Source organism: Sphingobacterium sp. UBA5670 (assembly GCF_002420705.1).
In the GTDB taxonomy this organism is placed as follows: domain Bacteria; phylum Bacteroidota; class Bacteroidia; order Sphingobacteriales; family Sphingobacteriaceae; genus Sphingobacterium.
Window position 1 is genome coordinate 1 of the sequence record NZ_DIIM01000021.1, and the last position, 57,671, is coordinate 57,671.

Sequence of the window (57,671 nt, forward strand, 5' to 3'; positions counted from 1 at the left end):
AGTCGATGGGCTTTTCTTGTTATTGCCCCTCTCCTCAACTGCTGTATCCAAACTTAATCAGCCCAAGAAGATTAGTTATTGTCGGAAAATTGATAAATTAGTTGATATGTTCCATTCAATTCATTCTCGCCGGTACTGGCCTACACTACTGCTTTCCGTACTCTTCTCCTTAAAGGGCTTACACTTAAGCGCGCAATTGTTTCATCAGGACAGCCTGAAATTAATAGCCCGGCAGTTTGCCTTCACCGAAGGACCGGCAGTCGATAAGTCCGGAGACATCTATTTTACCGACCAACCGAATAACAAAATCTGGAAATATAACACTAAAGGGCAACTTTCGCTTTTTAAAGATGCTGCTGGCCGCGCAAATGGATTGTACTTTAACCATCAGGGGCAGCTCCTAGCTTGTGCCGACGAAAGAAACGAAATTTGGTCAATCGGAAAAGATGGTCAGGTTACCGTCCTGCTGACAGCTGTCGATGGAAAGAAACTGAATGGTCCGAATGATCTTTGGGCAGACAAGAAAGGCGGCATCTACTTTACCGACCCTTTTTATCTGCGTGATTATTGGATTAGGAAAGAGCCAGAGATAGCGGGGCAGAAAGTGTACTACCTCCCACCGGGAAAAGGGAAAAAACCGATCGTAGTAGCTGAAGATGTGACCAAACCGAACGGCATTGTGGGTTCGGCCGATGGAAAACACCTGTATGTCGCGGATATCGAACGAAATAAAACTTACAGGTACAACATTGAATCTGACGGTAAGCTCAGCGGACAGACAGCTCTTATCAATCAGGGATCGGACGGAATGACATTGGACCATCTGGGAAATATTTACCTGACAGGCAAAGGGGTTTTCATTTATAGTCCAACAGGCTTGCTGATCGGACATATTGAAGTAAATGAACCATGGACATCCAATGTCTGCTTTGGTGGCAAAAATCGTACAGATCTATTTATTACAGCCTCAACGGCAATTTATCGACTTCCAATGCTAACAAAGGGAATCGATTAATACTCACAAAGCTTAATCCAAGGTTGCAACATGCAGTTAAGTTGTTTGATGAAGGTGCTGTGCTGCTCTTTCAGAATGACAAAAATGGTATTAAGGCCGAAGTGAAAAGCAGTGCTGACCTGAGCCATATTGTCATCGGTTAAGGGCGTGATCTGCAATGTACGTGTACCTGGTTTACGAATAACAGGACGAACAGAGGTTATGTCTGCAAGCAGGTATATCCAGAAAATCAAGAATCCAGGATATACAACATAAAGCAATCCAATAAAACAGTCCTTCCCAAAATCCAAAGCACGATTTCACACTCGTCGGCTTTGGATTTTCTTTTCGCCGATTATTTTATATTTTTGTACATCTTCCAGCAATAATCTAATTTAGTCGGGAACAACCATTATGCAGTTTAATTTCGCCTTTGATTCCAGTCCGTTTAAAACCCTGATCGCTTTTCACAAGATTATACCATCCTTTGAAGCAGCGGCCTTATCGCCGGTCGACTTTCAGGCCACTTATGCCCGATCGCTGCTAGAAGAAATCAACAAATACCCCGAACTTATCGAGGGCGTCGAAAAAGCAGAAGACCTGCGACGCTATGAGCCTATAATCAAGGTACTGCTGGCAGACCTATTTCCAAGTTCGCTAACGCATAATGAGATCAAGGCCATTACCATTCCCTTCCATCTCTATACGTTCAATCACACCGCAAGACTGGAAAAAATATTACTGGATGCCGGCGATCACTATGACTTTAGTCTTCGCGACATCTCGCCCGACACCTATTATATCCTCAATTGCTGCGTCATCATCAGTCAGTATTATGGCTTTAAGGTCGACGCCATGGATGCGCCTCTATTTTTGGATATTCCAGATAAAAATAATATCATCCATCATTACCGCGTCCTATTCAATGCCGATTTTATTGATGTCCTTCCCACAGAACGGGCCATCCATCTTTCTGAAGAAGATATTACCGAACTTGTGGACAACTTCTCGGATATTGGCCTGTGGAAGGCCAAATTCCCTGAACAGAGCTGGATTCTAAAAGGCTTTTCCATTATGACGCTTTTTGATGCCACCATTGAAAATGCCGTATCCAGCTTCAAGAGCAATCTGCTGCGCGAAAAAAGCGCGGTCCAGCTGGCAGAAGTAGAAAGCATTTTCAGGTCAATTTATAAAATAAATGATCTACGTATCGGACTGACTTCTTTCGAAAAGGTCAGGAACGAGTACAACTTACGGATTGTCGAGAAACAACTATATAGTCATCTGCTTTACGATTCGACGATCGAGGAGTGTGAAAACATGCTCTGCAGCGAAACCTTGGAGAGTCTGCTTACCAAAGACGAATACTTTGTTGTACCGGATATTGATAAGCTACCCGTTGCTGATCAGAAACAGGCCTATTTTATCAACAAGCTCAAGCAGCAACAGGTGAAGAGCTTTATTTTTGTTCCCCTAATTGAGGGTGGCAAGGTATTGGGTTTACTGGAAATGTCTTCATCTAGGGTGCGGGAACTCAATTCGGTCAATGCCAATAAGCTCAACTTCATCTTGCCCTTTATCAAGGATAAAGTGTCGAAGGCATTTTCGGAAACGGAAAACCAGATCGAAGCGGTGATCCAAAAGGAATATACATCTATCCACCCGAGTGTCAAATGGCGTTTTCAGGAAGAAGCCATCCATTTCCTCAACGACCGCGCCTTTGGAAAAGACTATGCCCTACAGGAAATCGTTTTTGACCATGTGTATCCGCTCTATGGGCAAATCGACGTACAGGGCTCCTCAGAGTCCCGCAACCAGGCCATCCGACAGGATCTGATCAATCAGAGCGAGGAACTGGTCACCCTGTTCAATGCGATCAATCAAACGCATAAATTACCCTTATTTGAGCAAAAGGTATTCGATCTGGAAAGAAACCTGACGTCGCTGCAGCATGCGCTGCTGACCGATACGGAACAGCTTATGCTCGATTATTTTAACCAGGATATTCACCCTATTCTGGAGAATTTCAGAAAGAACAACAAAAATAGCCTCGCCACCGAGGCAATAGACCGCTATTTTGAGCGGATTAACCCAGCCATCGGCGGTTTTTATGAAGCTAGGCAGGATTATGACAGCTCCATCACAATGATCAACAAAAAGCTTGTGGCTATCCTTGACGAAAAGCAGGTGGAAGCCCAAGAATACTTCCCGCATTACTACGAACGCTACAAGACAGATGGTATCGAGCACAATATGTATATCGGGGCCTCCATCGCACCCGGACGGAATTTTGAGCTCTACTACCTACGTAATTTGCGGCTGTGGCAACTGCAGGTGATGTGTGCGATGGAACTTGAGTTTAGACAGCTCCAACCCTCCCTACCGCATCAGCTCGAGGTGACTTCTCTCGTATTGGTCTTTGCAACGCCTATTTCCATACGGTTTCGGATGGACGAGAAACAGTTCGATATCGATGGCTCCTACAATGTACGCTATGAGATTGCCAAGAAGCGCATTGATAAAGCCAAGATCAAGGGATCGACAGAACGCATCACACAAAAAGGCAAATTGGTCATTGTCTATTCCAATGCACATGAAGAGACTGAATATCTAGGTTACATTAACCTGCTACAGCACAAAGGATTACTAGACAAGGAAATTGAGCAGTTTGAGGTGGAAGATCTGCAAGGTCTGATCGGCCTGAAAGCGTTCCGTGTAGGCTTCTCCGGCAATCAGTGATGTATTCGAGATGCTCTTCCAAAACCTTCTGCTTGCTGAAGTTTACATTTCCCTCCGTTTCGAGGTTTTGATGCCGTCAAATTGGTGCTCAATGACGCTTTTATACATAAAGTTTTTTTTAACTTAAAATTAATAACCATAGTATTTTTAGTCCCCCTTCCAGAGATTCTGATAGCACCTTCGAGGTTCCAGTAGGGATATAGCACAGATAAAGCACAGATATAGCACGGATATAGCACTGTTGACACACATAGTGAAAAGTACTTTAAAGGTGCTACAAGCGTGCTTGAAGCGTGCAAATGGAAGCCAAAAATAGCCATAAACAGGAACAGTTCATGTTAACTATAAAGTAACACCAAGTCTTCCATTTCAAAAATTATCAGGCACACCTCAGCAATGATATGAAGAAAAATACCGGAGTGGCTCCTTCACAAATTTAATATTGTCGTATTTTTCCAAATCCTTTTGCTTATCTAAAGCTAACTTTATAAAAAATTCAAAGATTTAAAAAAATGCGAAAATTATCAGTTTTTATTGCCATGAGCGTAGATGGTTACATTGCAAAACCCAATGACGACCTCAGTTTTCTAAACATGGTTGAAAAAGAAGGAGAAGATTATGGCTATTCGGATTTTATAGACACAATTGACACCCTAATTGTTGGTAGAAAGACTTATGAATACGTGCTAAAAAATATTGGCGCATCGCACTATGACATCGGACAACGGGATGTATATGTGATCACCAGGACAGCAAGGCCCAATGTAGGCAGAACGATTTTCTATTCTGGAGATCTGGTCAATTTAATTGCGGAATTAAAATCGGGAAACGGGAAAAATATTTATTGTGACGGCGGAGCCGAGATCATCAATGAATTGCTGAAGCATGATGTAATAGACGAGTTGATAATTTCTGTCATACCAACCCTACTGGGCGATGGAACAAGATTGTTTCAGGAAGGAAGACCCGAGCAGCTACTTAAACTAATAATGACGAAGACATTTGAAACCGGGCTGGTGAAATTACACTACGTTAAAAAATGATCAGTAATGCCTGCTACATGTCGCTGAGAAAATGTAGAAAAAAGAAATTAGCTATGTCTTTTCTTTCTGACATAGCTAATCAACCTATTAAAGAACATGCAATTAAATGATCAAATTTAGTCCATCCACTACTTGTAGGAGAAATTCGCCAACAGCATCATTAGATTCCCGTCCTAATTAACTGCTCTCACAAACTGTCCCTTAAAATCAAAAATAAGAGAATCTCCACCCCTAATATCTATCCTGTAAGAATGCTGATCTTTTTCAATAAAGTCAATCTGAGTTGCAGGATAATTTTGCATGATATAAGTCAAAATATTACGTCTGATATCCTGTGAAGTAAATTTCCCATCCAACCCAGCTATTAAATTCCAATTAACCATATGATTTAAGTTTTAAAATGTTATAATAACCTAAACTTATTCATCAAATTGGGAAAGAATTGGGAAGATTCAATATGATTCTTTATCTCTTACTAAACATTTCAATTCCGTAAGCTCTTCCGGGATTGGATATAATATACAATCACATTGAGCAAAACAATAACTGCCGCAATCAGAGCCCCTGTATAAACAGTACTATTAACTGCTTTATTGGCAACAGCAATAGCAATTAAAGCCCAGACTGCCACTAGTGCAAACACAGGCATACGACGTCTCCAAATCATGAATAGGTGGATTAGGAGTGCAACGACAAACATGGTAAGGGTCCAAACTGTATCGGAAATTCCAAAACCATTCCAACCGATCTTTGTTAAATATGCCGCTACGTCAGCAATCAACGCAACAGAAATCCAGCCCGCATACATGCTAAAAGGCAGTTTAAAAAAAACAGCAGTGCGCACGGTAGAATTGTTTACATCAAGAGTAAGCTGAACGATTTTTAACAGTGAAACAAAAAGTAGGATCATCAATAAAATTGTCCAAAAGGTATAATCGTATAACCAGGTAATTACCCATAAGCTATTTGTTAGAGAAGATATTAAAAACCACCATCCAATATTTAGTATGACTTTATCTTTTTCAACTGTTTGCTTAGCAAAGGGGCCATAATATACAACAAAGCCCATCAAACCTAAATAAATAATACCCCAGATTGAAAATGCATAACCAGCAGGTGTAAACAGATTCTGATATTTGGCAGATATCGTTGCCATGGTCTCCCCATTAAAAATTCCCGTATTGGATAGGTAATTAATAATGACTGTTATCACTAATGCAATTCCATTAACTATTTGATATACCTTTTTCATCGTCCTTACATCTAATTATATTTTCTTAAACATCAATTCTACGAAGTGTCTCAGCATAAATACATCTGTCATAAAATAGCTATGATGTGCTTTTACTTTTGTTAAATAAATCTTCTAATACCTGATAACGATAATCGAAGATACTCGCAAGCTTCGTTTTAACAAAAATGCCATGAGCAATAGTTCCAAGAATTCCCAAAGGCAGTTCATAGTCAACTGTATCCTTCATCAAGACCCCATTTTCATTTGGAATAAATTCATGAAAATGATTCCAATACTTATAAGGCCCCTTTTCTTGAAAATCCGTAAAACTCACGTATGTTTCCACTTGAGTTATTCTTGTTTTCCATTTCAGCGGGATCTTAAGGATAGGAGATACCAAATATTCAATGGTCATTCCTTCAGCGATTTCCAGTCCTTGGGAATCAGAAACAACGACAAAGCCCATGTTTTTCGGTGTTATTTCAGCGAGATTCATGGGAGAAGAAAAAAAATCCCATGCGGTATGTAGATCACATGTCAACTGCTGTTCCCTGTATAATTTGTATCTCATCTTATGATTAACTATCCTGCTTCATTTTAATAACAAATATACCGCTAATTTAGTTCACTAATATACTAAAAGTATATTTTTAATCTGTATAAGATGAATAAAATAGACAAAAAAGATTACTTTTAAACCAATACAATTGTTAACCTCAACCTGATTAGGCTTAATCTCTCATCAATTACCGCTTACCTTCAAACTGATAAGTCACTGAACTGATCTGTAGAAGGACAATTATCAGATCGTAGCTGCGGATAAATAAAATAGAAAGCTTATAGTTTCGAGTAAACTATAAGCTTTCTAAAAAACAGCTCTGATCTATTCTAATGCGCAGACATATCCTTTTCCAGCGCCTTGACAAGTGCTTTGGTATAGCTTTTAGAAAAATCTTCCAGACTAGAAGGATTAATTGTCTCAGACTGAACACTCCAAAGCAACTGTTCAGAACTTACATCGTATAAATTGCTTTCGAGATAATACATTTTATCAGTCGTGTAATAGCCGGGATTGTACGCAATGGGATACCAATGGGAATAGTAACTCCAAAAATTACCATACCATCCAAAGGTAGGATATGGCATATACGGACCGCTACCCGGTACATATCGGGTCTCACTGGTTTTGTCGATCAATGTAACTGTGAAAATTGCATCAGCACTCAGATCACGTACGGTTTTCATCACCAAATCCTTGTTTTGGCTTTCGTCTCTAGTAAATGTCTTTTTAAATACATCTGTACTTTTAATTGCTTTATAGCCGTGCATGGAAGCTGCTTGGGCTAAATTGGATTCAATGACATCTTTTGCCTTAGCATGACTTGTCATCGCAATAATGAATATCGTTTGGTACTGTTTAGGCATCACATCTCTATTTTTATAGATATCTGTTATCCTAGTCGAAGTGCTACAAGCAAACAATAAGAAGCTTGAGACAATAGCGATTAAAAATGACTTAGTTTTCATATGTTTAAAATTAGTGTCCTTTGAAATGCAGCAGTCAGTATGCTTGGTATACTTTGGAAGAATGGCGTTAATGGCAGTTAAATCTTTATTTCGAGATCATAAATAAGCTCGGCCGGCTTCAAGATTCCATATGAACAAGAGCCTATAACCAGCTTATAAAGAACAAGCTTAAAACGAAAATTGTTTATTTTTTTTATTAAAAAATAAATATAAGCTGTATTAGCGCTGACTTAATAGTTGAAATAAGCATTACAAATCCTATTTCACTATTATAATTCTTAATCATTTCGAATTGGTTGATTTTATTGGTAGATCTTTATTATCTTATTTTTCCAGGACTCTCTTATACCATTCGATAGCTTTTCTTTCGTATTCTTTCAAAAATTCATCTTTAGCACCGTTGTAGTCGTTACCATCTTTCCATTCCCGAAGCACCATTTCTTCTTTAATTCGTTGATAGTTATCCCTTACTTCGGAATGCGCCTGCAGATAATCCCGAAATGCAATATGACGCAACCAATGATCTGATCGCCGCGGAATACTGTGGATATGTGCTATCCGCAACGAATGATCATGCAATCTTTCTGGAATTTCATCTCCCCGAACAAGATGTTCTGGAACGCCCAATACTTCAGGGCGATCAATTAGCGCAACAAAAAAGCGTCTGTATGGCATCTCTTCGTTATATTTCTCATAATATACATAGGATTTGCCTTTCAATAAAACCGGAACAAGATCAAGGTCGCTGTCCTTATCCAAACCGATGAGTATATCAATAATCGGTTTGGCCGATAAACCCTCAACAGCTGTGCTGCCAATATGGTCAATCTTCGGATCTATCGGTTTTAACAATGTATGAAGGTCTCGTTGGATACGGTTGAACTTTGCCTTCCATATCGGATTATAAGGTTCAAAAGGTAAAATCATAATATATGCTAAAGTTAACAAATTTATAGTTTACCATGCGGATCCATTAGCCACCTATCTTCTCCACGGAGCTTATTTCGCAAATTTCTTGGTACCTACCACACAAAGAATAACTCCAACAGTCACGGCCAGCATGCCGATACTGACTTGTTCATGAAGAAGCCAAGCCGCTAACGCCAAACCGAAAAATGGCTGTAGTAGCTGTAACTGCCCTATTGTCGCCGTACCTCCTTGTGCGAGTCCCTTATACCAGAAAACAAAACCGATAAACATACTAAACAATGACACATAAGCTAAACTGCCCCAAGCACCCATAGTCACATCATTAAAAGAAGGAGGCATATAGATAAAGGCAATTGGAAGCATAATCGGTAATGATAAAACCAGCGCCCAGGAAATCACCTGCCAGCCCCCGAATGTCCTGGTCAATTTTGCACCTTCGGCATAGCCCAGTCCACATAGAATGACCGATAAAATCATTAAAACATCACCTATAGGCGAGGCTGTTAGTCCTTGCGCCAAAGCGTATCCCATAACAAGTAGACTCCCTAAAGCAGAGAACAGCCAAAAAATTGGCTTCGGACGCTCACCTCCACGTATGATACCAAATATAGCCGTCGATACGGGCAAAATGCCGACAAAAACGATTGAATGCGCTGAAGTGATGTACTGTAAGGCCAAAGCGCTCAGCAAAGGAAACCCAACTACACATCCTATTGCCACAATGCATAACGAACCTAATTGTTTTTTCTCGGGGCGTTTTTCCTTAAAAACCACCAAAGTTACTAAAGCCAGTAGTCCTGCAATAGAAGCTCTTGCTAGCGTGACAAAGACTGGATCAAATGCTAAAACTGCCATGCGCGTCGCCGGTAGCGAACCGCTAAATAATACGACACCAATAAAACCGTTCAACCAGCCGCTTGCTGAATTTTCCTGCACCTTACTTATACTTAATTCTGCCATCGTTAAATCTTTAACACAAAGTTCGTCGATTGCCATCATTAAGTACAGTCACAGTTTTTGATAATTCAATGGGCACAGTTGTCTGATACCGGAAAATGATACAGCTACGCTCTAAAATTGCAGATTAGCATTTCACCGGGAAGGATCCTCACTTTGCAGGATTAATTTTATCATTGCATGCGTATATGTATTGGTTTACCATGAACTAGCTTTAAAATTAAAACAGCTTGGCAATCTTACAAAAGCACTCTAAAATCTTACCATACAAAAGAATAACTAACTATTTATGCAGAGAAAAAAAGGTAAAAACGCCATTACTTTAGCTCCAGCTCCAACGTGTATTTACCTGCGTCCAATTGAACAACATCGCTATTCTTTATATTATCCGGAGGATAGAATGTCGCGGTAGCATTTGCAGGTATTTTGATATCGTATACAATTTTGTCGCCTTTTAATTTCCAGTCGGAAACAATTTTCCCAAAAGGTGAATCATAAGAGATCGTAGATTCTTTCAGTCCCTGAGGAAAGATTGGCTTTAAGAGGATATGCTTAAAGCCAGGCTGTTTGGGATCTGGTAGAATGCCGCCAATAGATTTAAAAAACCAACCGCCGATCTCACCAAACATCATGTGATTATCCGAGATGTCCCGTGTCGCTTTTAGATCCCAGTTTTCTAACAATGTGGTCGCCCCGTTAACAATCCACCATCCCCAAGAGGGATAAGTATCTTGTACCGCAACCTTATAAGCAGTCTCTGGATAGCCATTGTCTTTTAGTGCATTCAAAAGTGCTTTTGCGCCCAATACACCTACATCCAAATGAAAGTTGGTCTCTTCAACTTTCTTATTCAGATTGGCTGCAACGCTAGCTTTCATTTCGTCGGGCACGACTCCCCAAAATAAAGGTACACTCAATTCGGTCTGTGTTCCGTTGCTGTAAATTCCTTTTGAAGTATCCAAAAATTTAGTGTTGATAGCTGTCTTAATCTTTTTGCTTAGCAATTCATATTTTTGTTGATCCGCGGTATGTCCAAATAACTTCGCAGCCGACGCAAGGATGGTTGCATCGACATAAAAATAAACGGATGAAGTGAGCTCGAGATTAGAGGACGACTTAACAGGCACCCAGTCGCCACGTCCAAAGGTTGTCAGACCAGAGGGGCTGATTCCATCAACATAATCGACATAACGTTTAATAGCCGTATAACAGTCTTCCAGTGCACGCGAATCACCATAAAATTGATAAATCTGCCAAGGGATGATAGCAATCGTGCTTGTCCAATCCAATCCATTCGCGGTACCATAGCCCCAACCACCCGTTGGAATAATGTCAGGCAGGACACCATTTTCCTGTTGTTCATCTCGATGATCGGCCATCCATTTTTCGTATACTGTGATGCCATCAAAATTGAATAATGCGGTCTCAATTGCAAGATGCCCATCCCCTGTCCAACCGTTCTTTTCCCGTTGCGGACAATCCGTTGGGTAGCCCATCAAATTGGACAAATATGCCTTATTGGTTGCATCCCATAACCTATTTACCAAATCAGAAGAAGTTTTAAGTTCTCCTAACGGCCGCACATCACTATGCATAAAATAGGCCGTTACACTCGATTTATCCAGAGCAATAGGTAAATTACTACTAATTTCGACATAACGGAATCCCTTGTAGCCAAACTTTGCCATAAATTCATCATCCCGTCCGCTCAGCGTTAGGATATCCGTCTGAAACGGTTCAGCCTCTTTATCACCCCGATAATAGACATCAATGTTGGATTGATCCAAACGCCCATCAGCATGCAATCGCTCGCCATGTTTAATCCGAAGCACTGTTCCGGCCGGCCCTTTGACTTTTATTTTTGTGATTCCGGCCATATTCTGCCCCATATCGAAGACATAAGTTTGCGGGTCAATCTTCTTTATTGACTTTGGCAGGTATGACTTCACCAGTCGAATCGGTACAGTTTGCTGGGCAACCAAGTGGGCAGATGGTGCATTTCTGTAATGGACAGCTCCCCATGCCGAGTCATCAAATTTTGGTTTATCCCAGTTGGGTATTTCTAATCTTGCATCGTAATGTTCTCCTGTATAGATATTATTGTAAACAATTGGCCCAAAGGCAGTTTTCCACCGCTCATCAGAAACTATCGTCTCTTGTGAGCCATCTGCATAAACGATATGGAGATCCAGACAGAATGCGGGGCGGTCTCGCCACGGCGCTTTATCAAAGTTCCAAACAGCCATTGGCTGATGATTATACCAGCCGTTACCTAGAATAACTCCAATTGCATTCTCTCCTTTTTGAAGTTGCGCGGTCACATCTTCTACGAGATAAAGTGTCCGGCGGTCAAATCGGGTATACATCGGATCCAGCCGATGGTCGCCGACGCGCTGACCATTAATGGATAGTTCATACAATCCGGCGACAGCAATATAGGCACGGGCCGACTTAATTTTTTTCTTTGCTGTGAATACTTTTCTAAAATAAGGGGTTTTCCGCTCATGGATGTCCTTACCATCGCTGATCCATCTTCCTTTCCAATTGTCCCTGCCCATCGTACCCGTTTCAAAAGACGCTATGGCTGAACTTGTTGACAGGCCTTCTTTGTCCCATACCTTCACCTTCCAAAAGTATTTAGTCCGAGGTGTTAGCTTTTCGCCATTGTATGGAACCAGCATGGCTGAACTTAGTTGTTTGCCACTGTTCCAAACACCTTCCTTCTCTTTAATCAATGCCAGAGAATCCTGCCCAACAAACAGTTGATAGGCGCTTTGCAGGGCGCCATTCCGCTGGTCTTCGAGTTGCCAGCTAAGCCTCGGATTTGCGGCATCGATACCCAATGGATTAACGAGATGTTCGCAAGTTAGCTGAACAGCGCTGCAATTATTTTTAAGTTGGGCATGAGCATGGCCAGCCATCATGTACAACATCGTTATCAATAAAATTCTACGCATCAAAAGGAGGTGTTCTTGGTGGTTGTTAAATTGTTTTAGCTTATTCAAAATACTAATATATCAAATATTTTCTACATATTGTCCTGTGCCTCCTGCTGTTTATTTTTGAAAGCATAAAATAAATTTCTTGCAACTTTCACAAAAATAACCCTATCTTAGTCCCAACTTTAGGGGTGTCTGCTCGTGCAGGCTGAGATTTTACCCTTAGAACCTGATCCGGATCATACTGGCGTAGGGAAAAGTGAGCTGTCTATAAGGTGCATTACTGTGCCTTTGTGTAGCCATTCCTAAAGTTTTACCAAAAAAATAAGGAATGGAACTTACAATAAACCATCAGATTCGATTTTTTGACCCGGCACCGCCTTCACTTGAAGCCTTGGTCCTTTTGGAATTATCTGCTATGACACAAGGCGTGGCCGTAGCGATCAATAACCAAGTTATTCCAAAGGACGACTGGCCTGCTACGACACTTAAAGCCCATGATCAAATTATCTTGATTACCGCATCTCAAGGCGGATAGTTATTTCAAAAATCAACCAAAAAATTCACCTCAACACCGTAAAAATGGCAGCTGAAACAATCACACAATCACCTTTCCCAAATTCAAAGAAAATTTTTGTACCCGGAAAAATATTTCCAATTCAAGTCGCTATGCGCCAAATTTCTTTGAGTCCCACCAAATTAAGTAATGGACAAGTGGAAATTAATCCTCCGGTAACCATCTATGACACCTCTGGTCCATATACGGATGAATCCATGCTTATTGATATCCGAAAAGGTCTTCCCCGCCTCCGCGAGCAATGGATATTGGACCGTCAGGATGTGACGCAGTTAGCGACGATTACTTCTGAATACGGACAACGGCGGCTCTCCGACCCAAGTTTAGATGAGCTTCGATTTGCCTACAGCCATAAACCGAAAGTAGCCAAAGCTGATTGCAATGTCACGCAGCTACATTATGCGAAGAAAGGTATCATCACACCGGAAATGGAATATGTTGCCATCCGCGAAAACCAACGCATCGAGCAATTAACAGCCAGTACTCCGGGCATGGATCATCAGCATACCGGGCAAAATTTTGGTGCAAGAACACACAAAAAAGCGATAACGGCTGAATTTGTCCGCGGAGAAATTGCCGCAGGACGAGCTATTATTCCTAATAATATCAATCACCCGGAAAGTGAACCAATGATTATCGGACGTAATTTTTTGGTGAAAATTAATGCAAATATTGGGAATAGTGCGGTCAGTTCGAGTATCGATGAGGAGGTTGAGAAAGCAGTCTGGGCTTGTCGCTGGGGTGCCGACACCATTATGGACCTCTCCACGGGCAAAAATATTCATGAAACCCGCGAATGGATTATTCGCAACTCTCCAGTTCCAATCGGTACTGTTCCGATTTATCAAGCTCTCGAGAAAGTGAAAGGTGTAGCAGAAGATCTCACTTGGGACATATTCAGAGATACCTTGATCGAACAGGCTGAGCAAGGGGTTTCTTATTTTACGATACATGCCGGCGTGTTGCTCCGTTATATCCACCTCACGGCAAGCAGGGTGACCGGAATCGTTTCTAGAGGTGGTTCAATTATGGCCAAATGGTGTCTTTTTCACCATAAAGAAAACTTTCTCTATACACATTTTGAGGAGATCTGTGAAATTATGAAACAATATGATGTTGCTTTTTCTCTTGGTGATGGCCTTCGTCCGGGAGCTATTGCAGATGCAAACGATGCGGCTCAATTTGCTGAACTCGAAACATTGGGTGAACTCACCAAAATCGCTTGGAAACATGATGTTCAAGTGATGATCGAAGGCCCTGGCCATGTTCCCATGCAATTGATCAAAGAAAACATGGACAAACAACTGGCATGTTGTGACGAAGCGCCATTTTATACCTTAGGCCCCTTAACAACTGATATTGCCCCAGGTTATGACCACATCACTTCAGCTATTGGAGCTGCCATGATTGGCTGGTATGGCTGCGCGATGCTCTGTTATGTTACACCAAAAGAACACTTAGGTTTACCAAATAAAAAAGATGTTAAAGATGGTGTAATTACCTACAAACTTGCCGCTCATGCGGCTGATTTAGCCAAGGGACATCCCGGTGCACAATACCGGGACAATGCACTGAGTAAAGCAAGGTTTGAATTTAGATGGGAAGATCAATTCAATCTTTCCCTAGATCCAGATACTGCACGTGAATACCACGATGAAACTCTGCCTGCCGATGCCGCCAAAGTGGCTCATTTCTGTTCGATGTGCGGGCCAAAATTTTGCTCCATGAAAATTACGCAGGAAATCCGGGACAGTGCCGCACAGGGCATGCTGGAAAAATCGCAGGAATTTATTGCACAAGGAAAAGAGATCTATTTATGATCATCGCTTTGACAGCTGAAGAGGAGATATTTTCAGAACATGCAATTATCAATGCCTTGTTCGAAGAAGGACTTGATATCCTGCACTTGCGCAAGTATCATTTTACGGACTTACAAATATCGAGGTATATCGCGTCTATAAATGCGGTATACCTTGACAAACTGGTCTTACATTCACATGCACACCTATCGGCCGATCTCGGGATCTCCCGTATTCATGTAAATGAAAAAAGTCGACAGAATGGTCCGGCAAATAAAATAACAGGCGCAACTATTCGTTCCACCTCCGTACATCATATCGATCAATTCAATAGCCTTGAGGAAAGTTGGGATTATGCTTTTTTGAGCCCATTATTCCCAAGTATCTCAAAACCCGGCTATGGAAATGATGTGGCCTTGTTAAAACAGCTTCGATTACGTTCCAATGCGACCGTTCGTCTGATCGGTCTGGGTGGAATAAACCAAAGCAACTGCCTTCTTCCCATACAGGAGGGAGCAGATGGAATTGCGCTATACGGTGCGTTATGGAAACATGCTAATCCAATTGAAAATTTTATCGCATGCAAACAAAAACTATGGAAAGACTCCAATATATTTCACAGGGGCAAACATTAGCAGAACAAAAAAGTAATATCTTAAAGGCACTTGATGCTGGTTCCAAATGGATACAAATCCGATGGAAAGAGGCTTCTAACAAACAGCTCTATATTCTTGCCGAACAGATCAAGCAGGCCTGTTCCGAATTTGATGCTTATTGTATCATCAATGATTATCCAGAAATCGCTAAAGATATCGATGCTGATGGGGTCCATCTGGGACTGGATGACTGCCGCATCATAGCAGCACGGGATCTATTGGGTCCAGAAAAAATCATTGGCGGTACAGCCAATAGCTTTGCTGATGTAAAACAAAGAATACTAGAAAATTGCGACTATATCGGTCTTGGGCCATTCGGCTATACCACAACCAAACAAAAATTAAGTCCCCTACTGGGGATTGCAGGATATAAAAACATCATCCAACAAGTCCGCCAAGAAGGCTTGCCCTCTATTCCAATATTCGCAATAGGCGGCATAAAGGACCTTGAAGATATCCACCACTTAACACAAATAGGAGTTTATGGTATTGCGTTATCGGGTATGATAACCCAAACTCCACACATTGTTTCATCTATCAACAAACTTTTAGTATGAGTAACTTACATATAGCCGATCGCATATTTGAATCCCGACTATTTTTGGGTACGGGAAAATTTGGCGATCTCAACGAAATGAACCATGCCATTAAGGCTTCGGCTTCCCAATTGGTTACTGTTGCCCTGAAACGTATTGACAAGACCACCGGTGACGACAACCTGATAAATGCGCTTGATTTCAACGCTTTCCATTTGCTCCCCAATACGTCGGGCGCACGAACAGCTGAAGAAGCGGTGCTCGCGGCTCAACTTGCTCGCGAGGCACTGGAAACAAACTGGGTGAAATTGGAAATTCATCCCGACCCTCGTTATTTACTGCCTGATCCCATTGAGACCTTGCGCGCCACAGAATCACTCGCTAAGCTGGGTTTCGTCGTGATGCCGTATATCCATGCAGATCCGGTACTGTGTAAAAGACTAGAAAATGCTGGTACCGCGGTTGTGATGCCTTTAGGTGCTCCTATCGGCAGTAATAAGGGGCTTCGTACTTTGGATTTCCTCGAAATTATTATTGAGGAAAGTAATGTCCCTGTTGTCGTAGATGCTGGAATAGGTGCACCTTCTGATGCGGCCAAAGCCATGGAAATTGGGGCTGATGCAGTGCTTGTCAATACAGCCATAGCCGTTTCAAATCAACCCGTACAAATGGCCGAAGCTTTTAGAGAAGCCGTTATCGCAGGGAGAAAGGCGTATGAGGCCGGCTTAGGAAAGGTTGGATCCCTTGCCATAGGCTCGAGTCCCTTAACTTCATTTTTATTCGATTGATGATTGACTTATGACAGATTTTAAATTGATATTCGATCAATATTCCTGGAATACGGTCCAAACACAGATTTATGACACGACCGATCAGGATGTACAATATGTCTTGGCTAAAGACAATCTAACCCTCGATGACTTTAAGGTGCTTATCTCCCCTGCTGCTGCACCATATCTTGAACTGATGGCGCAAAAAACACAACAAATCACACAACGCCGTTTCGGTAAAACCATACAGCTCTATGCCCCACTTTACCTGAGCAACGAGTGCCAAAACATCTGTACGTATTGCGGTTTTAGCATGGACAATAAAATCAAGCGCAAAACCCTCAGCAACACCGAACTCTTATTGGAAGCAATGGCACTCAAAGCCATGGGAATCAATCATATTTTACTGGTCAGCGGAGAAGCCAACAAAACTGTCGAGATTAATTATTTCCTCAATGCTATTCAGCTTTTAAAACCTCATTTTTCACAGATATCCATCGAGGTACAGCCATTGGAAGAATCGGAGTACCGACTACTACAGGCCGCCGGAATCTATGCCATTTTGGTCTACCAGGAAACCTACCATCGGGACGTTTATAGACAATACCATCCGAAAGGAAAGAAGTCTAATTTTGACTATCGTTTGGATACGCCTGACCGTATAGGCCGGGCGGGAATCCATAAAATCGGATTAGGTGTATTGCTTGGACTTGAGGACTGGCGGGTAGACAGTTTTTTCACCGCCGCTCATATCGCCTATCTGCAAAAACAATATTGGCAGACACGATACTCCATTTCCTTTCCGCGTCTGCGGCCTGCAACAGGCTCTGTTGAGCCAAATTTCCATTTGGCAGACAAAGATCTCTTGCAGCTGATCTGTGCATACCGTTTGTGGAATGAAAACTTGGAAATTTCTATTTCAACGCGAGAAAATGAAACATTTAGAAATCATATCATTCCAATTGGAGTTACCACAATGAGTGCTGCTTCCAAAACAAACCCAGGTGGCTACGTTGTTGATCCGCAGGCTTTGGAACAATTTGAAGTGAGCGATGAAAGGGATATGGAAACAATCAAAAATCAAATCCGGAAAATGGGTTACGCTCCTGTCATGAAGGACTGGGAGACTAATTATGCGGGTATAATACGTTAAACATATGAAAGAAAACAGCATTTTTGACCGTTATAGCAGGCAAATTTTTATCGAAGAGATTGGCGTTGCAGGACAGCGAAAGATTATGGATGCCAAGGTGCTGGTCGTTGGTGCTGGTGGACTCGGAAGCCCCGTCATTCAGTATCTAGCTGCGGCTGGTATCGGCAAACTTGGCCTGGCTGATTTTGACAACGTGGAAATCCATAATCTAAACCGGCAGATTATTCATTCCGAAGCGCATATTCACAACGCTAAAACTGCCAGCGCCAAAGATTATATACAAAAACACAATAGCACAATTGATTTCGAAACCTTTCAGGTAAAAATAGATACAGACAACGTTGCTGCGCTCCTTACTCCTTACCATATTATTGTAGATTGCTGTGATAACTTCCCGACACGTTACCTGCTAAACCATGCCTGCATACAGCTCAATAAACCGCTGGTATACGGAAGCATTTATGGTTTTGAAGGGCAGCTTGCTGTCTTTAACTATAAGGGCAGTAAAAATTTGCTGGATATCTTTCCAAGTCCCCCTGCCCCAGAGCAAGTACCAAATTGCGATAAAAATGGTGTCTTGGGTCCTTTGCCGGGTATAATCGGCAGCATGATGGCTATGCAGGTACTTAAAATAGCAGCTGAATTACCTGTGGACAGTAATCAATTGACCATTGTTGATACATTTCATTGGCGTTTTACGAAACTTTTATTTTAAAATCGACACGAGGGAGTTTCACAAAAACAAGCGAGATCTTTACGCTCGTTTGAAAATTTATTTTAAAACAGGTGTCAACAAACAAAATTTCCTAATTTTGGTTTATATATTAGCAAGCTTAAATGTCAACTATACGATCTGGAATGAAAAAAGTAATTTATCCGTTACTCTCCCTCTCTTTATTACCTTTATTTTCAATTGCGCAAGAGACCAACCTCACGGCGGACGATCTTTTTGTAAAAGCGCGAAAGGTGGCTTTTGATTCGAAAGATTATCCACAGGCCATTCACCTATCAAAACAGGCTCTTCTTCAAGCTCCGGATTATACAGATATAAGCATATTTCTTGCACGTCTCTATACCTGGTCTGACAAGATTGATTCGGCACGGACCATCTTTACAGAACTCGATAGGAAAAATACAAGTGACGAAGACTTCTTTTTGGCCTATGCTTCCTTAGAGTACTGGAATGATCAGGCGGACAAAGCTATTGCAATTGCGGATAAAGGACTGCGCATACATCCGCAGTCGCAGGATCTCCTTTTGTTAAAAGGTAAAATAAGCTATGGCAATGATCACTATGAGGCTGCCGAGAAGGCAATCAATAACCTATTGGCAATTAATCCTAAAAACACAGAGGCGAGAGCGCTGGCAAAGAACATTGAAGAATATACCGCAAAGAATGCGATCGGGCTGACATATAATTTTGTGTATTTTGACAAACAGTTTGATAATAATTGGCATATTGTGGGCCTAAGTTATAAACGCGCAACACCAATAGGTTCCGTGATTTTTAGAACCAACTACGCGAATAAGTTTGCAGAAAATGGAGTCCAATTTGAAATGGAGGCTTACCCTCGCCTTTCAAAGATATTTTACCTCTATGTCGGTGCCGGGTATTCCAATAATGTAGGTATTTTTGCGAAATATAGAACCGGTGTGTCTCTTTATGCCAATCTTCCAAACAGTTTTGAAGGGGAAATCGGTTACCGTCAGCTTTATTTTAGTGACAATATCTGGATGTACACGGCTTCAGTTGGAAAGTATTACCAAAACTTTTGGTTCAATTTAAGAACTTACCTTACACCGGGTGAAAAGAATATCTCCCAATCTTATACGGGTACGGTCCGCTATTATACAAAGGGAGCCAACGATTATTTTGGATTTAGTGCCGGAACAGGTTTGAGCCCCGAGGAGAACCGAAACAATCTCCTGGATAATGCTCCTTATAAATTAAAGACATTTAAAGTCGGTGCCGAGTACAATTTCTCTGTTAAGCAAAGTAACCTCTTTTCGATCTCAGGCACTTATTATAACCAAGAATTCCGGCCAAAAGAAAGAGGCAATCAATTGGACATCATTCTTGGTTATATTCGAAAATTCTAGTTTTTCTTTACCCGATCAAAGAAGTTGGTATAAACACTGTCAGGAAGAAGTCGCTTTTGGGTATAGAATAATTTGTTCTTGTGCTTGAATAATTCAAAGCGCTTGGACAATTCTTCCTTTATATTACCCGACGCGGCATCTTCATTGAGTACCCCGTCCAATTTATACAATTGGCCATCCGAAAGATGGTAACTGCCTTTCAAAAAATCAATCAATTGGTTTTTACTTTGCATCATGGCTATTCCATCGCCTTGCGCTGATACACCTTTATCTAGACCTTGCCCGATCCAGGTAACCTGTGCCGGCGTTTTGATACCGAAATTATCTCGATAGTAAGCCAATACGGAAGGTGCGACGTCAAAATGGCTGACAAAATTATGGAAGGTCTTTGGCTCTTTTAGCAGTGGCGAATAAATTAGCAGCGGGACATGATAACGGTCTATTTTACTTTGCAAAGGTATCTCAGGCATTGCATGATCTCCTGTTATTACAAAAATTGTATTTGCAAAATCTGCCCTCTTTTTATATTCATTAAAGAACTGTTCCATCGCCTCATCCAGATTCAGCACGGAAACAAGCTGGGTACGATTTTCTAAAGCCCACTTTTTTTGATCCGGCGTAAGGTTCAATGTCGCTATCCGCTGATCAAATAGCTGTTCATAATGAGCCGCATTATTAATCAAAAATGGATTATGTGTAGATAAAGTCAAAAGAACATGAAAATAGGGATGCTCCTGTATTTTTTGCACTTCGAGCAGTTTACTAAATACAGCTTGATCCTCGTAGCCCCAGCTCTCCCCTCCTTTTTCAGGCAGCTTTTTATACGGTGGTCCAAAAGCGGCCTGGTCAATGAGCATATCGATTTTATTATAATCCATGAATTTTTTCATGAAATCGAAATTGGAGTGACCACCATAGAAAAATCCGGTGTTAAAGCCATTGCTCTTCAGAATATTGAATAGGTTAAAATTATCCGGTAATGTATCCTGTTCAAGGAAACCGTGCATCGCAAATGGCAATGAACCTGTTATGGTAGGCAAGACGGAAAATGTCCGACCGGAAGAACTCATATTATTATCCCAATATAATGACTGCTTTTTTAATGAACCTATAAACGGCGTAAAGTTACCAATATAGCCATTTTCAGAACTATAAGCGTGACCTAACCCTTCGATAATAAGAAAGACCAAATTGGGTGCTTTCGTAGTTTTCTGTAAATAGGTCCCCAGGAAATCTTTGGTATCTTCTTTTTTCAAGAAAGGGAATTTGGTATCCAGCACTTTTGCATCATCATCGTCCTTATCGAACATAGCGAGCATCCCCGGATGCTCCTCCACATAATTCGATAAATTGGATTCGAAAAAATAACGCCATTTACTGCGGCTTGCATTGGCTATAAATTCATCTTTTTCTGAACCCTTACCCAAAATTGATGCCGAGGAGATAAAAAATGATACGATACCCAAAGATAGCAATGCGATACTGGTATAGGATTTCTTGAACGTCTGTTTGTTGACTATCCAAAGCGGAACCCAAGAAATCACAATCAGCAATAAGAGTAAAGCAATGTTGGTAAAACTCAACATGCCGCTGGCTTCCAAAATTTGCTTCATCTCTTCCGAACTGTAATAAAACATATCGGCCCCGAGCAGGTTTCTTGATTCGCCGAAATACAAAAACAGGATGAATTGCATAACGACCATAAAAGAGAATGAGATGACCAACAACAATCTCGCCCAAAAACTGCTTAAAAACTGAAGCAACAAATAACCTATTCCCAGACAACCTAAAGATTGAAAAAGAAATACCAGATTATCCAAAAAGAGATATTCGCCAGCATGCGACTCCGAAAGCTGCGTAAAACGGCGACCATACCACCACCATTCAACGCCAACAGATAACATATACAAAGCGAAGAAAACCAACATCACCGGTCCTAGGCTCTGTAGTGATACGTTTATTCGCTGGCCTAAATATTTCCAAATGGACTCATTGGCATCTTTTTGCTGAAAGCCTTGCCGCGTCATTTCGCCCCAGCCATGCTGTTTACGAAAGTAATCGACTACCCCCTGTACTCCTGCTTTAACAACGATAGGGTGAAAATACAAGGGTTCAAGGATAGCAGTGGTAATCAGTGTGGAAAGGTCTCGCTTCTTCGAATAGACCTGATGGCTAACAAGATCGACGAAAATCGCATAAATAGAATATAAAATTCCTGAAGCAATGACAAGCGCAAATAATGCAATGAAAAACGGCCAATTGATGATTCCTAAAATAAAAAAGATCAAAAAGACGATGTAACCTGTAAATTCAACAATAGGCCCCAAGAATTCAAAAAAGAACCAGTACGGCATACTGACCATACCGAAACGTCCGTATTTTGGATTGAACATTAATTTCCGATGTTTCCATAGGGTTTCCATCGTACCTCTCATCCAACGATTACGCTGTTTACGCAAAACCTCTTTCGATTCGGGCACCTCCGTCCAACACAAAGGATCGGGAATATTAACCACTTCATAGGCTTGCTTTTGCTCCTCCATATAGCGTCGCATCCGAACAACAAGCTCCATATCCTCACCAACCGTATTTCGATCATAACCACCACAAGCCAGTACGATCTCCCGATCGAAAGCACCAAATGCGCCTGAAATAAGAATTAATCCAGAAGCCCGGGACCAAGCCATCCTACCTAAAATAAAAGCACGGATGTACTCTAAAGCTTGTGTACGTCCCAACCAAGATTTAGGTAGGTTGACATCGACGACGGATCCATTGACAACATTACAATTGTTGGCTAGACGAATAACACCGCCACAGGCGATAACACGCTTGTCGGTCTGTTCCAAAAATGGCTTCGCCAGTTTTAGAATAGCATCCTGTTCCAAAATACAATCGACATCAATACAGACAATATAATCACCAGAAGAAATATTAACACCAACATTGAGCGCGTCGGCTTTCCCCCCATTCTCCTTATCGACAACGATAAGTTTCTTAAAGGCAGGGTTCTTACTTTTATAAATTCCTCTGATTAACTTCGTTTCAATATTTCCCTGAACAAAAAAAGAGGTCGGTTCAAGTTCATAAGATTCTATCAATTTCAAAATAGAGTCATCCTTACTACCATCATTCACAATAATAATTTCGAGATTATGGTAATACAGCGACAATAGGGAACGTACATTCTCAACGATGGTCATCCCTTCGTTATAGGCTGGTGCGATCAGACTGAATGTAGGTGCATTGGGGTTTGTGGCAATAATGCTATAATCTGTAAACGTGTTATTGTGTTTATAACGAAATACAGCTCCATAAGCATATAATCCTATCCAGGTATAGATTATGAATACTGCTGCAGAGTAAAGTAAAAATAACCAAACTATAATTTCGTATACAATATGGGAAAACTCTAACATTTTTTCTCTTGCAAAGCGTGTTTAATGATTTGTATTAATTCGTCGTAAGTATCTTCACTCTGTGAAATATCACGTAAATATTGCTCCTCACCCAAAACAACAAGTACTTCCGCCGCGGAGATTTTAATAGACACCGCAGTATGATTCCACAATTGATCCTTTAGAAAGCGTTCACATTCTCTACTTTTGGCAACCTTCATGGCTTTTAGGATCTCATTTTGTACCTCAATCGGCTGCTGGTCAAAAATGGACATAAATTGCTGGATCGTGGTACTATTCTCAATCGCCTGCAATGTCCGTATGGCCTGTACTCTCACCTTTGTAGAGGAATGGTTCAATAGATGAAAAACTTCTGTATAACACGTCATCAATCTAAATTTCCGGATCAGTCGTAAGGTGAATACAACCACTGTATCATTTGTACTCTTAATCCAGGTATCCACTTGCAAATCAGAACTTTCAGGTATATCATGAATAGAGTACAAAAGACGAAGTTGCTGCCAGTCTGATAGCGGCCTATCAAAATGTTCCAAAAAACCGAGACCTTCATATCCTTTGTAACTGACGATTGCATATTGAGCCTCTTGATAAACGGCTGTTCGCGGATCGTTTAACTTATTTGTTATCTCTGGGATTGCTTGCTCGACATTCATCGCCGCGAGCTCCTGCACACCACCGGCAACCATATAAGCTCTTCGATGCCTAAGTTTTCTCCAGGCTTCGTCCTCCAATTTAAAATCATGAAACAATCTGTTGATCGACTGTTTGGCCCCACCTGAAAATTTCCTATCCGAGTCAACGAGTACATCTAAAAAAAGTGCCCGAAATGATGGTTCTTTTAAATGTTTTGCAAATTCCCTATCTCTTTCGTCGCTTTCATCGCTTCCTACAATTGTCTCCATTATCTTATACTCAATGATCTGTCTCCAGGATTGTCGGTTGTGCAAGATCCTATAGCTATAAAAACTATAGGCCAACACCGTGATGATTAACAGCAATACTAAAATCAACACGATAACAATCGCCAGTATAAGCTCATGCAGCTCGATGTGGTGATGCATAAATTTCCCTTTATTTATTTGTTAAGCGTTTTATTCTTAAAATGAGTTCGTTTGGACTAAATGGCTTGACCATAAAATCTGACGCTCCTAAATCGAAGGCATCCACTACGACCTCTTCCTGCCCCATACTCGACAATACAATAACCGGAATCTTCTTTCCTATACTTTTTATCGCGGAAAGAATTTCAATACCAGAAGCAAAAGGCATCATAATATCTGTAACAACCAAATCCAAATCCAGCTCATTAATTTTCTCGATGGCTTCACGACCATTTCTGGTCAGCACCACCTCGTGTCCTTCTTTTACTAATTTGTGCTCAACAGTACGCAGTATCAATTCGTCGTCTTCGGCTATTAAAATCAACATATCATTATTTATTTAAGATTTTCGTAATTAGTTCCAATCCGATATCCATTTCTTGTTCGATTGCCACCAAGGCGATCGCAAGGTCGGCTTCAATTGTCGAACTTGTCTCCAGGTCTTTGGTCATCTGAGCCAGCTTGACCAATCCAGCAGTCGATGATGTTCCCCGTAGCTTGTGCAACAGCTCTTTAACGCGCACAATATCGTTTTCATTAGCGGCCTCCGTTAGCTGCTTTCTGGATCCAGTTATTTCCCTGATGACCAAATCCAGAAAAAAGGATAAAAATGCAGGATCATCACCTGCCTGTTCTTCCAGACGTCGCATGTCCAAATGCTCATCTAGGTCCTCAAAGTCGGAGGATTCAGCAGCAGTAGGTTTTACAGTTAACATTGCTTTTTCCAGCGCTTTGAATAAGTCTTGCTGTCGAATGGGTTTAGCTAAAAAGTCAGACATCCCTGCCGCAAGGCAGCGTTCCTTTTCGCCCGATATATTACCGGCCGTAACGCCGATAATAGGTGTTTCAGCATACCCTGCCATCTGTCTGATCTGTTTGGTTGCTTCGATCCCATCGACCTCCGGCATCTGGACGTCCATTAAAATAAAATCAAATATTTTTTCTCTACAGGCACGAATTGCCTGAGCTCCGTCTGATACTTCGGTTAAGCGCGCCCCTGGCATTATACTCGCCATCATCCTTAAGTTAAGGGCCATATTGACAGCGTTATCGTCCGCTAGCAAAACCTGAACATCCTGACCATATAAATCCCCAGACAAGGACAGGTTTGTCTGGGCTCTTAGCAGGCTTTCCTCTTCTTTATTTTGTTGTATCACTCGCCGTAAAGCCGAATACAATTCTTCTGATTTAATGGGTTTAAGTAGACAGAATGACCGTTCTTCTTGTCTAAATGCAGAAATTACCTCATGTTCTTCCGAAGAAGTATGCAACACGATCAATGGAATTCCTTCCCCTTGCTTTCTAAACAGCTCTTTGATTTTTTCGATTGTTTCTAGGCCCGATAATATCGGCATATGATAATCCATTAGAATAACATCGAAACGCTCGCCCTTCATGAGCAACTGTAAGGCTTCCATACCGTTTTCTGCAAGGACAGATTCGACATTTTTATAGGAGAGCATATGTTGAAGGATCACCCGATTATTCGCGTTGTCATCGACAACAAGGACACGATTTAAAGGCAAATCTGTTGCCTCCTCTTCCATTTCCTCGCATTGCACTTCAATGTCAAAATAGAATGTCGATCCAACACCGAACTCACTTTCGAGATTTAATTTACTTCCCATATATTTCAACAGGTTGTTGGAAATTGTCAAACCGAGCCCAGTACCGCCATAACGTTTACTTACGGAGCTATCTTCTTGTGTAAAGGCATCAAAAATACGTTGTTGCTTTTCTGGTGGAATTCCGATACCGGTATCCCTAACTGCAAAACGTAGGGTTATTTTACCATTGTCGTTACGAAGTTTACTGATCTTAAATTCGATTTCGCCTTTTTCTGTAAACTTGACAGCATTTCCCAGTAAATTGACCAACACCTGCTTAATGCGTGCTTCGTCAACCCAAACAAAAGCTGGTAGACCTTGCTCAATATTCAAAAGCAGTTCGACATCTTTTCGCTGAGCCTGATAGAGAACAACGTTAATAACCTGATTGGCTACATCGTATACATTATACTTATCGACAAATAATTCGAGTTTACCCGATTCAATTTTTGAAAAGTCTAAAATATCATTGATAATATTCAATAAGCTATTTCCCGATTCATTGATGTAACCAAGGTACTGCAACTGCGTATCATTTAACGGCGTTTTCAACAGCAGATCTGAAAATCCGATCACACCGTTTAATGGCGTTCGTATTTCATGACTCATATTAGCGAGGAATTCAGATTTTGCTTTACTCGCTAGATCAGCCAGGTCTTTTGCTAATTTTAATTCATCATTTATTTTTACCGACTCCGTAATGTTTTGCGTAAAAATAATGATTCCACCTATACTTCCATCTGCAAGATGCCATGGTCTTACTTCCCAATTGAAATGTTGTGCCTCTGCAAGTCCGCCGGCCAGTATGACCTCATCGGTATTCTTATAAGGTATGCCCTCTAAGGCATCAAGGTAGATTTTCTTTCGTTCTTCCGGAATATTTGGAAACAGTTTAAAAAAGTTGCTATTGGGCGGCAAACTTGCCCCATCGTGAAAATCTTCCAACCATTGATTACTGACCGAAATATAGTTAAAATCACGGTCAAACATCGCAACAGATGCTGGGACATAATCTACAAACGCACGTAACATCGATTCTTTGCGTTCCAATTCCAGGAACAGCGATTTACTATGATCTATATCCTGAATAATTCCAAAGACACGTTTACAAATATCATTCTCAAATTCGGGAATACCTTTTACCCGTACCCAAATTGACTCTCCATTTTGCTTTAATAGTCGTAATTCTGTATCGTAAGGTGTTCTGGAAGTAATGGCATCTTCAAAAATCCGACGTAAAATAACCTGGCTTTCTGGCTCATAAAATCCGATGGCATGTTCAAAGTCAGGTGTAAAATCAGGACTTACGCCATGAATTAACTTGGTCGAATCGGACCAATAGACCTTGTTTTCGACCAGGTTTACCTCCCATCCCCCAACCTGGGCAACAGCATTTGTCTGCTCCAGGATTTGTTTGGTATGTAAAAGATCATTCTCAAGCCGCAATCGATCGGTCATATTCAATGCGGTACTGACAACATAAGACCGTCCATTTTCATCGGTTTCCAGCATATTGTGGTAAAGCCAAGAGATATCTTCACCGTCTTTGGTTTGTAAAACCATCATGCCAGAATCTTCCTTATTTTCCGCAATACGCTTGAGATATTCTTCAACCATGCTTACATGATGAGATGGCACCAATTTCTTTAGATTCAACCCTTTAACCTCTTCTTTGGCGTACCGCAATATTTCTCTTCCTTTTTCATTGACGGATAGAATATTGCCTTCCATATCATGCATGCTCATAAGACCAATTGCATTTTCAAAAAAACTACGGAATCTACGTTCGGAATTCTCCAATTTGAGTTTTTCTTCACGTTCTTTTGTCACATTCCGACCAAAAGCCAAAATATCATGATTAATAGGGTCATATTTGAAATGCCATTCAATCTCAACCGTTTGTCCATTTTCTATTGGCGTTGTGGTCGTAGATTGAACCCCATATTTTGTTTCTTCAATTCGGCTTAAATCTGAAACTAAGGTCTTTTGTGCATCTCCCAACAATGTAAAAATAGATTTGCCCAAACTAGTTGATCTGGACAAGCCAAGGACTTTGCTAAATGCAGGATTAACTTCTTTTACATTGCGTTCTTCATCCAATACACAAATAATATTATTGGTTAAATGAAAAATTTCGGAGAAGTAACCTGCCTGTACTTTTCGTTTCTTTCCTAATAATATTTTAGTCACCGCCTTACCAAGTTCCGCCAGTGAATCTCTTTGTTTATCAGATAGCTTTTTAGGCTGGAAATCAATCACACAGATGGTCCCAAGCGCATCGCCATCATCATCCAAAAGAGGAACACCAGCATAAAAACGGATATTTCCTTCGCGAATCAAAGGATTGGAAGATGAGCGTGGGTCTTCAAAAGTGTCTTCTATGACAAGGACCTCTTTACTCATTATCGTATATTGACAGACTGTATTCTTGCGTTCAACGGTATCCAATTCCATCCCAACGCAACTCTGAATTCGCTGCGTTTCTTGCTCCATCATCGCAATTAAAGCAGCAGGACAGTCTGTGATCAAACAGGCCGCTTGGGCAAAAACGTCCAATTCTGGGTCTTTTCCGAGCCCCATTAACTCATAGGACTTTAATTTCTCTATCCTTCTTAACTCATTTGCAGGAAAAACGTTATTTGCCATTCACTTCTACTATTTAGATCTGGTTTATTCTGACCGTGAAGTTAATAAAAACATTGTTGAACGCCTAAATAATAAGGAAGTATTGATCAGGCAATGTTTTATAAAGAACAAACAACTATTAAAATAGTTGATGTATTAAAAAAGTTCTGCAATACATCTTCCTAATAAATAAGTTATTTACCAATTTCAACAAACAATGGCAGCAAAAACAAGAGCCTCGCTAAGGGTAGCGAGGCTCTTCGACATTTTTGATCTAAAAAAGCTTTTCAATAGACTGTTCGGCATATCCAGCACTTGCTGTCATTCCTTTCCCTCCGATACCCGTCCTAACGTGTATTCTAGGTGTAACATCTATTTCAAGTATATGATCTTTATGCTGGGAATAATAGCCTGCCCAGGAAGATGAAATCCATTCGCTTTTCATGGGCATAATACGATTAGCTTCTGCAATCATCAATTCATTAATGTGGGAATTTACTGAGAAGCCCAGTTCATCCAGTCGATTACCCGCTGCGTACTCATGAGAGTCACCAATAATAATACTCCCATCCGAAGCTTGTTTAAATAAGATATGAATTCCATTATCTCGCAGCTCCCGATAATGATCAGGCATTGGAATTGTCTGAAATGAGGGGCAATATTCTTCAAAGCTCTCATACCTACGGATGGTCAATCCTGTTAAGATATTCCCCGGCAAATGGATGTGAGCCAGCGGCTTGGTACGCATCATTTGTAACTTACTAATTTCAAGACCACTATCATCAAATAGCGAGCGATATAAAATTTTAAATTCATATCCATTGCATATGAGGACTTTCTTTCCTTCAAAATGCTCCAATTTACTGCTCACGACTGATATCGTATCATTTTTATCCTCACAGGCCACAATTGTGGTATCATATTTCAGGGTGTAATCCGAGAATTTATTTTGCATATAAATATGCAATTGTCTGATCATAGATTCCGGTTCTACACTTAGCTCCTGTGGAAAAAAGATAGCCTCCTTGACATAATCCACATTCATCACAGGGTATTTGGATAGAACCTGTTCCTTTGACCAAAGTTCATGTTGATATCCCTTTGTCTGATAATGCTTGGAAAGCTCGTGAAGTACCTGCACCTCATCATTATCCGAAGCGATATAGATGCTACCGTTATTTCTAACCGATATATCCATTTCTTTCTGAATGGACTGGTATATTTCGAGTGCACGTACGCCATAATCAAACCATTCTCCGGCCATACCCGATGGCACCACCTGTCCAAAATTACGAACAGTCGATCCTACAGGAAAATTATCTTTTTCAAGCTGGAGCACACATAATCCCTTTTGCAATGCATGATAGGCATGAAAAGTTCCTAAAATCCCCCCCCCAACAATAATTAAATCATATGTATCTGTTTTCATCTTTAAAAAGTATAGTTAACTAATTTGTACTTCTCCTTTTGTTGCATGCCAGGGAGCGAGCAGCTCCTCATCACTTCCTTTCATCTGTTCTTTTTTTCGGACGAAATAGAAAAGAGAAAAGATACCCAAAATCGCTCCGATAATCGAGGCTAGAAAGACCAATTGAATAAAGTAATTTCCCCAGGTAACAGAATTTGGCATAAACTCTTTGTTTACCAATATCAAAAAACTACCCAAATAGCCGATTGAATCCGCCATATACATCACAAAGCCAATGTTACTTTTCATGCGATATGTAGCGATCATTCGCTCAAAAAATATGGCATTATATGGAATATAGGCCATATACAAACCCAAACCGACGAACAACATCCAGCTTAAACCATCAATCCATTGTTTCGTAAACAAATAAGTAGAAATACCTGCAGCCATAAATCCTACGATGATCATATAATGGATCAACTTAAATGCTTTAAGATTGTTTTTGACCATAATTAGGCAACTGACCAGTAGAAGTACAATGATAGAAATAGTTCCATCAACTTTTGCAAAAATACCCGCCCCCTTTACATGCAACATCTGCCAGATTTCTACCTCAAAATTATCCCGCACATCACGTAAAATGGTCAGCATGGTATAAACAATTATGGTCAACACAATACCAGGCATAAAGGTTCTAAAAAAGTGCTTTCGCATTTTACTATCCATGGCAATACGCTCTGTCCGTAGCTTCTTGTCCTCTTCTGTCGGCCCGGGAGCATTTTCCAGAATCCATACACAAAAAACAAAAGGCAGAAAAAAAAGTAAACCCGTCAAAAATGGCATCCAAAATTCATCAATATGAAAAGAAGACATCAACCATCTTCCAACAGTTTTAATTAGTCCCGAAGCAAAGATTAAACTCACGGACATAACTGCTCCCATAATCTCCGTAAACCGCCTTCCTTCTAAATAACTAAATACCAATCCCCACACCATTCCTAAGGGAAAACCATTGATAAAAAGAAAAATAACATTCCAGGGTCTCGGACAAAGCGCAAAAGCCAAAAGTCCTATCCATGAGATACTAATCAGACCGATTAAATACCTTCCTCTATTACGCTGTTTGCTTTCTGAAATAAATTTTATGCCATAAAACTTTGACAACAAATACCCCAGCATTTGAATGACTACCATGCAGACTTTGTAATCGAAACCAAAAATAGTATCATCTGCAAAAGCAGATGCTGTAAATGATTTTCTAAATGAATACATACTTGTATAACACAAAAATGCCGTAATGGCCAATACAATGGCCACAGACTTCTCATCCAGTCTATTTATTCGCTGTTTTATTCGTTGGCTTAACTCCATCATTTAAACTTGTTAACAGACCTCATTGTCCGCAATCAAAAGTAAATTTTGGAAATTAACATAATACTAAACTTTTGTTAAGTATTTATAAACAAATATAAACATCCGTACGCGATATAAAAGATATAAAATAAAAAAAAGCATCACTGAATGATTCAGTGATGCTTCAAAATATGGAAACTATTGTTTATTTCTTATTTTCAAAAAAGTATACAATCAGCATGACAGCCTTTTCTTTTCCGACATTTCGCGGTGTATGTGACAATCGGCCATTAAAAAAGATTGAATCGCCCTCTTCTAAGCGAATTGTTTGATCACTGAATACGTACTCCACCTGCCCACTGATGATATATTTATACTCGTAGGCTTCGGTCTCAACCATAGGCCGTTGTGCATCTGGAAGTAACTCCAAAAGGACAATATCCATAGTCGCACTATCCATTGCTGAAGTAAAGATGCGCTTATAATGAAAACCTATAGCTGATTCCTTTTCAAATGGACTGTAACTATCCTTTTTCCGAACGACAATAGGACCAGAATCCAATTCAGAATTAAAGTCTTTGAAAAATTCATTTAGATCAACATTCAGCGCATTAATGATATTGATCAACACAAGTAAGGAGGGTATTGTTCGGTTATTTTCAATCTGTGAAATAAGCCCCTTGCTCACCCCTGCTCTATCCGCGACTTCCTGTATGGTAATCCCTTTTTCTTTTCGGATTCCTTTAATCTTATTGCTAATCTTGAATATCGTATTATCTTCCATAATCTGGCCAAAAGTAATCAATTTTTGTATGAAGTGTATATTAAGTTTTAATCACCTAATTGCTGGTAATCGATAAAATCACGCTTCGTCCGCGCCCGCATGATTAAAAACTGAGGCTCAAATGGTTTACCTATTACTATCTTCTCTTCTACTGTGAAATGACAGCTGTTATTGGTAAACTTTGATCCAGTCAACACGCATCTCAACAGGCAGCTGATCTTGATCTACCTCTCCGACCCAGCTTCCGCCCAACTGCTGGTCAATCAATAGATAAAAGGGCTGATCATAGGGCCACTGAGAAGCATCTACGTCTTTGATTCTTGGGTAAGTAAATGTATCAGTACCATTCACCTGAAATACGATACGGTCGGGGTACCAGCTTATGCCATATATGTTGTACTCTTCTGTTCTGACCGATGCGGTACCAAAATGTTTGGGGTGCTCTTTTTGCCCCAGATCCAATGTATAGTATGAATGCGTAGTTTGGTAAATGATATCATCAAAATTAAGATGCTCCATGATGTCAATTTCACCATTTTTAGGATATTTTCCGTATTTGTCCAGCTCGGCCAGCATCCACATCGCAGGCCATGCACCCTTTGCATTTCCAAGTTTAGCTCTAATTTCTATACGGCCGTACTGAAAGGCGAACTTTCCTTTACTCCATATTCCGCCTGTCAAAAATGGTCTTGGATCTTTATTTTTATCTGTGTTTTTTATTCCTTTAAGAATCAACTCGCCATCTTCCCAGTCAAAACAGGCGTCGTCCGTACTCATATGTCGGTTCCAATCAGCACCTCCTGCCGGAATTCGGGACCATTTCTGATCGTCAAGTTTTGGGGAGTTAAAGTTTTCCTGCCAGACCAGTTTCCATGCTTTCGCCTCACGATTCTGCTTTTGGATATATACGTAAGGGTGGTCTTTAGGCGTGCGATGAACGCTACAAGCAGACAACAATACATAAAAACAACTTAGACTTAGGATTCTTTTCATTATTAAAATTAGCAGTTTGTACAGAAATGATTTGGGTCTAAATTTATGCATAAATTATCATACCTGACAGACCTCCAAGAATTAACAAGTGGAACCAGGGGGAAGGAGAAAGAAAATTCACACAGATCTTTAAAACATAGGATGTGCATTTGCTGCATTTTTAGGCACATCTTGCTGGGTATCCCAGTGCTCAACGATTTTACCATTTTCCAATCTAAAGATATCGATCGTTGATTTAAGACTACCGTCTGGATTTTTATTTTTTAAATGTATGAAAACTAAATCTCCATCCGATGCGATATGCTGTACATCAATTTTTGTCTTCGGCTGTCCTTTAAACCAATTTTCGGCAGCCAGTTTAAATGCAGCTGCTCCATCTCCTACAGATGGATTATGTTGAATATATCCAGGAGAAATATACTTGTCGACAGCTGAAATATCCTTATCACCAAACATTTGCTGATAAAAATCCAGTACGATTCGTTTATTCTCTTTGTTCTCTTCAAGTTGTTTCTGTGCAGCCATCGCTTTTGAATCGTCGATCTGCGGTTGATGACAGCCTATGATTGAAAACAGAACCGAGAAAGTCAGTATTTGAAGTATTACTATATTTTTCATCTTTAAGTTTTTTTTTTGAATTATAGTTCTCGACTTATTGCTTCATTGACCGAATACAATCTATCGAGTCAATAAAACATACACTTTCTCCTTTTGTTTGAGGTCATTGATTTTTTTGATTACTGGCATGATAATTGAATTTACTATTCTAGTATAATATTCAGAAATATACATTTCATAAATTTAGGTTAATAATTGGTTAGGTTAAACACCTGAAGTCCCCAACTTCAGGTGTTTTTTTTGAAAGTGTTTTTTATCGGCTAGAAGGACCTTCAGTTCCCTTTCAAAGCTTTTACTGATTATCTAATCATGCAGGTTTTTATATATTTTAGAAAATCCCCAGTACGATAAAAACAAAAATGTCAATCATAGCTTTTATTAATCTAGTTCAATAAAATTCCATAAAGGTCGACGTAACTTTACATCAGTTAAGAAAATAAAAATATGAGATATGGAAAATAAAATATTAGGATTACATCACATTACAGCGATAGCTGATGATGCAAAGCGAAATCTAGATTTTTACACAAAAGTGTTGGGCATGCGTCTGGTAAAGAAAACCGTCAATTTTGATGACCCCGGTACCTATCACTTTTACTTTGGCAACGAACAGGGTGAACCGGGAACTATCCTTACTTTTTTCCCTTGGGAAGGTATCGGAAAGGGCACATCGGGAGCAGGTATGGCTACCCATATCGGTTATGCTGTACCACATGGCAGCCTCGATTTCTGGAAAAATCGTTTGGGTGAACACCAAGTAGTCTTACAGGAACGTGAAATTTTCGGAGAGAAGCTTATTTCATTTCAGGATCCTGACGGTTTACAGATTCAGTTTATTGAAACGGATGATAATAGAAAGCCTTGGACAGGCACTGACGTCAATCCAGCATATGCCTTAAGAGGATTCCATAATGTTACTCTTTCGTTAAAAGAAGCCGATCCGACGGTAAAGGTATTGACAGATATTTTGGGTTATTCCATCCAAAAGCAGGACAACAACCATTATAGATTGGCTACCGATAGTATCGACACGGTAAACGTCGTCGACATTATAGCAGACAGAAATTTACCATATGGTAAAAATGCAGCGGGTACAAATCATCATATCGCATTTCGGGTAAAGGACGATAATGTATTGATGGAGTATCGCGAAAAAGTGCTTTCGGCAGGGTTAGATATTACACCAAAAATAGATAGAGATTACTTTTTCTCGCTCTATTTTCGTGAACCGGGAGGTGTCTTGTTTGAGATTGCTACGGACAATCCAGGATTTACAGTAGACGAACCGCTATCCGGTTTAGGTGCGTCACTTAAATTGCCGAAACAATATGAAAGCTACCGTTCGCAGATTGAGGAGACATTGCCAAAAATAGATTAATTGGATTACATAAACATTATTTAACAAACGATAAAGCTATGGAAAGAACTGAAATTGTATTAGACAAAAATCAACGTGGAGAGCTCCAATTATTCTCCGATGAACGTAAAGCAGGTTTAATGAGCATCGCTATCATTGATGGTAATCTAGTAGTTTACCATACAGAGGTTGACGAAGCCTATGAAGGCAGGGGATTCGCAAAAATACTTCTCGAAAAATTGGTTTCTCATGCACGCGAAAACAACATGAAAATTGTTCCGCTATGTCCTTATGTAAATGCGCAGTTTCACCGCCATCCGGAGCTATATCAAGACGTTTGGTTCAAAAAAACAATATAAATTGCCATAAAAGGAAAGGACAAAATGAGTCATTCAATAAATATTAAAACAGCTGGTCAAAATTTAGAACAGGCAAAAAAAGCGATTATCATGATCCATGGTCGTGGCGGGAGCGCCGAAGATATTCTTGGTATGTCATCCTATCTTCATGTCGATAATTTTGCGCTGCTTGCTCCGCAAGCAGAAAATCATAGCTGGTACCCCTATTCATTTATTGCGCCGGTACAAGAGAATGAACCCTGGTTGAGCTCGGCAATTGATCTTATCGATCATACCGTCAAACTAGCTTTAGACAAGGGCATTCTAGCCGAAAACATCTATTTTTTTGGGTTTTCTCAGGGTGCCTGTCTAACACTCGAATATCTTGCACGACATGCGCAGCAATATGGTGGTGCGGTGGCAATTATTGGCGGCGTTATTGGCGAGGAAATTAACCGGGACCGCTATGCAGGTGATTTTGCGCAAACTCCAATTTTTCTGGGGACCAGTGATCCTGATTTTCATGTTCCACTGGAACGGGTCCAAAATACAGCATCCATCCTGGAGCAGATGAACGCCAATGTAAAACTAGTTGTCTATCGAAATGCAGGACATACGATCAATCGCGAGGAAATTGATCTAGCAAATGAATTTGTCTTTTCAGAAATATAAGTATCTTAACTTGGTTGCTGATTTAAATAATTAAGCAGCAACCAAGTTAAAGACTTTATACTTTTGGGTATTTATAACCATTGTAATAAACTGAAGCCAAATACTTATTTGCCTTTTGGTCCGTAAAACGTTGTTTATCTTTATCCCAATAGAGTTTTTCACCCGTTCTAAAAGCAATATTTCCGAGCTGCGAAAAGATCGCTATATGGGCTCCTGCTTCAATTGGAGCATGAAGTAACTGCGGATTGCGTTGCCGGATGGCTTGAACAAAATTTTCCATATGTTTATCCAGCCCGTTATCTAAAGAGGGCTGCACTGGAACGGCTTCCATTCTTCCTTTTTCGGGAATCACCTCCCATCCGCCGCGGTTCAAGACTAAAGTACCGTTGTTACCAATAAATGCCACACCATGATTACGATTGTAAGGACCAAGATCAATTCCTTTGGCATGCTCCCATTGGATATTGAAGCCATCAAATTCATAAACAGCTGTCATCGTATCGGGTGTCTGGCCAGCATCGTCCGGAAATGCAAACTTTCCTCCTGAAGCCATAATAGACTTTGGATCGGAGACTTTCATCCCAAGTAAAGCATAATCCAGCATATGTACACCCCAATCGGTCATCAGGCCACCGGCGTAATCCCAAAACCAACGAAAGTTAAAATGGAATCGATTCGGATTGAATGGTCTTTTTTGCGCAGGTCCCAGCCATTCGGTATAATGTACGCCAGTAGGAACAGGCTCATCCGGCTGTACGGGAATGGCACTTTTCCATCCCTGATAAGACCAGGCCTTCACGAGCCTTATTTTACCCAATTTACCAGAATGAACAAAATCAATAGCATCTTTAAAATGCTGCTGGCTCCGTTGCCATTGTCCAACTTGTACAACAGCCTTATTTTTCTTTGCAGCCTGAACCATTAATTGACATTCCGAAATGGAGTTACCAATAGGCTTTTCAACATAAACATGCTTTCCCGCATTCACAGCATCTACCATCTGTAGACAATGCCAATGGTCTGGGGTTGCTATAATAACTGCATCCACGTTGGCACTATCAAGCATTTTTTTATAATCTATAAACGTTTCGACATGGATATTTCTTTTTTGAAGCTCTTCAACCCGCTTACGGAGAATATTTTCGTCCACATCACAAAGCGCAGTACAAACCACACCATCATTCTTCAACAGTGCATTTAAATCAGACCAGCCCATTCCATTGACGCCTATTAATCCAACCCGGATGGATTGATTTAAAAAATTTGCCCCTTTGGCTTTTAAAAAAAATGATGATGCAGCTAAAACGGTAGATGTTTTGATAAAATCTTTTCTATTCATTGAACATTGGTTTAAGTTTTGTTTTTGCCGAATATCATCCAAGTTCCCAATACAAATAGAATCGATAGTCGTCTTAGATGAATGTCATTCTAATAATCGTGTTGTGATTAAAAAACAAATTACTTCGATGAAAATACAAAAATGAATTTAGGTGCCTACAAAAAGCATTGTAAAATATATATAGACAAATACCGAGACACGCCAAAACAAATTAAAAAAATGGTCGAGTTAGATAAAAACATGCCCTTGTGAGGGGGGCGTTAGTATTCCAATACACTTCTTCTACGAAGAAAAAGGGCAATTGCACAATATATTTTATAATTCATTAAAAAAAATAAAAGATTAATCACTTTTTATACCTAACTTGCCGCACTTAATTAAAAATAATGAATACAGGTAAAATTAAATTTTTCAATGAAACTAAAGGTTTTGGTTTTATTACACCAGAGGATGGTAGTGCAGATGTTTTCGTACACGTTTCTGCGCTTAAAAACCAAGTATCTGAAGGCGACGTTGTTACTTATGATGTAGAAAGAACTCCAAAAGGAATCAGCGCTACAAATGTAAAATTGGCGTAATCCAAAAAATACACTTTCTTGTTAATGGGGTAATTCTAAATGACTTATCCCATTTCTTTTTCCTATTCTTCCTTTACTATTTTAAACAATCTTTTTATTTTTTGTTGAATGGTTCTTGCTATTCAAATCAAAAGCATAGAAATGGTTGTCAAAGGTTTTATTTAAGACAAATTCGAACATACTACTTATGGAATTTAAACAACTCAGTTTAATTGATCCGCTTTTAAAAGCAATAACAGAAACAGGCTATACACATCCTACAGCAATTCAACAGAAAGCCATTCCAATTGTACTGAAAGGCAACGATCTTATTGGTTGTGCACAAACAGGTACAGGCAAAACAGCGGCTTTTGCACTACCGCTTCTACAGCGTCTTGAAGAAAGCAAGACAGCAGGCAAAATCGTTCCGATTAGAGCTTTGATTCTTACCCCGACACGCGAACTGGCGATTCAAATTGGAGATAATATAAACTTATACCGAAAATATCTTAAATTAAACTATTGTACTATTTTCGGAGGTGTAAGCCAGGAGAAGCAGGTCAAGGAAATCAAAAGAGGGGTTGACATTCTGGTGGCTACCCCCGGAAGGTTACTGGATTTGATGAATCAAAAGATCGTTGCGCTGGATAAAATTGAAATCTTGATCCTGGACGAAGCGGACAACATGCTTGACATGGGTTTTATTCATGATATCAAAAAAATTCTTGCCAAAGTTCCTTCAAAAAGACAAACGCTGTTTTTCTCAGCTACTATGCCACCAAACATACGTAAATTTGCACATGGCATATTACATAAGCCCATTGAGGTCGATGTAACCCCAGTAAGCTCAACCGCCGAAAAAGTAAATCAATCTGTATTTTTTGTTGAAAAAAAGGAGAAAATAAAATTATTGACAGGTATTTTAAAAAAGCAGAAGCATGAACGTACTATTGTATTCTCCCGGACAAAACATGGGGCGGATAAAATCGTTAAGATGCTTGCGAAAAATGGCCTGAGAGCTGCGGCCATTCACGGTAACAAATCCCAGAATGCAAGACAAAAGGCTTTAGGCGAATTTAAAGAGAGCCACATTAAAATTTTAATTGCTACTGATATTGCGGCAAGGGGAATCGACATCGAACAGCTCCCACTTGTCATCAATTATGATCTCCCAAATGTTCCAGAAACCTATGTTCATCGTATAGGTAGAACAGGCCGGGCCGGACAAGCGGGGAAAGCAATTTCTTTTTGCGATGTGGAAGAAAGACCTTATTTAGCTGATATTGAAAAACTGATCGGATTAAAAATCAAGATAGAAAAAGCGAATAAATAGGCACTTAAAGAGCCTTAACAAAAAGCCCCTAAATCATGGATCTAGGGGCTTTTTGTTTTCTTTTACGGCTTTCTATCTGCCATCAACAGCGTTGAGGGGGTTGATTGAAGCCAGTGCACTTTCTTATTGACGATTTTGTTCCAACTGGGCAAGCTTATCAACATCAGATCCTGTTCCTGCCAGGCCTCATGGTCTAATTCTTTTTCAGTTATCGTCAGATGATTGGGAACAAGTTGCTCCAATTGCCTCAATTTCTCTTTAAAACTCTCCTTCTGTCTCAGGACCTGGTTAAGATCCCAAACGATAATCTGCGCATCCGAATGCTGAATCAGACGCTGAATCATTTCACATAAAAATTCGTCGTTTTTTAATACAATAGGAACAATCACGCGTCTTGCTTTTACAAAGTTTTTATCGATCAAGATACCTACCATAGCATTGACTTTCGCATTAATCTGTTGATTTCGATCGAAAGTAGTGAATGGAGACTCCGCATTTGTTACCGTATGAAACAGCTTTTCAGGATTTACGATCCGCGAAGTAAAATCTAAAAATCGACCGAGTAAACTACCTTCATAAATGGATTCGCTCACTCCTAAAAGTAACAGATCCTGTTCTCTTTCATTGGAAGTCTGAACAATTTCACTGTCTATATCGCCCGAGATTTTAAAGACGGTCTGTATGGGCTGTTCTAATTCCTGAGCCACTTGTTTGATCTCACGAAAACTGTCTAACTCCTGGGTTTCTACTTCATAATGATGTAATTCGTTGGAAGGTTCGATATGCAACGCGGTAATCTCTGCATTCTTTTTTGATTTCAGTGTTAAAGCGTTTGCTAAATGCAGCAATGAAATGCCTGTATTACTTTTCGCAAATGACAGCAGAATTTTAAACTTTGCCTTGTTTTGAAGATCCCCCTGCAATGAATTTTTCTTGGGCCGGTAGAGAAAATTAATTAAATCGAGGGATGGTCCTGTCATAAACGTAGTAATTAATGCCATAACCACCATCATCGAAAACAATTCAGCGCTTAAAACACCGAGGTCATAACCTATATTCAGTACAATAAGCTCCATCAGTCCCCGGGTATTCATCAACGCACCTATACTCAAGCTATCTTTCCAGCTTTGGCCAACAAAACGAGCGGCTAAAGTGCTGCCAGCAAATTTACCGATAACCGCGACTAAAATAATGACAATCGTAATCATCCATAGCTGCGGGTCATTGAGTAATCCAATTTGGGTACGAAGGCCAGTATAGACAAAGAACAAAGGCAATAGTAGCAATGTGGAAACATCTTCTATTTTTTCGATAAATGCTGTCCGAAAACGGCTTCCCTCCGGCATAATTGCTCCAGCCATAAACGCACCAAACAAGGCATGGATACCGATCACCTCTGTCGCATATGCCGAAAACAATAACACGATAAAGAAAATAGCAACAACAGGTTTACTTAAAGCCTCCTTACTCCCTTTAACCTCTCCTACCCGCATCAAAAATGGACGTACAATCTTAATCATGATGAGTACATAGGCAACAGCCATTGCAATAGTATATAATGCACTGGCAAAATCACCCGCTTTTACAATCGCAATCACTACAGCCAGTATACACCAAGCCGTAATATCGTCTGCAGCTGCACAGGTAATCGCCATTGCTCCCAGCCTACTCTTTTGCAATCCTCTCTCTTGTATAATTCGGGCAAGTACCGGAAACGCGGTAATGCTCATTGAAATGCCGATAAACAAGCTATAGGATAAAAACTCAACATTGGTCGGTGGATGAAATAAATATAAAAAATAGGCTAAGGTGATCCCTAACGTAAATGGAATCACGATACTTGCGTGAGAAATCACAACGGCGTCGTGTGCTTTATTCCGGAGCACATTCAAATCGAGTTCCATTCCAATTATAAACATAAACAAGATCAGTCCGATCTGGCTCAGAAACTGCAAATTGCTCAATGATTCAATCGGAAAAAGCGTATGTGAAAACTCCGGAAAATAGAGCCCTAATAAAGATGGCCCCAATATAATTCCCGCCAGCATTTCTCCAATCACAACAGGCTGCTTAATCTTTATACAAATCCAGCCCATGATACGGGCAGCAATAATAATAGTTACAATCTGAGCCAATAGAATAGCCAAGGGATGCTTGATACTGTGTAGTAAAGTTGATGTAAAATCTTGCCAAGCACCATTACTTGTCTTTTCACCACCGATTAATTCGGGAGCCTGTAATTGTGTCCCTAAATGAATTACCCAATACATTACTGCAAGTAATGTACCTATCAGAACGACATAGAAGATCGAATTCCTGTATTTTCTCATCTTTAATAGCAATTAAAATAACTGTAGTGACAATAGCATATTAATCTCCACCAATATCGATTAGGCAACGAGTGCTCCGACATATGGTCACAGCAAAAATATAATTCTATCGCAGTTTTAAGGCTGCCAGAAACGTCAGATTAGGAAAAAATGTAATGAAACTAAAGAATTTTGTAATCAACTGAACTTATCGTGGAACACCTTTTTGTACGACTCGCCCAAATTAAAAAGTAGAGGCTGATTCTGCTCATCCAATAAATTGCTTGTTATCTCATCCGCAGAAAAAAATTTGACAATCTTGGCTGCAATGATCTCTTTTTTATTGATGCGGATAAAATCAGGAGCTGTAAGGATTCCGAGCAACTTGTCAAAACTTATATTTTTAAGCAAAACGAGGGAGCCATCCGACAGATATACCTTTTTATCGCGACTATCGACTTCAGCAATCTGAATGTAATTAATCTGTTCAAAATAAAGTATTGCCTTTCCCTTATTCGTATTAAACTGCGCAAAAGAAATCGTTTCCGGCTGGCTGTTGAGGACTTGTTCTACTTTCATAATGGCTTGTTGAAGTCGCTGTAATGATATCGGCTTGCGCATGTAATCAACGGCATTGATATCAAAAGCATCACTTGCGTACTGCTTATAGGCTGTAGAAAATACAATCGGGTATTCTTTTAACACCTTAGCTACATCAAATCCGTTAAATTCAGGCATTTCAATATCCAAAATACAAAAATCGAAATTTAGCTCTTTATACTCCTGCAACAATACAACCGGCTCGTTAAAAGCCTTGACAACCTCCAGTCCGGGAATTTGCTCGCAGAGCATTTTCAAAAAACGCAAACTTGGCATTTCATCATCCAACAGTATACACTTTAAATTTCTCTCAATCCGCATATAATCTGATTTGAAGGTGAGCACTATAAACGTCATTCTCTACAAACCGATGTAATGTATGCTTATCGGGGTAATATAACATGAGACGCTCCTCCAAAGTCTTGCTCCCTATTCCACTTTTCTGTTTTTGCAGAGGAGAACGTTTTGATATTCGATTACTTACAACAAGATCCAATATTCCGTCCCTAAATGTCATGTTAATGGAGATAAAGGAATCAGCACCATGGAAGTCAGCATGTTTAAATGCGTTTTCGATCAAATCAACTGTCATTAAAGGAACCAAAGTCGGTGTATCAAACACAACATCATCCAGTTCGTCCACATCGAATTTAACACGTATATCAAATAATGGGCTAAGCTTAACTTTATTAATTTCGATAAGATTACGTGCAAATTCAATCTCGGCCTTAGGTGAAACAAGTTCATCCTCACTTTCATAAAGTACATAGTCCAAGACCATAGCCAATTTGTCCATCGTATAATAGGTTTGGTAGGCGTGGGAAAGAATACCGTTCAGTGAATTTTTCAATAAATGGGGATTTAACTGAGCGCGATGGAAATGCTCCATCTTCCCGTTATCCATGCGATTAAAAAGCTCTTTTTGCCGTTTGTTTTCTACTGCAAGCTTCTTGTATTTTTGCTTTAAAACGATATACAAGCCAGAAAGTACAACAACAATTGTAAGCAGTATTAGAATGATTATATAAAAGATCTCAGGCGTCATGTTCATCCCAAACTTAGTTAAAATTTCATTACAAATGAAAATACAGCACTGGAAAGCATTTATCGTAAAAAATAAATATTAGTTTACAACTAAACAGAATTCAATGCGTTATAAACTGAAAAATACAACTATAAAATTTCAATATATTTATTACAAAAATTAACAGTTTCATTACAATTTAGTCACTCTAAAACATTAATTTCAGAATATTATCCTTATATTGAGACTATTGTAATTAGCCGATCAAATGATTGTCTGCGCTATTTTGGTTAAACCCGCCTGGTTTTCTATCAGGCTTAATATGAAACACTATGGAAAAGCTCATTTTCGAAACTAATGCACAACATCCCAGTCTTGTAGACAAAATCAAACAGGCTGTTGAAAAATTGAATGGCATCCACGAATGGAAAATCGACCTGGATTCTATTTATAATCTATTAACCATAGAAGGCATTCGATTAAATCCAACGGAAATCGAATCAGAACTTGCACTACATGGCGTTGAAGCCAGTCGTTTATATGAAGAATAGTGGTATTAGTTCAACGTAAACTCCGTCCAGATAAAACGTAAGGAGCATTATCTGGACGAAGAACTTAAATCTTTTTTATAATCATCGCAGAGGCGCCACCGCCACCATTACATATTGCTGCCAGTCCAATAGCCCCTCCCTCTTGCCTTAAGATACTGCTTAATGTTACTATAATTCTCGCTCCTGAGCAACCTAAGGGATGACCTAAGGAAACTGCACCACCATAAATGTTTACCTTATCCAAGGACAAGCCTAAAATTTGTGCATTTGCCAAAGCTACAACAGAAAAAGCTTCATTAAATTCAAAATAGTCAATATCTGAAACCGTCAGTCCAGCTTTCTTCAATACTTTTTCCGCGGCAACACTTGGTGTGGTTGTAAACCACTCTGGTGCCTGTTCGGCATCGGCGTAAGCCACAATTTCGGCTAATGGGATAAGGCCGAGCTCACTCACTTTTTCAGCAGACATCAGAAGTACTGCCGCAGCCCCGTCACTGATTGTGGATGCGTTTGCTGCAGTGACCGTTCCATCCTTTTTGAAGGCGGGTTTAAGTTCGGGTATCTTATCAAAATTGACTTGAGAAAACTCCTCATCCCGTGAAACGGTCATTTCCCCTTTACGCGTTTGTATTGCTATAGGCTGAACCTCTTTTAAAAATTTATTTTTTTGCCAGGCATCGAGGCTGCGCTTATAAGAACTGATTGCATAATTATCTTGGTCTTCGCGGCTAATCGCATATTTTTCAGCGCATAATTCTGCAAAGACACCCATTGCTTCATTCGAATAGGCATCACTAAGACCGTCTCGCTGTAAGCCATCGCTGAGATTTTGAGCTCCAAACCTGGCGCCCCAACGCACGGTATTTGCATAAAATGGCACTCGACTCATGCTCTCCATCCCACCTGCAATTACGATGTCGGCATCTCCCAATAAAATGGACTGCGCAGCCACCGCTATTGCTTTCATTCCACTTGCACATACCTTATTGAGCGTTGTTGCGGAAGTATGATCTGACAAACCAGCCAATCGGGCAACCTGCCGGGCTGGGGCCTGCCCCAGATCAGCTTGCAAAACGGCACCAATAATAATTTCATCAATTGAATCAGTAGAGACAGCTGTTTCAGCCATGACAGCGCGTACAGCATGAGCCGCGAGATCTGGAGCCGAGATAGACGACAATGCCCCGCCAAAACTTCCAATTGGCGTACGTTTCGCCGCAACGATAAATACTCTCTTTGACATGGTATAAAAAGTTTATAATTATGTCTAAAGATAAAAAATATAACAGAGACAACACAACGACTCGGTTTTATTTTTTTGCATCAAAACAAAATAAATGGACAAAAATCAACTAATAAACTTCCCTACCTAAACAATTTAACAGAAAATAAAGAATAAAAATTCGCAAAAGCGAAGGCTTTTCTTTAAATTCGTTTACATAAAATCCGAGCGCATGGGCATTCATAAACCCACGCATATAAAATAACCAGTAGCAAGATAAACGATTATGCAGACAATCCGGTTTACAGCTGAACATCAGATTTTTCGCGACACACTTCGCGCATTTATTCGAAAAGAAATCATTCCCTACGTCGACGACTGGGAAAAACGGGGAGAAATAGATCGAAGTATCTGGAAGAAGATGGGTGACATGGGACTCATGGGGCTCAATTATCCAGAAATATATGGCGGAGTTGACCTCGATTTTTATTATTCGCTCGTGCTCTGTGAAGAATTGTCCCATTGCTTCTCAGGAGGATTTACCATCTCCGCACTTGTTATCCAATACATGTCGGCCCCTTATTTATTGAAATATGGTTCAGATGAGCTAAAAACACGTTATCTTAAACCGGTCATCGCTGGCGATATGATCAGTGCAGTTGCAATTACTGAACCCGGTGCTGGTTCCGATGTAAAACACATCAAAACGACCGCAGTTCGCGATGGTGACTTTTATATTGTCAACGGTTCCAAAACTTTTATTACCAATGGTTACTACGGGGATTTCTTTATCACGGCGGTAAAAACCGATCCGAATCAAGGTACAAAGGGTATTAGTCTACTAATTATCGAGAAAAATACGCCGGGAGTTTCTACAAATAAGATTAACAAATTAGGCTGGCATGCATCAGATACTGCTGAATTGGGATTTAACAATGTCCGGGTTCCCATTTCCCACCTTGTCGGGAAAGAAGGTGAAGGATTTCGTTATTTAATGGACGGCCTCCAACTGGAGCGGCTTACTGCTGCCATTCATAGTATTTCAACCGCAGATTCTGCCCTTCAATATACACTCGAGTATATCGCACAGCGGGAAGCTTTTGGAAAAAAAATCCAGGAATTCCAAACCATCAGACATCGCATTGCACAAATGGCTGCAGATATCGCCACAACTAAAGCCTTTGTTTATCATTGCTGTGATCTTCAAAACCAGCATGAGTATGCAGTACAGGAATGCTCGATTGCTAAATTACAAGCGAGCGAACTCGCAGTACAAGTGGTCAATCAGTGTCTCCAACTATTTGGTGGTTATGGATTTACCGAAGACTATAAAATAGCACGCTTGTATCGGGATGTACGTGTCGGCACAATTATCGGTGGAACGTCAGAAATCATGCTCGAAATTATCGCAAAAATGACAATAGATAATATCACTTATCAATCCGGTAAATCTAATTAAAATATTCCTATCAATTTTCTGGTATTATGGATGAAAATAAACTTTCTTTAAAACAATCCCTTTTCCACATCGAGCGGGATAACCAACAGATTGCGACGATAAGTCCCCTATCAAAGATACTCCCCGAACAACTGCATATCGTAGATTATCTCCTAAAATTTGTCGATTTAGTTACTTTTACGCTCAAACAGGAAGATACAGTTGGTATAATCTATTATTGTCCGATTGCATCCGGAAAAATCGAATATGCCCAATTATTTAATCAATTCTCCCCTAGTGATTCGACTGCATCAATCTTAAAGTCACTTATACTGAAAGTATCGACTTGGAAAGAGTCAAAAAAGCCTATCGTCTCGGTTTTTACAGACAACTGTACTGATATTGCATTGGCAACTATGCTATGGGCTGATTACCGTATTGCCTCCCAAAAGCTCAAATTTGGCTTCCCGGAAAGCAAATACGGTTTGTTTACAGGTTTTGGAAGTACCATTTATTTACCTTCATTGATCGGGAATTCCGCTACCTTAAATCTTCTGACGCAGGGCAAGCTCATGAATAGTGAAGAAGCTTACAAACAGGGATTAATTGATGAAGTTTCGCAGCAACAAGACGAGGGCATATTACTGGCAAAAAAATGGATTCTTAAGAATCCCCTTCTGATTCCAGACAAGGAAACCAAAAAAATAGATCAGGTAAGCCCTGAAGCCATTCTAAATATCCAAAGAAAGGCACGTGGCTTATACCCCGGAACGAATGCAGCCGTCGAATTGCTAAAGAAAAGAGCTTCATCCACCCCACCCCAAGCTATCGAGCAAGAGGTAACTTTATATCTTGAAGTGCTCAATCGCCCCGAACCGCTCCATATGATCCGAACTCTTTACTATGGCGTTCAAGACGCGCAATCACCAAGCCGAATCCGGCTGCTGCATAACTATAGCTTAAACAAAATAGGAATTTTGGGAGCGGGAATGATGGGGTCCGGTATCGCCTACGAAGCTGCCCGGGCAGGAATCGAAGTGGTTTTAAAAGATGTTACCGTCACTCAGGCTGAACGAGGGAAAGCTTATTCGACTCAGCTTTGCGAAAAATTGCTGGCTCTGGGAATCCTGAACCAATCTCAACAGGAACAATTGCTTTCCCGCATAAAACCTACGGAAAAAGTCGGCGACCTCAATGGATCGGACTGTATTATAGAAGCTGTATTTGAAGACTTTTCTTTAAAAGCAGCCGTAACCCAGGAATGCCTACCCTATTTGGCAGACAACGGCTTTTTCGCCTCAAATACAACCTCTTTACCCATTACTGAGCTTGCAAAAGCAGCTCATGATTCCAAAAGTTTTATCGGTATGCATTTCTTTTCTCCCGTGGACCGCATGCCACTGGTGGAGATTATCTGCGGAAAAGAAACTGATGAAATCACCTTGGAGAAGGCACTTACAACAGCATTAAGGCTTAATAAAATTCCAATAATAGTGCATGATGGCCCGGGATTTTTTACGTCGCGCATTTTCTTCAACTATCTACTGGAGGGCATCACAATGGTACTGGAAGGAATTTCTCCTTTGCTGATCGAAGAGGAAGCGGTCGCAGCAGGATTTGCAGTGGGCCCTTTGGCAGTATTGGACGAAATATCTCTGGAATTGATGCTTCATGTTTACGATCAATTTCCTGCGCTCCACGCCAGCCAGCAACGGGCATATAGCTACCTCAGGAAAATGGTTGATCAGGGAAGAAAAGGTAAAAAATCAGGCGTTGGATTTTACGATTACGACCTAGAAAGCAAAAAGAAAACAATTTGGAAAAATCCAATGATACCGATATCAGAAAACACTTTAACACCTTCAATTATTCGTAAGAGACTGCTCCACGTCATGGCTCTAGATAGCTACCGCTGTCTGGAGGGAGGTATAATTGACCGACCTATTGACGGAGATATTGGTTCCATCCTGGGAGTAGGTTATGCTTCTTATACAGGTGGGGTATTTGGTCATATCGACCTTACAACCCTCCCGATTTTTGTAGCTGAATGTGAAGCATTTCATGCTTACGGTGAACAATGGGATGTACCGGAATCATTAAAGGAATTAGCGAATAGGAATTTCAAATTTTATACTGGCTTCCTTTCAAACTGGCATTAGATGATCCACTTATTCGTTTTACCCAATACTGCAGTGATATAGTTTGAACACGATTAGCACTGTAATATCACCCTTAGGCTTAAAAACCTCCATGATTTCGAAAGGACCAACAGTTGCGAAAACCGAGTCAAGATCTTTTCCTGCTGATAAGAAACGGACCATTCAGCAAAAAGATGAAACGGCCAAACAGTAAGAATAAAGTTATCTGAATTGAATAATTTAGCAGTATCAGGGCAATATGATTAAAATAGGGGAAGCGATTTGCTCCCCTATTTTAATATTTTTATTGTGCAAACAAATCCATAAGATAAGAAACATCCTGATCAACAAAAGTATCATAGTCCAATGTTGCTTCGAGTATCTGCCGCTGTTTCTTTTCAGAAAATACCCGCGCAAGGTTGGTTTTATATTTTTCGATTAACTTAGGTATTCCTTCCGCCCTACGTCTTGGATGACCTATTGGGTATTCGACAACCAATTCAGGCAATAGCGTACCATCATTCAACTCAATTGTCAAAGCATTTGAAATTGCCCGCTTCTGTGGGTCGTGGTAGTCTGAGGTGAATCGAGAGTCTTCAATACAGAAAATTTTATCGCGAAGCTCATCTATTCTCGGATCTGAAGCAATATAATTTTCATAATCTTCAGCTGTCAAACGGCCAAAGATTAAAGGGACGGCAACCATATACTGAATGCAGTGATCGCGGTCTGCAGGATTATGCAAAGGTCCCTTTTTATCGATGATTCGGATGGCGGCTTCATGTGTACGAATTGTCACGCGCGCAATATCTGCACTACTTTTCCCGAGTTCCTTCAATTGCTGGTGAAGTTGCATTGCAGCTTCGGCAGCCGTCTGTGCATGAAACTCGGCAGGGAAGGAAATTTTAAAGAGTATATTTTCCATCACATATGATCCGTAGGCACGTTGAAACTTAAATGCATTGCCTTTAAAAGACACATCGTAAAATCCCCATATTGGCGCGGTCAGAACAGACGGATACCCCATTTCTCCAGTCTTTGCAATCAAGGCCAAACGAACGGCACGTGAAGTAGCATCACCTGCGGCCCAAGATTTTCGGCTACCTGTATTGGGAGCGTGTCGGTAAGTACGCAATGCCTGTCCGTCCACAAAGGCCAAAGAAACCGCATTAAGAAGTTCCTCTTTTGTCAGCCCGATCATTCGACCCACAACCGCTGTTGAAGCTACTTTTACTAAAATAACATGATCTAAGCCTACTTTATTGAATGAATTTTCGAGGGCCAAAACACCTTGTATCTCATGCGCCATGATCATGGCTTCCAGCAGCTGCTTAGCTTTCAAAGGTTTCTGACCATTTGCGATGTGAGTCCTACTCAACCAGTCCGCTACAGCTAAAATCCCGCCGAGATTATCAGATGGATGTCCCCATTCTGCAGCAAGCCAAGTATCATTAAAATCCAACCATCGAACAATTGTACCGATGTTAAATGCTGCCTGCACTGGATCGAGCTGGAAATTAGTGCCCGGCACCCTAGCACCATTCGGTACTATAGTCCCGGGTACAATCGGCCCCAGCAATTTGGTACAGGCAGGATAGGTTAAAGCCTCCAAGCCACAACCTATGGTATCAAGAAAACAGTAAAATGCCGTATTCCATGCTGCTTTTTCTTCAATTTTATAATTTAGGACGTAGTCCACAATGTCCACTAAAACCTGATCTGGCTGTGGTCTTTCATTTGATATTGCTGAACTCATTATTTTATTTCGTATAAGACTATCGTTCGAGATTCTTTACATTGTTTTTTACCCTTCGTTGCGGTCAAATTATCCCTGACAGAAACTACTGTTTATTCCTCAACCCCAATTTATCGTTCGGAAATAGGGACGAAGGGTCTATCGTCGGGCCCGATATAATTTGCACTTGGCCGGATAATTTTTCCATCTTGCCGTTGTTCAAAAACATGTGCTGACCAGCCGGTGATACGAGCAAGAACAAATAATGGCGTAAACATTTCGGTTGGAATTCCCATCAGGTGGTAGGATACAGCGGAATACCAATCCAGATTTGGAAACATTTTCTTTTCTTCCCACATCACCTTTTCCAATCTTTCTGCAATCAGATACAGTGTCATGTCTCCTGCTTCTTCGGACAGCTCCTTGGCTACCTGTTTAATTACTTGATTTCTTGGATCCGAAATCGTATACACAGGATGGCCAAAACCAATAATAACTTCTTTATTTGCCAAGCGTTTACGGATATCGGCTTCTGCTTCGTCGGCATTTGCATAACGGCTCTGGATTTCAAATGCTACCTCATTGGCTCCGCCGTGTTTGGGACCACGAAGTGCACCAATAGCACCTGCTATACAGGAATACAGATCAGATCCTGTTCCGGCGATGACCCGCGCACTAAAGGTCGAAGCATTAAACTCATGTTCAGCGTATAAATTAAGCGAAATCTGCATGGCCCTTACCCAAGATGCCGAGGGGGATTTACCGTGAAGCAGGTGCAAGAAATGCCCTCCTAAAGTGGAATCAGCGGTCTCCACCTGAATCTCGCGTCCATGCTGACTAAAATGATACCAGTATAGCAAAGCTGAAGCCATGGAAGCCATCAGACGGGTGGCGATATCCCGTGCACCAGCAATGGGATGACTTTCTTTTTCGGGTGATACACTTCCAAAAAAAGAGACATAAGTCCGCAAGACATCCATCGCATGGGCGGTAGACGGTAGCTGCTTCAGTACTTGCTGAACGGTAATCGGCAACCCACGCTGACTAATCAGCTGGCTTTGATAGCCAGTTAACTGCGCCTGCGTTGGTAAACTACCATAAACAAGCAAGTAAGCCACCTCCTCAAAACTAGCCTGGTACGCCAAATCTAAAATATCATACCCTCTATAATGCAAATCATTGCCACTTTTACCCACAGTACTCAGCGCGGTATTCCCAGCGGGTACTCCCGAGAGTGCAACACTTTTCTTGGGTTTAAAACTAGTATCTTTTGTCTCTTCCATCTGTCTATAATTATTTGTTAAACAATTTATCCAATCGATTTTCATAGGCATAATAATCGATACTTCTATACAACTCTTCTCTCGTTTGCATCTGGTCAATCACTTTCGCCTGGCTACCATCTTGTCGGATATGATGATACACATTTGTTGCAGCTTTATTGGCAGCCCGAAAAGCGGACAAGGGATATAACACGATGGAGACATGCGCCTGACGCAGCTCATCAAGGTGAAACAAAGGAGTTTGCCCAAATTCGGTGATATTAGCCAAAACAGGTAAGCCAGTCGCTGCGCTAAATTGAATATATTGATCCAATTGATGCACCGCTTCGGCGAAGATAAAGTCTGCTCCTGCTTCCTTATAAGCAACGGCCCTTTCAAGAGCAAGCTCCAGGCCTTCAGAAGCAAGAGCATCAGTGCGTGCACCGATGACAAAATCGTTGTCGGTCCTCGCATCCACAGCAGCTTTCAGCCGGTCAACCATTTCGAATTTTGACACAAGCTCTTTTCCGGGGCGATGCCCACAGCGTTTCGCGCCGACTTGATCTTCCATGTGTATTGCTGCTGCACCTGCTTTAATTAACGATTTTATGGTACGCGCCACATTAAATGCCGAGGGGCCAAAGCCCGTATCAATATCCACCAGCAGTGGAAGATCACAGGCATTTGTAATGCGGTCAACATCAATCAAAACATCCTGCAGCGTTGTAATGCCAAGATCCGGGATTCCCAAGGATCCGGCGGCAACACCACCTCCAGAAAGATAAATTGCTTTAAAGCCAGCCTGCTGGGCCAAAAGGGCATGATTGGCGTTAATAGCCCCAACAACTTGCAACGGATTTTCGTTCTTAATTGCCTCCTTAAAAAGGAAACCGGGAGATTTAATCATCATATCGAATTTTGAAATTCAACACATCATAACCTGTCAAGATGCAAGCTATGAATGCTATTTAAGTTTATTTTGTTTAGACGTCCATTTATCGGACTGTCCATCTTAAAGATACTAATTACCAAGGTAATTAAACAAATTATTTTCTATATTTTATATCTTTTACAGAAGAAAATACGGTAATATCCCCTATTGATAATTACAAATTTATTCTGGCACCTAAAATCTTCTTCCAGTTTGCCAAACATCTTTCACAATCTCGCGTCATTTTTTTTAAAAGAATGATATATTGCTAATAATAAAGCCTCAACTTTTTGAAGTTGAGGCTTTACCGGAAATTTGCTCGAAAGTCATTTTAGCATTCTTTGAAAAAAGCGGGATCTTTCGATACCCGCCCAATTAAGCAATTTAAACTATTTTTTACCATTGTCTTTTGCCCACCACAATCTTTTTCCCCAGTTATAATCTACTGTCCCTTCGGCGGCAGCCTTTACATTATCCGTATTATATAAATACTCATTATTCGGATAAGGCAAGCGCCATGGTTGATCTGTATGTGGAGTTGCTGAATTTTGAATTTTTGAAGGATAATTGGTACTAGGAATTCCCGTCCGTCTGTACAAACTCCACGCTTCAAAATTTTCTTTAAACAAAGCAACCCACATATCCCAATAGATACGGTCCTTTGTCCCATCAAATTTTCCTGCTCCAGCTAGATAAGTAGTGATGTCAGAAGCAGTGACACCATTATCTTGCATCGACAATGTCACAGCCTTTTCATAGGCATCTTTGGCAGAAATTCCAACATTATAGCCTAGCAATGCTGCCTCGGCTAATGTGTAGTAGCTTTCACATGCGCGATAAAAAGGCACTGATCCGGCAGGATTATTGATATAATGTAGCCCAATCCAAGAGATCGAAGTTGACGGAGAAGGATTGGTCAACGAACCATTTACAAATCCAACATATTTACCGGCATTATTTTTCTGTGCAATTGAAGCAATTCTGGGGTCGTTTGTTGCGGTTAAATGATCGATAAAAATATCGAACATTCCCCAGTTATTAATTCGATTATCATTAATACCTGATTTATACCAAGGCTCCATATAAGGCAGCGTCCCTGGGTAAAACATTTGACAATTTTCAGTGTTCGTTTCGATTACCGGATATTTATCCTTATTTCCAGCAATTTCCTCAATCGTAGCTTTAGCTAAAGCTGGGGCAACAGAAGAAATTCGCATCGCCATCCGTAGGCGTAAAGAATTACAGAACTTCTGCCATTTCAACATTTGTGCTTTTAAATGCTCTTGTCCAGAATCTTTCGTTCCATAGATGATATCATATTGTAATGTTTCATCAGTACCAATACCGGCGGCTAGTTCATCTGCAATTGATTTGAGATCTGCCAATACTGCAGGAAAAATATCTTCCTGTTTATCATATTTGGCTTTTAATACCGAACCATCTTCTGGCCTGCCCTTAAACGCCTCAGAAAAAGGCACATCACCCCAACCATCCAACAAATAAGACCACATGTAATTATTCCAAATTCTTGCTATAACACGCGTATTTTTATACCCTTCAGCGTTGTCATCTGTCTTTTTAAGCAGGTCTTTCATTTGGGTGATATTATAATAACAAGCAGCCCAACGATTGCCATAGGTATTATTTGTCGGAATTAATCCACTCAGATTGTCTGGATATTGAATTTTGACAATATAACCTGCAAATGTACCATAGCCGTCGACGTCGCCACCAAACTGATCACCTGCATTTCGCATCACATTGACCAACATATTTTGCGGGGGAACATCATTTAAAGCATCGGGATCGGTATTAATTTTCTCAAAATTTTTGGTACAACCTGTGACCAGAAGAACCGCTAATAAAGGCGTGTATTTTAGTTTTTTAATAAAAGTATTCATAATCATAATTTTTTGAGGGTTCTGTATCTTAACTGTCTATCTGTTGATTAAAATGTAAAACCAAGTTTAAGACCTATAGTTCGTGAGTTTGGAACAGTTGCCTGTTCAAACCCTACACCTCTAGAATCGCTAGATACACCTCCAGCTTCCGGATCTAATCGCATTGTATTTGTTTTATGTACCCAAAGCAACGCTAGATTAGAACCTGTTATAGATACATTGGCACGCTTAATACCTTTTATTTTACTATACAGATGCTTGGGTAAATTGTAAGATATATAGGCTTCTCTTAACTTCAGGAAAGAGCCATCTAAAACATACATTTCGGCAATACCACCATTTTCATACCAGTCCTGTGCTGTGGTTTCTTTGGTATTTTCAACCCAACCTCCTTTTCCATCCGACATGGCAAATCGTTCGTTTTTCATCACGTCACGGCCGGCAAGAACAGCACGTTCACGAATCCCGTCAGCAGCAGTAATTTCAGCTATACCTGTCACATAACCATGAGCCATTGTTTGTGACCAGATATCCCCTCCCTTACGAAAATCGAGCATAAAGCCGAATCTAAAATCTTTAAAGGTGAAGTCATTACGCATTGAAGCCAAGAAATCTGGCACGGCATTTCCGATTACCTGACCATCCAGTGGTGTGGAAACCAAACCGTTCGTACCAACTTTGATCGCGCCTTTCATTGGTCCGTCTGTTACACGATCATAACCTGGTCCAACCAAACTCCCCCATGGGCGTCCGACAGAAGCCATGTTGGAAATCCCCCAGGTCCAACCTTGTCTATAATCTTTCAAGTCCAATTCGGGATAAAGTTCAACAACCTTGTTTTTATCCTTTGAGAAGTTGACAGTCGTTGTCCAATTTAATCCATCCTCGCGCTTCAGGATATCCCCGCGTAACTGAACCTCGATCCCCTTACTTTGAATTTCTCCCGCATTTAAGAAGATACTGCTAAACCCGATCACATTAGAGGTGGTCACTGGAAGCAATTGTTTTTTATTTATTTTTTGATAATAAGTAAGATCTAGGTGGAGGCGGTCTTTGAATAATCCTAACTCGGTACCGATTTCATAAGAAGTAATCGCTTCAGGTTCCAGGCCTTCGATCGCATAAACCATACTTTTGTACATTTGAGCCAGGTTATTATAGGCGTCTGTCTGCGCATAATAATAGTTTCCATTTTGATAAGGTCTTGTCGCATTACCTACCTTTACCACATTCAATCGCATTTTCCAAAAATTCAAATAATCACTTTTCAGACCTTCAAACGACGCTGTTGGGATCCAGCTTAAACTTGCCGAGGGATAGAAAAAGGATTTCTTTATGGTTGACGACCAGTCGTTCCGTGCGGTCAAATCTAAATATAATTGATCTTTCCAGCCCAAATTTGCCTGAGCATAAACCGAATTCGACCGACCTTTCGAATGATCCATAACCGTATAAGCATCTCCAATTTTATTCGCAATGGTATAAACCCCCAATACATTTAATCCTTTTGCCCCTAATGTATTTGTTTCAAATTGATAGTCGCGGTAATTAGCCCCCAAAATACCTGTTAAACTCAGATCGCCAAATTGCTTATTGAAATTTGCAATAAAGTCTGCATTAAAATCAGAATTGCTATTTTTAATTTCATTAAACTTACCATTCTTATTATCAAAATTATAATAAGTCGTTTCAAATATATGTGTATTATAGTAATCAAGCCCTACACGTCCCTCAAATTTTAAAAAATCAAAAGGTTGATAATATAAGGATGTCTTACCGAAAACACGGTTCATCTTCATAGCGTTACGGGATTCATGCATCGTATAAAAAGGATTCATATGATAAGCGGAATTCCAATTGTAATAGGTATAGTTCCCTTGTGCATCTTTTTGATCCCAATTCTTTTTCAAGTCTTGCATATCCACCTGACGGCCAAACCAGATTAGGCCATTCATTGGATTGGCAGCATCATAACCCTGCGTGACCAAGTTGTTACTTTCTGTACGCGTAAAGTTACTCATGATATCATAAGACACTTTATCACTGACCTTATATTCATTATTCAGCTGTGCCGTATATTTTTTCTGATCTGTATTGGGGACCGTTCCCTTTTGATCCCTAAAGGAAATAGACGCACGCGTAGACGATCGATCTGATTTGGAAAGCAATGAAACATTATGGTTTTGAGAAAAACCTGTTTGAAAGAACTCTTTAACATTGTTTTTATGCGAATTCCATGGGGTTGCCTGGCGTACACCATTCACAACTGGACTATTAAACTGAGGTATCAACAAACCAATATCCATTCGAGGACCCCAAGATTCATCGATATTATCGTTAACACCAGAGTTTCCTGTACCATCAACATAACTGAATGAATTCTGCGTTACATAATCTTGGTAGGATAGATTCTCTCCAAATTTTTTAAAATTGTATTCATCTCCCCTGGATCCTTGACCATATAAATTCTGGTATTTCGGTAAATTGGCAGCTCTATCAATGGAAAAGTTTCCATCGTATGAAATTTGAACACCATTTTCTGCGCGTTTCCCAGATTTTGTCGTAATCATTATAACGCCTGTACCAGCGCGCATACCATATAGCGCAGCCGCCCCACCTTTCAATACGTTGATGCTTTCAATATCATCCGGATTGATATCATTTAAACCCGAACCGTAATCCACTCCGGTATATGTATTATCACCACTACGTTGAGAATCATTTGTAATAGGAATACCATCCACTACAATAAGCGGTTGCTGATTTGCCTGCAACGAAGTATTTCCACGAATAGAAATACGGGCAGAAGAACCAATAGCTCCACCAAATTGATTCACCTGTACCCCCGCAACCTTTCCCGCCAATGCGCCTGTTAAGCTATGCTGTCCGGCATCTGTCAATTCCTTAGCTTTAACTTCCTGTGTAGCGTAACCCAAGGATTTTTTCTCTCTCGTGATACCTAAAGCAGTAACTACCACTTCATCTAAATTCTCCGCTGAAGACTCTAATGTAACGTTTAAAGTTGTTTGATTATTAAGCTGGATTTGCTTGGGTTTATAACCGACCGCAGTAACGTTTAAAACTCCACCACCTGTATATG

At 40.4% G+C, this 57,671-nt stretch carries 45 protein-coding genes and 1 riboswitch (1 of these 46 running past the window's edge); of the genes, 19 read left to right on the top strand and 26 right to left on the bottom strand.

What is annotated here, in order from left to right:
• From B3C94_RS17990 to B3C94_RS18000, 3 genes are all read left to right on the top strand, one after another.
• The coding region (locus B3C94_RS17990; RefSeq protein WP_349679145.1) for an SMP-30/gluconolactonase/LRE family protein at positions 1-1,015 on the top strand (1,015 nt) is incomplete at its 5' end.
• A gap of 393 nt (positions 1,016-1,408) precedes the next feature.
• Positions 1,409-3,733, top strand: coding sequence for a GAF domain-containing protein (locus B3C94_RS17995; RefSeq protein WP_293906219.1), 2,325 nt, complete (start codon positions 1,409-1,411; stop codon positions 3,731-3,733).
• A gap of 512 nt (positions 3,734-4,245) precedes the next feature.
• Positions 4,246-4,776, top strand: coding sequence for a dihydrofolate reductase family protein (locus tag B3C94_RS18000; protein ID WP_293906223.1), 531 nt, complete (start codon positions 4,246-4,248; stop codon positions 4,774-4,776).
• A gap of 173 nt (positions 4,777-4,949) precedes the next feature.
• On the opposite strand, the gene B3C94_RS18005 is transcribed toward B3C94_RS18000, so the two are convergent.
• From B3C94_RS18005 to B3C94_RS18035, 7 genes are all read right to left on the bottom strand, one after another.
• Positions 4,950-5,159 (bottom strand): PepSY-like domain-containing protein, encoded by a 210-nt coding sequence (locus B3C94_RS18005; RefSeq protein WP_293906225.1) that lies wholly within the window; start codon positions 5,157-5,159, stop codon positions 4,950-4,952.
• Between the two features lie 101 nt (positions 5,160-5,260).
• The gene (locus tag B3C94_RS18010; RefSeq protein ID WP_293906227.1) at positions 5,261-6,028 is read right to left on the bottom strand and encodes a hypothetical protein; all 768 of its coding nucleotides are present in this window, start codon (positions 6,026-6,028) and stop codon (positions 5,261-5,263) included.
• Positions 6,029-6,107: 79 nt separating this feature from the next.
• Positions 6,108-6,581, bottom strand: a complete 474-nt coding sequence (locus B3C94_RS18015) for an SRPBCC family protein (RefSeq protein WP_293906229.1) — start codon at positions 6,579-6,581, stop codon at positions 6,108-6,110.
• A gap of 317 nt (positions 6,582-6,898) precedes the next feature.
• On the bottom strand, positions 6,899-7,537 hold the full coding sequence (locus tag B3C94_RS18020; protein ID WP_293906231.1) for a hypothetical protein: 639 nt from the start codon (positions 7,535-7,537) through the stop codon (positions 6,899-6,901).
• Between the two features lie 324 nt (positions 7,538-7,861).
• The gene (locus B3C94_RS18025; protein ID WP_293906233.1) at positions 7,862-8,464 is read right to left on the bottom strand and encodes a GrpB family protein; all 603 of its coding nucleotides are present in this window, start codon (positions 8,462-8,464) and stop codon (positions 7,862-7,864) included.
• Between the two features lie 72 nt (positions 8,465-8,536).
• Positions 8,537-9,427: a DMT family transporter gene (locus B3C94_RS18030; RefSeq protein WP_293906235.1), complete on the bottom strand. Its 891-nt coding sequence runs from the start codon at positions 9,425-9,427 to the stop codon at positions 8,537-8,539.
• Positions 9,428-9,741: 314 nt separating this feature from the next.
• Positions 9,742-12,381, bottom strand: a complete 2,640-nt coding sequence (locus tag B3C94_RS18035; RefSeq protein WP_293906237.1) for an alpha-L-rhamnosidase — start codon at positions 12,379-12,381, stop codon at positions 9,742-9,744.
• Positions 12,382-12,540: 159 nt separating this feature from the next.
• Positions 12,541-12,636: riboswitch (TPP riboswitch) on the top strand.
• 58 nt (positions 12,637-12,694) lie between these two features.
• On the opposite strand from B3C94_RS18035, the gene thiS reads away from it, so the two are divergent.
• From thiS to B3C94_RS18075, 8 genes are all read left to right on the top strand, one after another.
• A complete protein-coding gene (thiS, locus tag B3C94_RS18040; RefSeq protein ID WP_293906239.1) occupies positions 12,695-12,901 on the top strand; it encodes a sulfur carrier protein ThiS in 207 nt (68 codons plus the stop codon).
• Positions 12,902-12,945: 44 nt separating this feature from the next.
• On the top strand, positions 12,946-14,760 hold the full coding sequence (thiC, locus tag B3C94_RS18045) for a phosphomethylpyrimidine synthase ThiC (RefSeq protein WP_293906241.1): 1,815 nt from the start codon (positions 12,946-12,948) through the stop codon (positions 14,758-14,760).
• A complete protein-coding gene (locus B3C94_RS18050) occupies positions 14,757-15,374 on the top strand; it encodes a thiamine phosphate synthase (protein ID WP_293906243.1) in 618 nt (205 codons plus the stop codon). Before thiC ends, B3C94_RS18050 begins: the two co-directional genes overlap by 4 nt.
• Positions 15,320-15,952 carry a thiamine phosphate synthase gene (locus B3C94_RS18055; RefSeq protein ID WP_293906245.1) on the top strand — a complete coding sequence of 211 codons (633 nt, stop codon included), beginning with the start codon at positions 15,320-15,322 and terminating at the stop codon, positions 15,950-15,952. The genes B3C94_RS18050 and B3C94_RS18055 overlap by 55 nt, the downstream gene beginning before the upstream one ends.
• Positions 15,949-16,719 (top strand): thiazole synthase, encoded by a 771-nt coding sequence (locus B3C94_RS18060; RefSeq protein WP_293906247.1) that lies wholly within the window; start codon positions 15,949-15,951, stop codon positions 16,717-16,719. Before B3C94_RS18055 ends, B3C94_RS18060 begins: the two co-directional genes overlap by 4 nt.
• A 10-nt stretch (positions 16,720-16,729) precedes the next feature.
• Complete coding sequence (gene thiH / locus B3C94_RS18065) at positions 16,730-17,854, top strand: 2-iminoacetate synthase ThiH (protein ID WP_293906249.1); 1,125 nt, start codon at positions 16,730-16,732, stop codon at positions 17,852-17,854.
• A gap of 4 nt (positions 17,855-17,858) precedes the next feature.
• Positions 17,859-18,569 carry a HesA/MoeB/ThiF family protein gene (locus B3C94_RS18070; RefSeq protein ID WP_293906251.1) on the top strand — a complete coding sequence of 237 codons (711 nt, stop codon included), beginning with the start codon at positions 17,859-17,861 and terminating at the stop codon, positions 18,567-18,569.
• Positions 18,570-18,712: 143 nt separating this feature from the next.
• On the top strand, positions 18,713-19,954 hold the full coding sequence (locus tag B3C94_RS18075) for a YaiO family outer membrane beta-barrel protein (protein WP_293906253.1): 1,242 nt from the start codon (positions 18,713-18,715) through the stop codon (positions 19,952-19,954).
• Here the strand turns inward: B3C94_RS18075 and B3C94_RS18080 are convergent.
• From B3C94_RS18080 to B3C94_RS18120, 9 genes are all read right to left on the bottom strand, one after another.
• Positions 19,951-23,373 carry a sulfatase-like hydrolase/transferase gene (locus B3C94_RS18080; protein WP_293906255.1) on the bottom strand — a complete coding sequence of 1,141 codons (3,423 nt, stop codon included), beginning with the start codon at positions 23,371-23,373 and terminating at the stop codon, positions 19,951-19,953. The genes B3C94_RS18075 and B3C94_RS18080 overlap by 4 nt on opposite strands.
• The gene (locus tag B3C94_RS18085) at positions 23,367-24,434 is read right to left on the bottom strand and encodes a hypothetical protein (RefSeq protein ID WP_293906257.1); all 1,068 of its coding nucleotides are present in this window, start codon (positions 24,432-24,434) and stop codon (positions 23,367-23,369) included. The genes B3C94_RS18080 and B3C94_RS18085 overlap by 7 nt, the downstream gene beginning before the upstream one ends.
• 10 nt (positions 24,435-24,444) lie before the next feature.
• Positions 24,445-24,801: a response regulator transcription factor gene (locus B3C94_RS18090; RefSeq protein WP_293906259.1), complete on the bottom strand. Its 357-nt coding sequence runs from the start codon at positions 24,799-24,801 to the stop codon at positions 24,445-24,447.
• 4 nt (positions 24,802-24,805) lie between these two features.
• On the bottom strand, positions 24,806-28,726 hold the full coding sequence (locus B3C94_RS18095; protein WP_293906261.1) for a response regulator: 3,921 nt from the start codon (positions 28,724-28,726) through the stop codon (positions 24,806-24,808).
• 253 nt (positions 28,727-28,979) lie between these two features.
• Entirely contained in the window at positions 28,980-30,134 is a 1,155-nt protein-coding gene (locus B3C94_RS18100; RefSeq protein WP_293906263.1) for a TIGR03364 family FAD-dependent oxidoreductase, read from the bottom strand.
• Positions 30,135-30,149: 15 nt separating this feature from the next.
• Entirely contained in the window at positions 30,150-31,490 is a 1,341-nt protein-coding gene (locus B3C94_RS18105) for a DUF5690 family protein (protein ID WP_293906265.1), read from the bottom strand.
• Positions 31,491-31,674: 184 nt separating this feature from the next.
• Positions 31,675-32,253 (bottom strand): helix-turn-helix domain-containing protein, encoded by a 579-nt coding sequence (locus B3C94_RS18110; RefSeq protein ID WP_293906267.1) that lies wholly within the window; start codon positions 32,251-32,253, stop codon positions 31,675-31,677.
• A 168-nt stretch (positions 32,254-32,421) separates the two neighbouring features.
• A complete protein-coding gene (locus B3C94_RS18115; RefSeq protein WP_293906269.1) occupies positions 32,422-33,246 on the bottom strand; it encodes a glycoside hydrolase family 16 protein in 825 nt (274 codons plus the stop codon).
• Positions 33,247-33,375: 129 nt separating this feature from the next.
• On the bottom strand, positions 33,376-33,864 hold the full coding sequence (locus B3C94_RS18120; RefSeq protein ID WP_293906271.1) for a nuclear transport factor 2 family protein: 489 nt from the start codon (positions 33,862-33,864) through the stop codon (positions 33,376-33,378).
• A 451-nt stretch (positions 33,865-34,315) separates the two neighbouring features.
• Between B3C94_RS18120 and B3C94_RS18125 the strand changes: the two genes are divergently transcribed.
• The 3 genes from B3C94_RS18125 to B3C94_RS18135 are packed head-to-tail and all read left to right on the top strand — an operon-like array spanning position 34,316 to position 36,231.
• Positions 34,316-35,242, top strand: coding sequence for a ring-cleaving dioxygenase (locus B3C94_RS18125; RefSeq protein ID WP_293906273.1), 927 nt, complete (start codon positions 34,316-34,318; stop codon positions 35,240-35,242).
• A 38-nt stretch (positions 35,243-35,280) separates the two neighbouring features.
• Positions 35,281-35,580, top strand: a complete 300-nt coding sequence (locus tag B3C94_RS18130) for a GNAT family N-acetyltransferase (protein WP_293906275.1) — start codon at positions 35,281-35,283, stop codon at positions 35,578-35,580.
• 24 nt (positions 35,581-35,604) lie between these two features.
• On the top strand, positions 35,605-36,231 hold the full coding sequence (locus B3C94_RS18135) for an alpha/beta hydrolase (protein ID WP_293906277.1): 627 nt from the start codon (positions 35,605-35,607) through the stop codon (positions 36,229-36,231).
• A 55-nt stretch (positions 36,232-36,286) separates the two neighbouring features.
• On the opposite strand, the gene B3C94_RS18140 is transcribed toward B3C94_RS18135, so the two are convergent.
• Entirely contained in the window at positions 36,287-37,570 is a 1,284-nt protein-coding gene (locus B3C94_RS18140; RefSeq protein WP_293906279.1) for a Gfo/Idh/MocA family protein, read from the bottom strand.
• Between the two features lie 386 nt (positions 37,571-37,956).
• Here B3C94_RS18140 and B3C94_RS18145 point away from each other — a divergent pair, with 386 nt between their 5' ends.
• Both B3C94_RS18145 and B3C94_RS18150 read left to right on the top strand, forming a co-directional pair.
• The gene (locus B3C94_RS18145; protein ID WP_046672944.1) at positions 37,957-38,148 is read left to right on the top strand and encodes a cold-shock protein; all 192 of its coding nucleotides are present in this window, start codon (positions 37,957-37,959) and stop codon (positions 38,146-38,148) included.
• Positions 38,149-38,335: 187 nt separating this feature from the next.
• A complete protein-coding gene (locus B3C94_RS18150; protein WP_293906281.1) occupies positions 38,336-39,460 on the top strand; it encodes a DEAD/DEAH box helicase in 1,125 nt (374 codons plus the stop codon).
• A gap of 62 nt (positions 39,461-39,522) precedes the next feature.
• On the opposite strand, the gene B3C94_RS18155 is transcribed toward B3C94_RS18150, so the two are convergent.
• The 3 genes from B3C94_RS18155 to B3C94_RS18165 all read right to left on the bottom strand — a co-directional run bounded on the left by B3C94_RS18155 (position 39,523) and on the right by B3C94_RS18165 (position 43,420).
• A complete protein-coding gene (locus B3C94_RS18155) occupies positions 39,523-41,790 on the bottom strand; it encodes a cation:proton antiporter (RefSeq protein WP_293906283.1) in 2,268 nt (755 codons plus the stop codon).
• A gap of 177 nt (positions 41,791-41,967) precedes the next feature.
• On the bottom strand, positions 41,968-42,690 hold the full coding sequence (locus tag B3C94_RS18160; protein WP_293906286.1) for a LytR/AlgR family response regulator transcription factor: 723 nt from the start codon (positions 42,688-42,690) through the stop codon (positions 41,968-41,970).
• On the bottom strand, positions 42,680-43,420 hold the full coding sequence (locus B3C94_RS18165) for a sensor histidine kinase (RefSeq protein WP_293906288.1): 741 nt from the start codon (positions 43,418-43,420) through the stop codon (positions 42,680-42,682). Before B3C94_RS18165 ends, B3C94_RS18160 begins: the two co-directional genes overlap by 11 nt.
• 305 nt (positions 43,421-43,725) lie before the next feature.
• On the opposite strand from B3C94_RS18165, the gene B3C94_RS18170 reads away from it, so the two are divergent.
• Positions 43,726-43,944 carry a hypothetical protein gene (locus tag B3C94_RS18170; protein WP_046672939.1) on the top strand — a complete coding sequence of 73 codons (219 nt, stop codon included), beginning with the start codon at positions 43,726-43,728 and terminating at the stop codon, positions 43,942-43,944.
• A gap of 64 nt (positions 43,945-44,008) precedes the next feature.
• On the opposite strand, the gene B3C94_RS18175 is transcribed toward B3C94_RS18170, so the two are convergent.
• Positions 44,009-45,187: a thiolase family protein gene (locus B3C94_RS18175; RefSeq protein ID WP_293906292.1), complete on the bottom strand. Its 1,179-nt coding sequence runs from the start codon at positions 45,185-45,187 to the stop codon at positions 44,009-44,011.
• Between the two features lie 265 nt (positions 45,188-45,452).
• Between B3C94_RS18175 and B3C94_RS18180 the strand changes: the two genes are divergently transcribed.
• Both B3C94_RS18180 and B3C94_RS18185 read left to right on the top strand, forming a co-directional pair.
• Positions 45,453-46,625 (top strand): acyl-CoA dehydrogenase family protein, encoded by a 1,173-nt coding sequence (locus B3C94_RS18180; RefSeq protein ID WP_293906294.1) that lies wholly within the window; start codon positions 45,453-45,455, stop codon positions 46,623-46,625.
• A 26-nt stretch (positions 46,626-46,651) separates the two neighbouring features.
• Positions 46,652-48,763 (top strand): 3-hydroxyacyl-CoA dehydrogenase NAD-binding domain-containing protein, encoded by a 2,112-nt coding sequence (locus tag B3C94_RS18185; RefSeq protein ID WP_293906296.1) that lies wholly within the window; start codon positions 46,652-46,654, stop codon positions 48,761-48,763.
• Positions 48,764-49,046: 283 nt separating this feature from the next.
• Here B3C94_RS18185 and B3C94_RS18190 read toward each other — a convergent pair whose 3' ends face one another.
• The 5 genes from B3C94_RS18190 to B3C94_RS18210 form a co-directional block, all read right to left on the bottom strand.
• On the bottom strand, positions 49,047-50,498 hold the full coding sequence (locus B3C94_RS18190) for a bifunctional 2-methylcitrate dehydratase/aconitate hydratase (RefSeq protein WP_293906298.1): 1,452 nt from the start codon (positions 50,496-50,498) through the stop codon (positions 49,047-49,049).
• Between the two features lie 110 nt (positions 50,499-50,608).
• Complete coding sequence (prpC, locus tag B3C94_RS18195) at positions 50,609-51,760, bottom strand: bifunctional 2-methylcitrate synthase/citrate synthase (RefSeq protein WP_293906300.1); 1,152 nt, start codon at positions 51,758-51,760, stop codon at positions 50,609-50,611.
• Positions 51,761-51,770: 10 nt separating this feature from the next.
• Complete coding sequence (gene prpB / locus B3C94_RS18200; protein ID WP_293906302.1) at positions 51,771-52,646, bottom strand: methylisocitrate lyase; 876 nt, start codon at positions 52,644-52,646, stop codon at positions 51,771-51,773.
• Positions 52,647-53,059: 413 nt separating this feature from the next.
• The gene (locus B3C94_RS18205; RefSeq protein WP_293906304.1) at positions 53,060-54,571 is read right to left on the bottom strand and encodes a SusD/RagB family nutrient-binding outer membrane lipoprotein; all 1,512 of its coding nucleotides are present in this window, start codon (positions 54,569-54,571) and stop codon (positions 53,060-53,062) included.
• Between the two features lie 47 nt (positions 54,572-54,618).
• Positions 54,619-57,671, bottom strand: partial view of a SusC/RagA family TonB-linked outer membrane protein gene (locus B3C94_RS18210; RefSeq protein WP_293906306.1) — the 3' portion only. 181 nt of this gene lie beyond the right edge of the window; 3,053 of the gene's 3,234 nt are visible here — the last part of the coding sequence; its start codon lies beyond the right edge, outside the window; the stop codon is at positions 54,619-54,621.

Excerpts from the sequence above, each read along its gene's own strand:
- B3C94_RS18105 (WP_293906265.1), bottom strand. The coding sequence starts at position 31,490 with ATGATGGAGTTAAGCCAACGAATAAAACAGCGAATAAATAGACTGGAT.
- B3C94_RS18015 (WP_293906229.1), bottom strand. The coding sequence starts at position 6,581 with ATGAGATACAAATTATACAGGGAACAGCAGTTGACATGTGATCTACAT.
- B3C94_RS18150 (WP_293906281.1), top strand. The coding sequence starts at position 38,336 with ATGGAATTTAAACAACTCAGTTTAATTGATCCGCTTTTAAAAGCAATA.
- B3C94_RS18205 (WP_293906304.1), bottom strand. The coding sequence starts at position 54,571 with ATGAATACTTTTATTAAAAAACTAAAATACACGCCTTTATTAGCGGTT.
- B3C94_RS18180 (WP_293906294.1), top strand. The coding sequence starts at position 45,453 with ATGCAGACAATCCGGTTTACAGCTGAACATCAGATTTTTCGCGACACA.
- thiS (WP_293906239.1), top strand. The coding sequence starts at position 12,695 with ATGGAACTTACAATAAACCATCAGATTCGATTTTTTGACCCGGCACCG.
- B3C94_RS18120 (WP_293906271.1), bottom strand. The coding sequence starts at position 33,864 with ATGAAAAATATAGTAATACTTCAAATACTGACTTTCTCGGTTCTGTTT.
- B3C94_RS18020 (WP_293906231.1), bottom strand. The coding sequence starts at position 7,537 with ATGAAAACTAAGTCATTTTTAATCGCTATTGTCTCAAGCTTCTTATTG.
- thiC (WP_293906241.1), top strand. The coding sequence starts at position 12,946 with ATGGCAGCTGAAACAATCACACAATCACCTTTCCCAAATTCAAAGAAA.
- prpC (WP_293906300.1), bottom strand. The coding sequence starts at position 51,760 with ATGGAAGAGACAAAAGATACTAGTTTTAAACCCAAGAAAAGTGTTGCA.
- B3C94_RS18050 (WP_293906243.1), top strand. The coding sequence starts at position 14,757 with ATGATCATCGCTTTGACAGCTGAAGAGGAGATATTTTCAGAACATGCA.
- B3C94_RS18035 (WP_293906237.1), bottom strand. The coding sequence starts at position 12,381 with ATGCGTAGAATTTTATTGATAACGATGTTGTACATGATGGCTGGCCAT.
- B3C94_RS18005 (WP_293906225.1), bottom strand. The coding sequence starts at position 5,159 with ATGGTTAATTGGAATTTAATAGCTGGGTTGGATGGGAAATTTACTTCA.
- B3C94_RS18165 (WP_293906288.1), bottom strand. The coding sequence starts at position 43,420 with ATGAACATGACGCCTGAGATCTTTTATATAATCATTCTAATACTGCTT.
- B3C94_RS18030 (WP_293906235.1), bottom strand. The coding sequence starts at position 9,427 with ATGGCAGAATTAAGTATAAGTAAGGTGCAGGAAAATTCAGCAAGCGGC.
- B3C94_RS18115 (WP_293906269.1), bottom strand. The coding sequence starts at position 33,246 with ATGAAAAGAATCCTAAGTCTAAGTTGTTTTTATGTATTGTTGTCTGCT.
- B3C94_RS18160 (WP_293906286.1), bottom strand. The coding sequence starts at position 42,690 with ATGCGGATTGAGAGAAATTTAAAGTGTATACTGTTGGATGATGAAATG.
- B3C94_RS18110 (WP_293906267.1), bottom strand. The coding sequence starts at position 32,253 with ATGGAAGATAATACGATATTCAAGATTAGCAATAAGATTAAAGGAATC.
- B3C94_RS17995 (WP_293906219.1), top strand. The coding sequence starts at position 1,409 with ATGCAGTTTAATTTCGCCTTTGATTCCAGTCCGTTTAAAACCCTGATC.
- B3C94_RS18080 (WP_293906255.1), bottom strand. The coding sequence starts at position 23,373 with ATGTTAGAGTTTTCCCATATTGTATACGAAATTATAGTTTGGTTATTT.
- prpB (WP_293906302.1), bottom strand. The coding sequence starts at position 52,646 with ATGATTAAATCTCCCGGTTTCCTTTTTAAGGAGGCAATTAAGAACGAA.
- thiH (WP_293906249.1), top strand. The coding sequence starts at position 16,730 with ATGACAGATTTTAAATTGATATTCGATCAATATTCCTGGAATACGGTC.
- B3C94_RS18170 (WP_046672939.1), top strand. The coding sequence starts at position 43,726 with ATGGAAAAGCTCATTTTCGAAACTAATGCACAACATCCCAGTCTTGTA.
- B3C94_RS18175 (WP_293906292.1), bottom strand. The coding sequence starts at position 45,187 with ATGTCAAAGAGAGTATTTATCGTTGCGGCGAAACGTACGCCAATTGGA.
- B3C94_RS18135 (WP_293906277.1), top strand. The coding sequence starts at position 35,605 with ATGAGTCATTCAATAAATATTAAAACAGCTGGTCAAAATTTAGAACAG.
- B3C94_RS18155 (WP_293906283.1), bottom strand. The coding sequence starts at position 41,790 with ATGAGAAAATACAGGAATTCGATCTTCTATGTCGTTCTGATAGGTACA.
- B3C94_RS18000 (WP_293906223.1), top strand. The coding sequence starts at position 4,246 with ATGCGAAAATTATCAGTTTTTATTGCCATGAGCGTAGATGGTTACATT.
- B3C94_RS18060 (WP_293906247.1), top strand. The coding sequence starts at position 15,949 with ATGAGTAACTTACATATAGCCGATCGCATATTTGAATCCCGACTATTT.
- B3C94_RS18090 (WP_293906259.1), bottom strand. The coding sequence starts at position 24,801 with ATGTTGATTTTAATAGCCGAAGACGACGAATTGATACTGCGTACTGTT.
- B3C94_RS18130 (WP_293906275.1), top strand. The coding sequence starts at position 35,281 with ATGGAAAGAACTGAAATTGTATTAGACAAAAATCAACGTGGAGAGCTC.
- B3C94_RS18025 (WP_293906233.1), bottom strand. The coding sequence starts at position 8,464 with ATGATTTTACCTTTTGAACCTTATAATCCGATATGGAAGGCAAAGTTC.
- B3C94_RS18095 (WP_293906261.1), bottom strand. The coding sequence starts at position 28,726 with ATGGCAAATAACGTTTTTCCTGCAAATGAGTTAAGAAGGATAGAGAAA.
- B3C94_RS18140 (WP_293906279.1), bottom strand. The coding sequence starts at position 37,570 with ATGAATAGAAAAGATTTTATCAAAACATCTACCGTTTTAGCTGCATCA.
- B3C94_RS18085 (WP_293906257.1), bottom strand. The coding sequence starts at position 24,434 with ATGCATCACCACATCGAGCTGCATGAGCTTATACTGGCGATTGTTATC.
- B3C94_RS18190 (WP_293906298.1), bottom strand. The coding sequence starts at position 50,498 with ATGAGTTCAGCAATATCAAATGAAAGACCACAGCCAGATCAGGTTTTA.
- B3C94_RS18100 (WP_293906263.1), bottom strand. The coding sequence starts at position 30,134 with ATGAAAACAGATACATATGATTTAATTATTGTTGGGGGGGGGATTTTA.
- B3C94_RS18125 (WP_293906273.1), top strand. The coding sequence starts at position 34,316 with ATGGAAAATAAAATATTAGGATTACATCACATTACAGCGATAGCTGAT.
- B3C94_RS18055 (WP_293906245.1), top strand. The coding sequence starts at position 15,320 with ATGCAAACAAAAACTATGGAAAGACTCCAATATATTTCACAGGGGCAA.
- B3C94_RS18185 (WP_293906296.1), top strand. The coding sequence starts at position 46,652 with ATGGATGAAAATAAACTTTCTTTAAAACAATCCCTTTTCCACATCGAG.
- B3C94_RS18010 (WP_293906227.1), bottom strand. The coding sequence starts at position 6,028 with ATGAAAAAGGTATATCAAATAGTTAATGGAATTGCATTAGTGATAACA.
- B3C94_RS18070 (WP_293906251.1), top strand. The coding sequence starts at position 17,859 with ATGAAAGAAAACAGCATTTTTGACCGTTATAGCAGGCAAATTTTTATC.
- B3C94_RS18145 (WP_046672944.1), top strand. The coding sequence starts at position 37,957 with ATGAATACAGGTAAAATTAAATTTTTCAATGAAACTAAAGGTTTTGGT.
- B3C94_RS18075 (WP_293906253.1), top strand. The coding sequence starts at position 18,713 with ATGAAAAAAGTAATTTATCCGTTACTCTCCCTCTCTTTATTACCTTTA.